General features: G+C 38.4%; 49 protein-coding genes and 1 pseudogene (1 of these 50 running past the window's edge). 11 read left to right on the top strand and 39 right to left on the bottom strand.

Features of this window, described 5'->3' with window-relative positions; genetic code table 11:
• Positions 1-244: 244 nt before the first annotated feature.
• From PECL_RS08255 to PECL_RS08265, 3 genes are read right to left on the bottom strand one after another with little or no spacing between them, the layout of a single operon-like run.
• Positions 245-601 carry a type II toxin-antitoxin system PemK/MazF family toxin gene (locus PECL_RS08255; RefSeq protein ID WP_014216135.1) on the bottom strand — a complete coding sequence of 119 codons (357 nt, stop codon included), beginning with the start codon at positions 599-601 and terminating at the stop codon, positions 245-247.
• 26 nt (positions 602-627) lie between these two features.
• A complete protein-coding gene (locus tag PECL_RS08260; RefSeq protein ID WP_014216136.1) occupies positions 628-876 on the bottom strand; it encodes an AbrB/MazE/SpoVT family DNA-binding domain-containing protein in 249 nt (82 codons plus the stop codon).
• 25 nt (positions 877-901) lie between these two features.
• Positions 902-1,210, bottom strand: coding sequence for a hypothetical protein (locus tag PECL_RS08265; protein ID WP_014216137.1), 309 nt, complete (start codon positions 1,208-1,210; stop codon positions 902-904).
• Positions 1,211-1,372: 162 nt separating this feature from the next.
• On the opposite strand from PECL_RS08265, the gene PECL_RS08270 reads away from it, so the two are divergent.
• From PECL_RS08270 to PECL_RS08280, 3 genes are read left to right on the top strand one after another with little or no spacing between them, the layout of a single operon-like run.
• Positions 1,373-2,131 carry an ABC transporter ATP-binding protein gene (locus tag PECL_RS08270; protein ID WP_014216138.1) on the top strand — a complete coding sequence of 253 codons (759 nt, stop codon included), beginning with the start codon at positions 1,373-1,375 and terminating at the stop codon, positions 2,129-2,131.
• 11 nt (positions 2,132-2,142) lie between these two features.
• A complete protein-coding gene (locus PECL_RS08275) occupies positions 2,143-3,948 on the top strand; it encodes an FtsX-like permease family protein (protein WP_014216139.1) in 1,806 nt (601 codons plus the stop codon).
• A 4-nt stretch (positions 3,949-3,952) separates the two neighbouring features.
• The gene (locus PECL_RS08280) at positions 3,953-4,222 is read left to right on the top strand and encodes a hypothetical protein (RefSeq protein WP_014216140.1); all 270 of its coding nucleotides are present in this window, start codon (positions 3,953-3,955) and stop codon (positions 4,220-4,222) included.
• Between the two features lie 266 nt (positions 4,223-4,488).
• Here PECL_RS08280 and PECL_RS08285 read toward each other — a convergent pair whose 3' ends face one another.
• The 6 genes from PECL_RS08285 to PECL_RS09785 form a co-directional block, all read right to left on the bottom strand.
• The gene (locus tag PECL_RS08285) at positions 4,489-5,004 is read right to left on the bottom strand and encodes a phosphatase PAP2 family protein (RefSeq protein ID WP_050899602.1); all 516 of its coding nucleotides are present in this window, start codon (positions 5,002-5,004) and stop codon (positions 4,489-4,491) included.
• A 488-nt stretch (positions 5,005-5,492) separates the two neighbouring features.
• A complete protein-coding gene (locus PECL_RS08290; protein ID WP_014216142.1) occupies positions 5,493-6,200 on the bottom strand; it encodes an MIP/aquaporin family protein in 708 nt (235 codons plus the stop codon).
• 25 nt (positions 6,201-6,225) lie between these two features.
• Positions 6,226-6,594, bottom strand: a complete 369-nt coding sequence (gene dhaM, locus PECL_RS08295; protein WP_014216143.1) for a dihydroxyacetone kinase phosphoryl donor subunit DhaM — start codon at positions 6,592-6,594, stop codon at positions 6,226-6,228.
• A 3-nt stretch (positions 6,595-6,597) separates the two neighbouring features.
• A complete protein-coding gene (gene dhaL, locus PECL_RS08300; RefSeq protein ID WP_014216144.1) occupies positions 6,598-7,173 on the bottom strand; it encodes a dihydroxyacetone kinase subunit DhaL in 576 nt (191 codons plus the stop codon).
• Between the two features lie 13 nt (positions 7,174-7,186).
• Positions 7,187-8,182, bottom strand: a complete 996-nt coding sequence (gene dhaK / locus PECL_RS08305) for a dihydroxyacetone kinase subunit DhaK (RefSeq protein WP_014216145.1) — start codon at positions 8,180-8,182, stop codon at positions 7,187-7,189.
• 264 nt (positions 8,183-8,446) lie between these two features.
• Positions 8,447-9,022, bottom strand: a complete 576-nt coding sequence (locus tag PECL_RS09785) for a TetR/AcrR family transcriptional regulator (RefSeq protein ID WP_014216146.1) — start codon at positions 9,020-9,022, stop codon at positions 8,447-8,449.
• A gap of 112 nt (positions 9,023-9,134) precedes the next feature.
• On the opposite strand from PECL_RS09785, the gene PECL_RS08315 reads away from it, so the two are divergent.
• On the top strand, positions 9,135-10,070 hold the full coding sequence (locus tag PECL_RS08315) for an SDR family oxidoreductase (protein WP_014216147.1): 936 nt from the start codon (positions 9,135-9,137) through the stop codon (positions 10,068-10,070).
• Positions 10,071-10,225: 155 nt separating this feature from the next.
• A complete protein-coding gene (locus tag PECL_RS08320) occupies positions 10,226-10,795 on the top strand; it encodes a hypothetical protein (RefSeq protein ID WP_041534665.1) in 570 nt (189 codons plus the stop codon).
• A 68-nt stretch (positions 10,796-10,863) separates the two neighbouring features.
• Here the strand turns inward: PECL_RS08320 and PECL_RS08325 are convergent, their stop codons facing one another.
• The 5 genes from PECL_RS08325 to PECL_RS08345 form a co-directional block, all read right to left on the bottom strand.
• The gene (locus tag PECL_RS08325; RefSeq protein ID WP_014216149.1) at positions 10,864-11,118 is read right to left on the bottom strand and encodes a hypothetical protein; all 255 of its coding nucleotides are present in this window, start codon (positions 11,116-11,118) and stop codon (positions 10,864-10,866) included.
• Between the two features lie 34 nt (positions 11,119-11,152).
• Positions 11,153-11,362 carry a hypothetical protein gene (locus tag PECL_RS08330; RefSeq protein ID WP_014216150.1) on the bottom strand — a complete coding sequence of 70 codons (210 nt, stop codon included), beginning with the start codon at positions 11,360-11,362 and terminating at the stop codon, positions 11,153-11,155.
• A gap of 150 nt (positions 11,363-11,512) precedes the next feature.
• Entirely contained in the window at positions 11,513-12,190 is a 678-nt protein-coding gene (locus PECL_RS08335) for a VIT1/CCC1 transporter family protein (RefSeq protein ID WP_014216151.1), read from the bottom strand.
• 12 nt (positions 12,191-12,202) lie between these two features.
• Complete coding sequence (locus PECL_RS08340) at positions 12,203-12,895, bottom strand: VIT1/CCC1 transporter family protein (protein WP_014216152.1); 693 nt, start codon at positions 12,893-12,895, stop codon at positions 12,203-12,205.
• A gap of 280 nt (positions 12,896-13,175) precedes the next feature.
• A complete protein-coding gene (locus PECL_RS08345; RefSeq protein WP_081478623.1) occupies positions 13,176-13,784 on the bottom strand; it encodes a TetR/AcrR family transcriptional regulator in 609 nt (202 codons plus the stop codon).
• A gap of 45 nt (positions 13,785-13,829) precedes the next feature.
• On the opposite strand from PECL_RS08345, the gene PECL_RS08350 reads away from it, so the two are divergent.
• Entirely contained in the window at positions 13,830-14,888 is a 1,059-nt protein-coding gene (locus PECL_RS08350; protein ID WP_014216155.1) for an Mbeg1-like protein, read from the top strand.
• 7 nt (positions 14,889-14,895) lie between these two features.
• Here PECL_RS08350 and PECL_RS08355 read toward each other — a convergent pair whose 3' ends face one another.
• The 18 genes from PECL_RS08355 to PECL_RS08440 form a co-directional block, all read right to left on the bottom strand.
• Positions 14,896-15,846, bottom strand: a complete 951-nt coding sequence (locus PECL_RS08355) for an NAD(P)-dependent oxidoreductase (RefSeq protein ID WP_014216156.1) — start codon at positions 15,844-15,846, stop codon at positions 14,896-14,898.
• 2 nt (positions 15,847-15,848) lie between these two features.
• Positions 15,849-16,397, bottom strand: coding sequence for a 6-phospho-3-hexuloisomerase (gene hxlB, locus PECL_RS08360; protein ID WP_014216157.1), 549 nt, complete (start codon positions 16,395-16,397; stop codon positions 15,849-15,851).
• A gap of 1 nt (position 16,398) precedes the next feature.
• Entirely contained in the window at positions 16,399-17,019 is a 621-nt protein-coding gene (locus PECL_RS08365; RefSeq protein WP_014216158.1) for an orotidine 5'-phosphate decarboxylase / HUMPS family protein, read from the bottom strand.
• A 20-nt stretch (positions 17,020-17,039) separates the two neighbouring features.
• Entirely contained in the window at positions 17,040-17,990 is a 951-nt protein-coding gene (locus PECL_RS08370) for a sugar kinase (protein ID WP_014216159.1), read from the bottom strand.
• Between the two features lie 20 nt (positions 17,991-18,010).
• On the bottom strand, positions 18,011-19,285 hold the full coding sequence (locus tag PECL_RS08375) for a transporter permease (RefSeq protein ID WP_014216160.1): 1,275 nt from the start codon (positions 19,283-19,285) through the stop codon (positions 18,011-18,013).
• Positions 19,286-19,306: 21 nt separating this feature from the next.
• Positions 19,307-19,549 carry a hypothetical protein gene (locus PECL_RS08380; RefSeq protein WP_014216161.1) on the bottom strand — a complete coding sequence of 81 codons (243 nt, stop codon included), beginning with the start codon at positions 19,547-19,549 and terminating at the stop codon, positions 19,307-19,309.
• A complete protein-coding gene (locus PECL_RS08385; RefSeq protein WP_014216162.1) occupies positions 19,542-20,303 on the bottom strand; it encodes a sugar phosphate isomerase/epimerase family protein in 762 nt (253 codons plus the stop codon). The genes PECL_RS08380 and PECL_RS08385 overlap by 8 nt, the downstream gene beginning before the upstream one ends.
• Positions 20,304-20,781: 478 nt before the next feature.
• Complete coding sequence (locus PECL_RS08390) at positions 20,782-21,771, bottom strand: LacI family DNA-binding transcriptional regulator (RefSeq protein WP_014216163.1); 990 nt, start codon at positions 21,769-21,771, stop codon at positions 20,782-20,784.
• Between the two features lie 19 nt (positions 21,772-21,790).
• The gene (gene asp1 / locus PECL_RS08395; protein ID WP_014216164.1) at positions 21,791-23,308 is read right to left on the bottom strand and encodes an accessory Sec system glycosyltransferase Asp1; all 1,518 of its coding nucleotides are present in this window, start codon (positions 23,306-23,308) and stop codon (positions 21,791-21,793) included.
• Positions 23,308-24,837, bottom strand: a complete 1,530-nt coding sequence (locus PECL_RS08400) for a glycosyltransferase (protein ID WP_014216165.1) — start codon at positions 24,835-24,837, stop codon at positions 23,308-23,310. The genes asp1 and PECL_RS08400 overlap by 1 nt, the downstream gene beginning before the upstream one ends.
• A 117-nt stretch (positions 24,838-24,954) precedes the next feature.
• A complete protein-coding gene (locus PECL_RS08405) occupies positions 24,955-35,784 on the bottom strand; it encodes a KxYKxGKxW signal peptide domain-containing protein (protein WP_014216166.1) in 10,830 nt (3,609 codons plus the stop codon).
• A 50-nt stretch (positions 35,785-35,834) separates the two neighbouring features.
• Positions 35,835-36,302 carry a MarR family winged helix-turn-helix transcriptional regulator gene (locus tag PECL_RS08410; protein WP_014216167.1) on the bottom strand — a complete coding sequence of 156 codons (468 nt, stop codon included), beginning with the start codon at positions 36,300-36,302 and terminating at the stop codon, positions 35,835-35,837.
• Positions 36,303-36,641: 339 nt separating this feature from the next.
• Positions 36,642-37,526 (bottom strand): alpha/beta hydrolase, encoded by an 885-nt coding sequence (locus PECL_RS08415; RefSeq protein ID WP_041534666.1) that lies wholly within the window; start codon positions 37,524-37,526, stop codon positions 36,642-36,644.
• On the bottom strand, positions 37,510-38,823 hold the full coding sequence (locus PECL_RS08420; protein WP_014216169.1) for a PTS transporter subunit EIIC: 1,314 nt from the start codon (positions 38,821-38,823) through the stop codon (positions 37,510-37,512). Before PECL_RS08420 ends, PECL_RS08415 begins: the two co-directional genes overlap by 17 nt.
• A 49-nt stretch (positions 38,824-38,872) precedes the next feature.
• Complete coding sequence (locus PECL_RS08425; protein ID WP_014216170.1) at positions 38,873-40,501, bottom strand: ABC-F family ATP-binding cassette domain-containing protein; 1,629 nt, start codon at positions 40,499-40,501, stop codon at positions 38,873-38,875.
• 127 nt (positions 40,502-40,628) lie between these two features.
• Complete coding sequence (locus PECL_RS08430) at positions 40,629-41,942, bottom strand: APC family permease (protein WP_014216171.1); 1,314 nt, start codon at positions 41,940-41,942, stop codon at positions 40,629-40,631.
• Between the two features lie 184 nt (positions 41,943-42,126).
• Positions 42,127-44,064 carry an ABC transporter ATP-binding protein/permease gene (locus PECL_RS08435; RefSeq protein ID WP_014216172.1) on the bottom strand — a complete coding sequence of 646 codons (1,938 nt, stop codon included), beginning with the start codon at positions 44,062-44,064 and terminating at the stop codon, positions 42,127-42,129.
• Between the two features lie 449 nt (positions 44,065-44,513).
• Positions 44,514-47,216 (bottom strand): HAD-IC family P-type ATPase, encoded by a 2,703-nt coding sequence (locus tag PECL_RS08440; RefSeq protein ID WP_014216173.1) that lies wholly within the window; start codon positions 47,214-47,216, stop codon positions 44,514-44,516.
• Between the two features lie 172 nt (positions 47,217-47,388).
• Here PECL_RS08440 and PECL_RS08445 point away from each other — a divergent pair, with 172 nt between their 5' ends.
• On the top strand, positions 47,389-48,210 hold the full coding sequence (locus PECL_RS08445; protein ID WP_041534667.1) for an oxidoreductase: 822 nt from the start codon (positions 47,389-47,391) through the stop codon (positions 48,208-48,210).
• 14 nt (positions 48,211-48,224) lie between these two features.
• Positions 48,225-48,881 (top strand): TetR/AcrR family transcriptional regulator, encoded by a 657-nt coding sequence (locus PECL_RS08450; RefSeq protein ID WP_014216175.1) that lies wholly within the window; start codon positions 48,225-48,227, stop codon positions 48,879-48,881.
• A gap of 47 nt (positions 48,882-48,928) precedes the next feature.
• Here the strand turns inward: PECL_RS08450 and PECL_RS08455 are convergent, their stop codons facing one another.
• From PECL_RS08455 to PECL_RS08475, 5 genes are all read right to left on the bottom strand, one after another.
• Complete coding sequence (locus PECL_RS08455) at positions 48,929-49,594, bottom strand: ABC transporter permease (RefSeq protein WP_014216176.1); 666 nt, start codon at positions 49,592-49,594, stop codon at positions 48,929-48,931.
• Entirely contained in the window at positions 49,594-50,520 is a 927-nt protein-coding gene (locus PECL_RS08460) for an osmoprotectant ABC transporter substrate-binding protein (RefSeq protein ID WP_014216177.1), read from the bottom strand. Before PECL_RS08460 ends, PECL_RS08455 begins: the two co-directional genes overlap by 1 nt.
• Positions 50,521-50,524: 4 nt before the next feature.
• Positions 50,525-51,157, bottom strand: a complete 633-nt coding sequence (locus PECL_RS08465; RefSeq protein WP_014216178.1) for an ABC transporter permease — start codon at positions 51,155-51,157, stop codon at positions 50,525-50,527.
• The gene (locus PECL_RS08470) at positions 51,157-52,344 is read right to left on the bottom strand and encodes a betaine/proline/choline family ABC transporter ATP-binding protein (RefSeq protein WP_014216179.1); all 1,188 of its coding nucleotides are present in this window, start codon (positions 52,342-52,344) and stop codon (positions 51,157-51,159) included. The genes PECL_RS08465 and PECL_RS08470 overlap by 1 nt, the downstream gene beginning before the upstream one ends.
• A 204-nt stretch (positions 52,345-52,548) precedes the next feature.
• Positions 52,549-53,310, bottom strand: coding sequence for an SDR family NAD(P)-dependent oxidoreductase (locus tag PECL_RS08475; RefSeq protein ID WP_014216180.1), 762 nt, complete (start codon positions 53,308-53,310; stop codon positions 52,549-52,551).
• An 81-nt stretch (positions 53,311-53,391) separates the two neighbouring features.
• On the opposite strand from PECL_RS08475, the gene PECL_RS09790 reads away from it, so the two are divergent.
• Positions 53,392-53,769, top strand: a complete 378-nt coding sequence (locus PECL_RS09790; protein WP_014216181.1) for a MerR family transcriptional regulator — start codon at positions 53,392-53,394, stop codon at positions 53,767-53,769.
• Here PECL_RS09790 and PECL_RS09795 read toward each other — a convergent pair.
• Together PECL_RS09795 and PECL_RS10420 are read right to left on the bottom strand one after the other, a co-directional pair.
• Positions 53,766-54,218, bottom strand: a pseudogene (locus PECL_RS09795) (SDR family NAD(P)-dependent oxidoreductase); the annotation flags it as partial. The gene PECL_RS09790 and the pseudogene PECL_RS09795 overlap by 4 nt on opposite strands.
• Positions 54,219-54,232: 14 nt before the next feature.
• On the bottom strand, positions 54,233-54,391 hold the full coding sequence (locus PECL_RS10420; protein WP_148265573.1) for an SDR family NAD(P)-dependent oxidoreductase: 159 nt from the start codon (positions 54,389-54,391) through the stop codon (positions 54,233-54,235).
• A gap of 169 nt (positions 54,392-54,560) precedes the next feature.
• Here PECL_RS10420 and pepT point away from each other — a divergent pair, with 169 nt between their 5' ends.
• Complete coding sequence (gene pepT, locus PECL_RS08490) at positions 54,561-55,808, top strand: peptidase T (RefSeq protein WP_014216183.1); 1,248 nt, start codon at positions 54,561-54,563, stop codon at positions 55,806-55,808.
• Positions 55,809-56,372: 564 nt separating this feature from the next.
• Positions 56,373-57,671 carry the 5' portion of an N-acetylglucosamine-specific PTS transporter subunit IIBC gene (gene nagE, locus PECL_RS08495; protein WP_014216184.1) on the top strand. 708 nt of this gene lie beyond the right edge of the window, so 1,299 of the gene's 2,007 nt are visible here — the first part of the coding sequence; the start codon lies at positions 56,373-56,375; its stop codon lies beyond the right edge, outside the window.

A 57,671-nucleotide genomic window follows, 5' to 3' on the forward strand; every position in this document is an offset into this window, starting at 1 on the left:
CGTTTCTTACTTTTGCCACCTGCTATGGATACTAATTCATCAGTTATTAATTCTGCAAATTGAGTTGTCGTGTAAGCAACTTCCTTCGTAAAAACCTAATTAAATATGAAGAAGTCTAAGATGGTATGTAGTGAAAACGAAAATGAGTAATTGAATAGGTCCTTGCTACAGTTTCAATGCTGTCTTTTACTTTCTATGCATACTTAAACTTATACCTGTAATAAAACACGTCTGTCAAAATTAATTATTTATGAATTAGTTGATCAAACAAATCATCAACAGCATCAAAGACATCATTAGGACACGTACCTATGTATTCAACATCTCTCTCTTCTGATGAAGGATCAATGGTTTTAACCTGATCCACGAGTACTTTTCCGTACACATCCGGGGTGTTTATTTTAATTGATAGGCTTCGGTAGTTTTTAGTTGAAGTAATCGGTAGCACTAGCATCACTCCGTCAATTTTTTGTGTATCGGCAATGCTAAATACCAGTGCGGGTCTTCTACCGCGCTGTTCGTGTCCTTCAGTCGGACTAAAATTAATCCACACTAAATCACCTTGTTCGTATAATTTATTTCCGTTAGTTAACTTTTTCACTGTTTAGTCTCCCTCAAAAACAAATATTAGTTACCATCTTCATCGTGACTCAAATCAACTTCGCCAATACTTGGTTCATCAGTAAGATGTCCAAAGTTTTTCATTAAACGCGAATCCTCTTTGCCATGCTTACTGACTATAATTCGATTATTTTTCACGCAAATATCAACTGTTTGGTGTTCAAAATCAGTAACTCCTATTGATTCCAAGGCTTCTTTTGAAAGCTCTACACCCTGGGAATCGCCTATTTTTTTTATGCCTGTAGTAATATTCATCAGTTAACCCCTCCAATTGGCTTCGTTATACCACTAAAACTACGATCAAAATTGCGGAAACCACACAGCGTACGGTAAAATTCGACCAATTAATATTGTTGAATATTAAACTCCCATTCAAAAGTGCCACCGGAATCTCCAAAAGCAATCCTAATATTCCTAACATTGGTCGTAAAATTGTCAATATCATCAATGCACCCGCCACAAGATTTAACACCATTAACCAGTTGTCAATTTGATTATCAATTCGGCGTACACTAACAATCAAAAAAACTCCATATAAAATCGTTAAAATTGTTCCAATCCACTGAATTATGCTTAAATGTACTAACATTAGCAGTCTCCTCATTCTTCTAGATACGCATATTTTACTTCAAAGCTTATCATTCGTATATATTTTTATTTCACAAACCATTTGACAATTTAATTAGTTATTTGTATAGTTAGTTACACAAGTAGTTAAGTAACTTTCAGCAATTTAAATTTGGAGGCTATTATGGCAAAACAACCAATTATTAAGGTTTCAGATTTGCATAAGATTTATGGGGGCAAAGATGAAAAACAGTACGAAGCACTAAAAGGTATCAACTTCGACGTCCAACCCGGCGAGTTTGTGGGAATCATGGGAGCATCAGGTTCAGGTAAGACTACCTTACTGAACATGATTGCAACTCTTGATCGTCCAACTAGCGGAACGGTAGAGATAAACAACCAGGACGTTACCAAGTTACGTGGCAACAAGATCGCTGATTTTCGTGCCAATGAGATCGGTTTTATTTTTCAAGACTTTAATCTTTTAGAAACATTAACGGCATACGAAAATATTGCACTGCCTTTGTCACTACAAGGCGTAAATAAACGCAAGATCAAGGCTGCCGTTCAGCAGGTTTCATCAACATTATCAATCTCGAGCCTACTAGAAAAATATCCAACTGAACTATCTGGTGGACAAAAGCAACGTGTTGCGGCAGCTCGTGCCATCGTTCATAACCCTGCGTTATTATTGGGCGATGAACCAACCGGTGCCTTAGATTCGAACAGTGCACGCGAATTATTAGAATTGCTCACTGAGATTAATCATGATCAGAACGTATCTGTTCTACTTGTAACGCATGATCCATTTTCTGCCAGCTTCTCTGATCGTATCTTGTTTATCAAAGATGGTATCATCGGACAAGAAGTGAAACGAAACGGCGCATCACGTACCGAGTTTTACCAGACTATTCTGGAACAACTTGGTACTTTCGAACAATAGGGGGTGTCAAGATGCTATTAAGATTAACACTCGCCAATATTAAAAATCGTTTTCGTGATTATATCGTATTACTAACTGGGTTAGTTATTTCGTCGGGAATATTCTATATGTTTGCTAACTTGGCAACTAATAAAGAATTCATTAAAGCAAATGCCCATTTTAAATTTGCAGCGCCGGTATTTATTTTTGGAGAAATATTACTCGTTATTATCACGTTAGTTTATGTCATGTATGCTAATTCATTTCTGCTAAGTATGCGACAACATGATTACGGACTCTTTATGATGTTAGGAGCTAAGCGGGGCCGTGTTGGCCTACTAATGGTCGTTGAAACGCTCACCGTTGGCTTGATCGCCACAGTAATCGGTATATTATTAGGTATTGCTGCTACTGAGGGACTTTCTGGTCTTCTCTTCTCACAACTTGGATTAAACATTAAGCATCTTAGTCCATTCTATTTAAATGCTATTGTTTCAACATTTGCTCTCTACCTTATATTATTTATTGGTGCATCCTTGTTGAATTTACAGCGTTTAATTCGTACACCGGTACTATCATTGCTTCGCCAAAATGATTCAGTTGATCGCTTTGTGATTCATCCCGTTCGGCTTGCCTTTCAAGGAGCTGCTGGTATCGTTCTGGTCGGAAGTGGTTATGCAGCATTATATTACATTAAGGTACTACAGTTGATGGCAATTCCGATCGCCCTAGTTACCATCGTTTTGGGAAGCTACCTGATTTTCAGATCAAGTTTAGTTCTAATTATTGGCTGGCTTAAAAGGACCAATTGGGCAACTAAAAAGCTTAACGGATTTACGTTATCTCAGATTATGTTTCGTGTTCATGACTACACGCGTATATTAACAATCACGTCGTTACTTTTTGCCTTGGCTTTAGGCGCAATAACAGTTGGTGCTGGCTTCCGCCAACAAATCAACTCATTTGCTACTGCAGGTGGTTCTTATACGCTTGCAGTCAATGACGCTAACGCAACTCAGAAAAAACAAATCGCTCAACTTAAAGGATCTGATGTATCAACATATTCACAAAAAATTGTTGGAAATAACATTTTTTATAATCAGTCAGAATTCAGTAAGCATCCTTTTTATGAATATAAAACAACTGACCAGTCTGGCATGTTCTATAAACAAAAAAAAGTACCTATTCCTCTAAAAACTTTAGAGAAAACTGCTGCTCAGAATCTTGATTTTGCCTCACTATCTGGTTCTAAAAAGAAGTTAATACCTAAGATTGTTCCAGCAGCTCAATTTAACCAACTAGTAGGAACAAATCAAAGCGTCTCCGTCATAACCGTAAACGATATTAGTGTGAACAGGGCTCAATTAGATAAACTAAATAACAGTCAAAACAAGCACTTTTCAAGTGCTTATCCTGATATGCTGATCGGTACTTATCAAGCTTATATCGTAATTAGTGGCATCTTTGGTGGACTAGAATTCATTGGTTTCTTCCTTGGAATAGCCTTTCTAGCCATGTTAGCAAGTTGCTTGGTTTTCAAAATTCTGTCGGGAACTAATCAGGATAAAATTCGATATAATCTGCTCAATAAGATTGGAACGCAAAAAAAGCTCCTCAAGCAAAGCATTAATCGCGAAATATTAGTTCTATTCGCTGCACCGGGAATACTAGGGATTATCGACGTGTTATTTGGTCTTCAAATGTTTAAATCTTTAATGGATCATCCCTATGCTAATATCCAATATCCAATCATTATTTTTGTAATCATATACATGTTGTACTACTGGTTTACCATTTGGATGTATAAGCTCATTGTATTACCGAAGAAATCGAGGTAACGATATGCTACTTTCATTTATTTTATGGTCAATTGCAATTGTGTCTTCTGTGATTCAATTTATAACAGGTTATTTTCACAGGTTTAGTTTGGGATTCTTCATACCAATTGGATTCACTTTTTTTATAGTATGGTCCTTAATTTATGTTGATGCCATCGATATTCCCATTGCCGGATCTGCCTTAATTATGGGATTCTTATGGTATGCAACCTGTTATATTAAAGGACGTAATTTTCATAATCAAAAAATAGAGAAGGGACAACCATCGAACTGATGCGTTGCCCCTTTTAGCGCATTACTAGCTCGTAACCAACAGATTTTTTGGTTCACAAAGCTTAATACTCGTGCGCTGTCCATATTTACAGGCGAAAAATACCACATAGGAACTGTCAAGGACAAGAGACGAATGATGATAGTCTTCATCATTCGTCTCTTGTATTTAAGTGGAATCATTTGACTTATTTCTCGCATTTTTGCTATTTAGTTTGGAAAATAAATTTATATTTTAGTTATGTCACATTTTTTTATTCTTAAAACATTTTATAGAAACAGACTTAAAATCACTCCGAAAATGGCTCCAACTAAAAGACCACTCAATACATCGCTTGGATAATGAACCATAAGGTAAAGCCTCGACAATGCAATAACGGCAGTAAATACAAGTGCAATGAGGCCTATCCAAATACTAATGTGGAACAGTAAAATTGTACTACACATCGCAATCACACAGTGTCCTGATGGAAACGAAGAATTGCCTGGCTTTTTAACCTCTAATTCAATTAACTTGTTATCTACAAAAGGACGATTTCGAAATAAAAACCGTTTTACCAATGATTCGATTAAAACAAAATAACCTAAATCACCTAAGATTATGAATAGCCCTACTTTAAAATACTTCGTGAACATCAAAGCGACCGCTAATACAATCCACATTAAGCCACCTTTACCAACTATATTAATAGTACGAGCAATCCATGTCATCCATTTTCTTCGCTTCACATTTACTCTTATCCACTCAATTATTTTGTAATCTATTTGTGAAATTTGTTGCTTCATCATGACACCACCCTTTTTACATCAGTTACCTAATGATACTAGCTGACGCCCTTTTCGGTTCAGAGAATGTTAAGAGATTGCGGTAAAGCTGTCGTCACCTGCAAGCTAGCACTTGCAGAAAGTGACAGATTCACGTTTTTGTAAAATTAGACGATAATTATATTCAATAGTTTTGTTTTTACAGGCATAATACGGATAATTCTATCTCCCTTTAAATCGTCAATAAATATTTAATCTGTTCCAACAGTTTCACCAAAAATATTTTAAAACAAAAGGACTATAGCAAAATGATCCTGCTCAAATAAAAAAGACGAACAATGAATGGAACATCATTCGTCTCCTGCCCTTATTAGTTCCTTGCGGCGTTCTTCGCCTATAGTAATGGAACAACGTACGAGTTATCTTAGTTTTGTGTAATAAAAAATCCGCTGTTTCCGAGCTAACAATGCTCATCACTTCTGATTTATGTCCCACTCTCTTCTTTAAACTTATTTCAACAATACCTGTAATCCGGATGCCAAAACACCGCCGACAATTGGTCCACACATTGGAACCCATGCGTAACCCCATTGTGCATCTCCTTTATTTGGTACTGGTAGTATTGTGTACGCTAAGCGGGGACCCCAATCACGTGCTGGATTCAGTGCGAATCCGGTCGTACTACCTAAACTAGCACCAATTATCGTAATTAACATACCTACAATAAATGGCTTTAACCCACTAGAAAAGTCTCCTAGATTTAACAGTACAAAAATAAAAGTAAACGTTGCAATTATTTCTGAAATGAAGTTAAACACTGGTGAATTAATCGCGGGAACAGTAGAGAAAATTCCAATTGAGTTTCCGTCATCAGCATTCTTTGATTCCTTGAAATGCGGATAAAATTGCAAAATAACAATTGCGGCACCAACAAATGCCCCTAAGAATTGTCCGATTAGATATGGAAGTACGTTTGCCCAAGGGAAGAATCCAAATACTGCGAAGCCAATCGTTACGGCTGGATTAAGGTGTCCATCTGAGCCTAGTGAGGCCGCAACGTAAACCCCCATTGTAACTGCAAGACCCCAGGCTATACTTACAAACGTCCATCCTGAGTTACGAGCATATGCTTTTTTTAAGTTTACACTGGCACCCGTACCAGCACCCATAATAATTAAAACCATCGTGCCAAAAAATTCTCCAATAAAACCGTGCATGTTATTACCTCCATCCTAAAATAGGTTACTTAATTTTTAACTCGTTAATTTGCTTTTCAACATCCTCCAAACTAGTATTTACCTGAAGCAATGCTGCTGCCGTATAGGCACTTTCAACAAGTGCTGTATCATACAGATGTACTTTCTTATCGCTCATCTCAATTGCCATTTCTAAGTTCATCTTGGCGCTACCTAGATCATAAAATGCCAGTAACTCGTCTCCAGTATTTTGTTCAAAAGCTGTTTGAATTCGCTCTATGCTTGTACCAACACCATCGTTCTCAAGTCCACCAGCTGTTGTTACCGAAACATCTTTCGCAACTTGGTCAATTAATCGTTGAACTCCTATGGCAATATCAGATACATGTGAAACAATTACGATTCCATATTTCATCATCTATTCTCCTACCTTTAATAGTGTCTTCAATAGATAACCTGATGACATCGAACCCGGGTCAATATGTCCAATTGAACGCTCTCCGACATATGAAGCACGACCTTTAGTTGCCTGCATATCCCTTGTTTTTTCAACGCTCTCGTCAATCAGCTTACTCGTTAGTTTCCCAGCAGAAACGGCCTCAGCAGCCGGCTTCCAAACATCAACCATTGTTTTTTCGCCTTCAGTCGCATTACCGCGGCGCTCGATGCCGGCCAATCCAGCCGGAATTAAATCCTTAATATCTCCAGAATTGGTTTTACTCATCTCCAGAAATGCAGTTCCATATAATGGTCCTGCTGCTCCACCAACTTTGCTGATTAAACTCATTGCAATCGTTTTTAATACATCAGATACAGAATTAAATTCTTTACCATCAAGAGCTTCATGGACGGCTTCCATGCCACGAGCCATATTATTACCATGATCACCATCACCAATTGGCGTATCTAACTCACTTAAATACCCTTTTTGTGCCTGAATTTCTGCATTGAAATCATCCATCCACTTAATTGTTTTTTCAACATCTAAAGTCATAATTTCTCCTCTTTTACCAAGCAATTGTGTCAACTTTATAATTTAAACGATCGAGTAACTCATCTGAATCTAGTTTAAATAACGTTAGAGAAACTCCTGCCATATCAAGCGAAGTCATTAGATTTCCAACTTTTGTAAAATCTACTTTAACTTTTAAACTTGCTAACTTATTCAATACATCATTCATAAAAATATATTCTTCCATTAATGGTGTTGCCCCCATTCCGTTTACGAGAACAGCATAATGATCTCCATCAGCAAACTTAAATTCTTCGTTTAATTTACCAACTAATTCCTCAACTAAGTCTTTGGATTTCTGCAACTTTTCACGTCGATATCCAGGCTCACCATGAATTCCAACGCCATATTCAATCTCGTCATCTGCTAAGGTAAAACCTGGTTTTCCAACTTCAGGAACCGTTGCTCCACTGAGAGCGACTGCAATAGTCTTAATATTAGGCAGAACTTTTTGTGCTAAAGCCTCAATTTCATCTAAACTTGCACCTTGATCAGCAGCTGACCCTAAAACCTTATGCATAAATAACGTTCCTGCAACTCCACGACGACCTTGCGTATAAGTACTATTTTCAACCGCTATATCATCATCAACAACAATTGATTTAACCTTAATGTTTTCCATATCAGCCATATCCTTGGCCATTTCAAAATTCATAACATCGCCAGAATAATTCTTAATAACTAGAAAAACTCCAGCTCCTGAATCCACTTTTTTAATTGCTTCAAAAATTTGATCGGGCGTAGGAGATGTGAATACTTCTCCACACACCGCTGCACTTAACATACCTTGTCCAACAAATCCGGCGTGTGTAGGTTCATGTCCGCTACCTCCACCACTCACAATTCCTACTTTGCCCTTTATTTTGGCAATATCCGTTCGGTAGACAGCCTCTGTCCCATCAATCCTAGTTAAATAATCTGGATAGCTACGCACTAACCCTTGAACCATTTCATCCACAACATTGGCCGGGTCGTTAATAATCTTCTTCATTATTTACCTCCCTAAATATATTTCTCTGTACATATACAGGATAGAAGAAACCGCTTACAAAATAAAGATTACTGCTCTAAAATTATTATTTAAAAAATAATACTTCCAATCGAAGTTATGATACCATACAGCCTTTACTTACTTTAACGGTTTCCAAAACTGCGCAAAATAATCCAAGCACAACCAAAATATATTCATACCGTTGCATAAAAAAATAACAGAGTGACATATTTCAATATTCCTCTGCTATCTTTATATAAACAATTATTCAATTTCTGCCGCAACAATCATATCTTCAACCTGCTTCAGTGGCACTTCTTTTTCCGTATAAACACCATTTTGAATATTTTGTGCATGAAGCATCACCGTCGAAAAAATATTATTACGATGAAATGAAATATCCAACTGTCTCAAATCTCGATTTTTGATGCCTCTATACATCATCTGTTGAACTTGGCTCGCATCCACAATTGATTTAACTGCATTTACGATCGGAGAGTCGCTTTTCATTGCGTCTTTCAGACGAATTATTAACTGCATTCTATCTAAATTTTTGCTGGCATACGCAAAAAGTAGTCTAATACTTTTCCGCAATGCTTCTTCCACCGGCATATTCGAGCCATCAAACTCAATCTCAGCATACATTCGTTTTAGTTCTCTTAGATAGAGCGTCAACATAATTTCTTCTCTGTTTTTAAAATATATATATATACTTGATTGTGAAATATTTAGTCCTTTTGCAATCTTATTTGTTGAAGCGTTGGCAATCCCGCCTTCAATAACTAGCCTAGCAGCCTCTTCTAGAATATTCTGAAATTTTTGATTATCTTTTTTTCTCATATCTTGAATATAACAACAACAAATTTTATGTCAAGCTTGAAATTTATAATGTTAGTGTTTATAATATCCTAAAACGATAACATTATCATTTTAGAAAGAAGGATATTAAATCATGAAAATTTTTGTAACTGGAGCAACAGGATTTATCGGAACAGCAGTTGTTGCTGAACTTTTAAACCGAGGACATCAGGTAATTGGACTAGCACGTTCGGACCGTTCCGAAGAAAAGTTACGTAACATGGGAGCTAATGTATTACGTGGCTCACTTGAGGACTTAGATGTCTTAGCCGCAGGTGCTAAAGAAAGCGATGGCGTAATTCACCTAGCATTTACTAATAATTTTAACGACTTTGAAGGTGCCGTCAAACTAGATGTCGCTGCCATTACCGCAATGAACGAAGCATTAATTGGAAGCAACAAGCCCTTCGTAAATACTTCTGGAACTTTGATGGCAGCCAACTTGGGGCATATAGCTGATGAAAATACACCTTCAAATGATCCAATGGGCAGAGCAGTATCTACACAGAAATCTCTGTCATATTCTAACCAAGGCGTTCGTGCTACGGCTGTTCGTCTGTCCCCAACTGTTCATGATGAAACGCGGCAAGGCTTTGGAACAATTTTGTCAGGAATTGCTGCCCTTAATAAAAAGGCAGCCTATATTGGTGAAGGCAACAATGTTTGGCCTTCTGTCCATAAGTTGGACGCGGCAAAGTTGTTTGTAGATGCACTGGAAAAAGGACAAGCTGGCAGTACCTATAATGCCGTGGCTGAAGAAGGTATCAGTTTAAAGGCAATTGCTACTAAAATTGGAAGCCTGTTAGAGGTACCAGTCGTCAGTTTGAAGGCAGAAGATGCTGTTCCATATGCAGGCCCATTCTTTGGAAACGCCTTACAGATTGATAATCCAACTTCAAGTGTATTAACCAAAAAGGAATTGGGCTGGAACCCAACTCATCCAACTCTCTTAGATGATTTATCGACTTTTCTATCAGATTCCGCAAATGTTGCTCTGTTAATTGAACAAATGAAACAAAGTCAAAATTAAGATACTTATAGAATATTAGCAAAAAAGCCTCCGAACGATGAAAAATCTTATTCATTGTTCAGAGGCTTTTCTCACGCAAACTCACTTGACTTACAAATGGATTCTTTTTTTAAGTTAGTACTATAATGGGTACATTAACTTGGAGGGAAACAACCATGCATAAACTCAGTTTAACCCCTGAACAGCTTTCCAAAATAGTATCTTTTACGGGGCAAAGTTTGAAATTTAAAACTCGTGTTAACAACTTTTTCCCCACCGGTGCTCTCGCATTTGGTCCAAAAAAACCTCGCTTTACACGATTGGACAAATTTAGAGCTAGATTAGGCTTTGGGTCGCCCCCTGTTTCAATTGTCTATTTTGACGATTTTTCCGTACAAATATTGAATAAGAATCTCGAAACCGTTGTTACCATGTGGCCTCAGCAAATTAAATATATCCAAATTGGATTATTCAAATTACGAGTGCCTTCCCATGTTAGCCCTTACCAGTATGTTATAAGTATTGTTTCATCAGATAAAATATACCGGCTCACCGTTAACTACCTTGACATGCTACACCAACTAAGTAGTTACTGTGAGCGAAATCGAATCATACTTGAGGATCCTTTTAATACTTTGCACTATACAGATCATTATAAATTATTTGAATATTACAATACCAAGAACAACTATGCAGAAGTTGCTATTAAAAATGGTTATATGCCTGAGAATGATGCAAAGCAATAAAATGAACCTCCTGAATTATTTTTTAATTCAAGAGGTTCATTTTTATTACCTATCACTTGTAATCTATTTTAATTAAATAAACTAACTACCAAATAAATAATATATCCCCCCAAAATGATTGCCACAAATGTAAACTGAATTGGTATTAAAAACGAATAGTTACCTGCCCCCCACGGGCCACTCAGCTTTTCAATACTAGTTTGATCTTGATACTTATGAACCCTTTTGTGATTCTCTTTTAATTTTTTAACCGAGTTCGGAATCGACCATACAAACCAGCCTTCAAGTAACACCAAAAAAATTATTGTAAATATTTTAATCATAGTTTCATCCTCCCTCGAAAAATTTAAAATCCCGCTAACTTGGAAAAAGCAGATCAAAAGTAATTGCAAACATTATAAGTCCAAATATTACGCCGCTCCAAATGCTTAGCACTGCAAATCCACTTGTACCCGAATTACCGTGCTGTCTAATTTCTCTAAAACTTTTAACAACAGAATAAAACTCCCATAGCATAACTCCTAGACAAATGATACCAACTAAAATTTCCCATACGTTAGTAGCCATACAAACATCTCCCCCATAAATTAATTTAACTATTTCGTTAAACTGATTATACTGCTTCGTTTTATTTAACGCAATAGTTAAATAAATATAAAACAAGCCACCTTAACATTGCAGATAGCTTGTTTTATCAAAATATTATCGAACTTACATCTAGAACAATCGTCCAATATAATAATGAATAAACATCGTTAAAATTCCAACTAACACGTTTCTTATGATAGCCTTCTTCACAAAACCGTTGCCAAGTTCAGCGCTCATTAATCCCGTTATTCCTACTGATATAATCGTTGCAATTATTGTTGCTAACATTTTGAATGGTGTTGGTGCAAAAGTCATCGCAACTAACGGTAAAATACCGCCTAATGACGCTGAAATAAGTGAAGATAACGCGGCACTCCATGGATTTAAATAACTGTCTAAATCCATGTCATAGCGAACATTAACCGCAGTATGAAGTGCATTTTTGTTCATTAATTCATCGGCAATTTCATTAGCTGTATCAGTTGTAACTCCCCGATCCATATAAAAATCTGCAACCACACCTTTTTCTTCATTAAAACCAGTATTTAAACGAAGCTGTTCTTCACCAACAACTGCCTTTTCAGTATCCCGCTGAGAACTAACTGAAGCATATTCCCCAGCTGACATTGAAAAAGCGCATGCTAATAAATCTGAAAGCCCTGCTATAAAAATCGTAAATGGATTAGTTGTTGCGGCTGCCACACTAAATAGAACACCAACAACAGTTAGGATTCCGTCATTAGCTCCCAAAACTCCAGCACGTAGCGTATTTAACTTATTATCTAAACTCTGTTTCTTTTTTGCCATCTCTATCTCCTACTATCTTGCAAACAAACTACCGATTAAGTAAGTCGCCGTCATTGTTAATAGACCTGCTATTACATTTCTAACTACTGCACGTGTTCGAATTGCCTTACCTAATAAAGCCGCACAATAGCCAGTTATGGCTAAGGCAACCACAACCGATAACACAGTTAACGGTACCCGCACCGACTGACCTGTAAAAGTAATCGTCAGTAATGGTAATAAGGACCCTAGCGAAAATGAAATCATTGAAGCGATCGCTGCCATATACGGACTTGTAAAATTATGAATGTCGAATCCAAATCTTTCGCGTACCGTGGTTAAAACCGGATCCTTATCCATCATTTCTCGAGTAGCTTTTTCGGCAAGCTCCTCGGTAATCCCGATCTTTTTATACTTTTCCCTTACAAAGTTAAATTCACTCTGGTAATCTGATTTTAGAGCCTCTTTTTGCATTTCAGCTGCATGTTCCTGAGCATCACGTTGCGAATTAACAGACACATACTCTCCCATTGCCATTGAAACAGTGCCCGCAAGCATTCCGGCTAGCCCTGAAATCAAAATTGCAAAGCTATCGGTTGTAGCGCCAGCAACACCCAAGACAATCCCAGCAACAGATAAAATACCATCATTAGCGCCCATTACACTAGCACGGATAATATTAATTCGTTGCGCTAGTGTTGACGATTTCTTCTTTGTATTTTCCATTTTGCCCTCCATTCAAATTAGAACGATTCTAATTAACCTTATACATGATACCACCACTTTTAGAATGATTCAAAGTAAAATAGCGCGTTTTTTAAAGAATCCGCTTTCACGATTTATTAGTTTTCAAAAACCAAGTAGCGCTGCTCATCCTAAACCACTTAAATTCTCGCTCTATGGCGTAAACAGCGTACTAGTATCTATGTTTTGCTGCACAAAACCAACAAAAAAAGAATCGCTAATCAAAAGCGACTCTTCGATTTGTTTATGAAGAGGAACGTCATCAGTCATCCAAGTCAGTTCTATACATCTTTATCAACTTATTGGATAGATCTACGATCCGCTGATTTTTACCTTGCTCAAGTTGCCACTCAATCTGTGTGTAAGCAATATTAGTATACAATTCATTAAGATATTCGCTTGGTACCCCAGTATTTTGTGCATATTCGGCCGTGAATAAGCTTTCTTGAACTGCTGCCCTTAAAACACTTCTAAAATTATAGCTTAAGTTAGAACCTTCCACATCCAAATGTAACAAAATGACTATTGCATATCGATTTTGCGCCAATTGATCGACAATTTCTTCAAGGCTTTCTGCAGTTAAATTTTCTACTTTTTGTTTATCAAATCGATCTGAAAGCACCTTAGCAAAGAGATTTGAATAACGATCAACCATGTTATCTAGTAATTCATACTTATCATAATAGTGCTCATAAAAAGTGGATCTTCCAACTTTTGCTGTATCAGTTAAATCTCGCACCGTAATCTGATTAAACGTCTTTTCTTGAACCAATTTTAGTAAGGCATCTTCAATTTGTCTTTCTGTTTTTTGATATTTATCAGTATGATCCATTTTGTTTACCCACTTTATGTTAAATTGACGTACTTTCATAAAAAATGCTACCCTAAAACAAGAATAACTAAAAAGGAAAACCGTATGCTTTCACTTTCAAACTATCTTGATAACTTTAAGAGTATTTTACCAGACAAACTAACTGATATGGATAAACTCGTTTTTGCTCGAGCAGCTTCTCTTCCCTTTCAGCTTATTTGGCAGGAGAATATGTCTGAAGTTCCACTAAATCAACTTTGCATTGCAATACTTGCCCAGATGGATCAGCCTACTAGACAGATCACTCTTCCAGCAGATCTTCGTCTTTTAATTCAGTTATCTGAATCTCATCGTTTTTCAGAAGTGACTGTATCTCGTTTAGTGCTTCACGATAGTACTAGTTTTAGTGAACAATTCGGTGGAATGACTTTTCAGCTTAAGAATAAACAAAAAGTTGTCGTTTTCCGTGCTACAGAGGGTACCATTCTAGGTTGGCAAAGTGATTTTCAAATGGCACTTCAGGCTAATCTTAAGGCTCAACAGGCTGCATCACGATATTTAGATCATGAGCTATCTATCGATGATCAATCTATTCGAGTTATTGGATATTCTAAAGGTGGAAACTTAGCAGCCGTTTCTGTTGCCCATCAACCCATTGAAGCACAATCAAAGATAATCGAAACCATTAGTTTAGATTCTACTCCTTCGTTCGAATCTGGAAGCCATTTATCAAAAGTTTCGGTTACAAACATTGTTCCTCAACTTTCAGTATTTGGAATTATTGCCACTAATCATTTTAACCAACGTAGTATTCAAAGTAATTCTGTTGGGATCTGGCAACATGACCTTTATTCGTGGCAAGCCGACAGTGATGGTCAGTTGATTGACATACAAGGATTAACCGATTTTACCAGTTCTGTACCTACCATACACATTGAGGCCATCGATAAACTATCTTATAGCAATAAAAAAAAGCTGTTAGAAAAACTCTTTTCGGTATTTCAGCAGCTTGATTTAACAAATATTTCCGATCTTATTAAACATTGGAGTCAAGTAAAAGTATTAATTCGCTCTGAGTTAAAAGGACTAGATCCAGACGTTTCTAAGCTTGCAAATCAACTTGTTACTGATATCTTCAATGCAATCTTACAAAATATACACTAAGGATTATTTAGTATCCTCGATGGATATCAATAACATTTCTATTAATTTTACCCGTTGCTTGTAAACTCTGTAGGTTTTCAAAAAGAATTGCAAAAAGCTTTCTTCTCAAGTGTGGAATTGTACCCGAAATATGTGGTGTTAAAATAACATTTGATAGGCTCCACAACGGCGAATTCGTACCAAGCGGTTCAGACTCAACTACATCAAGTGCAGCACCTCTGAGTCTACCTTCTTTCAGAACAGTAGATAGATCGTTAGTTTCAACCGATGCTCCACGACCAACATTAATAAAAATTCCATTCGCGTTCATATTATTAAAAAATTTATTATCAAAAAAATGCACTGTTTCTCCAGTAAGTGGCATCGTGTTTATTACGATGTCACTTTTTGCTAGTAATTTTTGATAGTTGGTCACTTTAATCGCATCGTCAAACCCATTTTTACTTTGTCCAGAATGATTAACCCCAACTGTTTTTACGCCAAATTGCTGCAATAATTCCCCCACGGAAGATCCGATGTGACCAGTTCCAAAAACTAAAGCGGTGGCATCTTCCAAAGCAAACATTTTCTCGCGGATTTCTAAATGCGACCATTTGTGCTGACTTGCACTAACCATTGAAGGTTGGATCCCACGCGAAAATGCTAGTAAATATCCTAATACCATCTGGGCAATATATTTACCATGTATACCGCTACTATTGGCAACCATAATATCTTGATCCAATATTAATTTTTGCGGTAAATAATCCACTCCAGCTGAATATGTTTGAATAAATTTAACCCTATTTTGAGGATTATTGAGAATTTCTTTTGCAACATCATCCCATCCAAAAATGACGTCAATTTCTAGCTTTTCTTGGCTAGTTACTTCGCTTGATTGAATCACTCTAGTTTCCGTTAGTTGTTTTAGTTTTTTTAAATCATCCTCATGAATTGGATACCGAGTTAGTATATTCATAATTATTCAACATTCACGTGCTCATTTAAAGCATCTTGATTACTAGTATCATCACGATGTGCAAGCTTAAGCGTCAACGCATCCAAAGTTATATGAACCGTTTGATCAAACAGAGTTGAAAGTAACTGAATTGATTTAACTCCTGCACCCGTCTTAGTTGCTCCCGGAACAACGATAACTTTATCAGCTAACTGAGCAAGTGGTGAGCTTTTATCACTAGTCAATGCAATAATATTCAATCCTAATTTCTTGGCAGCTTCTGTATCCGCTACAATCCCTTTTGTTGTTCCCGAACCTGAGATGGCAACCCAAGTATCACCCTTTGCGATTGAAGGAGTGATTGTCTCCCCCATAACATAGTCAGTATATCCAATGTGCATTAAACGCATTGCAAATCCCTTAGCTTGGAACCCAGAACGTCCTGCACCAATAACAAAAATCCTCTTGTCCTTCGTTATTAATGGCATAGCATTTTCAAGCTGTGTTTCATCGACTAAACCCATAACCGTATTTATTTCATTCATAATATCTGGCAATACTTTTTCATTCATCTTAGATAACCTCCAAAAATTTTTGTGCAGCTTCAACAATATCACTTGCTCCAACAATACTTGACCCAACAATTACAATATCAACTAAGCCTTGTTCAGATAACTTTTGGGCACTATTAAGGTTTATTCCACCTGCTACGGCCAGATGTTTAATGTTTGGAAACTGTTGTTTGAAATCGGCCACATCATCTGTTGGCTGAAAATCATCCGTTCTATCAACACTATGGTGTAACGCATATATAGCATTAGTATAATTTTGAATTTCAGCGATCTTATTGTTGCCCACTTCTAGCAGGTCAATCATCATCTGCTTTGCATGTTTAGCTGTAACCTGATAGGTAGTATCCAGTGTTGCCTGCGAGCTTGCTCCCATGACAGTTAGTATATCACCACCAAATTTGAAACCTTGCTCAAATTCGTAACCACCTTCATCAATTGTTTTGATATCAACTAGTAACTTTGACTTTTGAACATTCTCTCGCATCTTTTCAATTCCAATTGTACCGTAATCCTTAACCAAGGACGTTCCCATTTCAATAATTGGCACAACTCCATCAAGTAATTTTGCAATTTCAACTGCCCTTTCGATGGAAACCCGGTCTATTGCAACTTGCAATTCCATTTTCTCATCCCTCCAAAATCCTAATTCTCTTTAAGAAACTTTTCTAATTGTTCTCTATCCGGATAACCGTCATTATCTCCGGGAGCTTGAACGGCCAAGGCGCCAATCGCATTCCCTCTTCGCACAGCTTCCTTTAAAGACAGACCCTCCAGCAAACCCGTCTCCAATCCTAATGCGAATCCATCTCCGGCACCAACTGTATCAATGACGTGGTCTACCTTAAATCCATCTACAAAATAACTTTCACCATTCTTTTGTTTTACAAAAGCGCCGGAAGGTCCATCCTTTATAATAACTGTCTTTGTAACATCACTTTGATTTAAATAAAAATCAGCAATTGTTTCTAAATCACGACTTCCAACTAAAATTTCTCCTTCACCTACTCCGGGCAAAATTATTTCAGCTTCTTTGGCCAGATTGTTAATAGTTTGAACCATTTTTTCCGTAGATGACCAGAGTTGCGGACGCAAGTTAGGATCAAAGACGGTTTGGATTTGATGCTCACGTAACAACTTAATTAAATACTCAAAGCTTTCAAACGCCTGCTCGGAAATTGCTGGAAAGATTCCAGATAAGTGGGCGATTTTTACATCTGAAAAATCCACCTTATCTAGAACATCTTTTTCAAAATGCGCTGCAGCGGACCCTTTTCTAAAATAATAAATACTTGGATCTCCCTTTGACACTTTATCTTTCAATTGAAAAGCGGTCCAGTAATCATCAACCTGTTCAATATAATCCGTTCCAATATCATTATCGTGCAACTCTTTTTTAATAAAATCCCCAAATGGATCATTTCCTAATTGTGTTAAATATTCAGTAGTATGCCCCAGCCTTGAAACACCAACTGTGACATTAACCTCAGCTCCAGCCAAAAATTTACGAAAGTTTTGGGAATCGGCCAATGATTGATCTTCATCAGTCGATGCAAACAAAGCGATTGGCTCTCCAATTGTTAAAAATTCACTCATAATAAAATCCTCCTAACCTTTTAATGGTAAATGTTCAATACTAATATTAGATTCAAAGCTGTTGCAATCCAAGCCCACGGTAATCCAGTGGAAAGGAAAGTTTTTGTAGTTAACTTAGCATACTGAACCGACCATAAATTCCAAGACTGAGTAATGTCGGCAGAAACTGCCATCATAGTTGGCACAACCAATAGTCCATATAGGAAATATGGTGGAAATAGCCCCGTTGCTGTGAAAATTGAAGCTGTTGCAGCGCCGGCACCATATAACATTAAGGGACCTCTGAAATATGAAAGCGGAGCAATAACCATCATAATCAAAATTAAAACTAAGTGATTTGTTGGTAATATTGACTTAAATATTGAGTTAAATCCACTCATTGCAAACACTGCCGCCTGTTGGAACATCGTTAAAACAAACAACATAATCAATAATCCAGAGATATCACTAATAGCTTGTTTCACTGTGCCATTCATTAATTTAACAAATCCAACATAACTTTTCATTTGTCCGGTCATTAAAAATGCTAATAAAGTCGCAACTATCAGTGCTGGAATAGAATTCCATTGAAAAATGATACTTAATGAAACCGGAATAATTGGAAGAATATACGTGAATGGTGAAACTTCCTTTATGTCCTCCTTAGAATCTTCCGCAATCATCTCAGGTTTTCCATTTCGAATTTTTTTACTGTTAAATAATATGAAAATAATTACAACTATCATTTGGACGATCGCTGCTGGAATACCAAATTTTAAATAATTCGGTCCCCATTCCACACCCTTAAAGAATACTTGAAATTGAACAAATAAAACATTGTTAATATACATAGCCGCACCAATTGATAAGGTAAAAATTGAGACGGCTATTTTTCTTGGAACTCCCATTGAAAACAGAATTGGAAATAGAATAACTCCAACCGCAATCGCCGAGCCTACCCCATATGCTCCTGAAAAGATTAAGAAAGTCACTAACGCTATCAAAATTGACGCTAACACTGGACTTTTTTTCCCAACTTTTTCAGTCTTACGTGTAATGCTTCCAGCAATTCCGGTTTCAACCAATACTCGCCCAAACCAAGATCCAAAAATAATGGTGGCAGCCGTTTTACCGTAATCTAAAACTGGCTGTGTAAACACTTTATTAATTGCTGTGTTAAATGGCACGCGACCAATAATCACCCATAACACCGCCATTATGAAGAAACCAACGGTTAGATTTCCACCTTTCATCGCATAATATATAAAAAGCGCAAACGATAATATCAATAAAATCCCCGTAATTATTTCAGCCATGACTTTTTCCTCCTGGCGTATCTAATATTCGTTAAGTTCTCGCATGATTGTTTGGTAAATTGAACTTTGAGTATCTTTATCAGTAAAAAATTGCTGTTCACTGCGATTAAAGCGGTCTGCCAAATAATATGCTGATAGATAAGCTGATAAAGCCTTTTTGGTTTTTTCGGGAATTTCCGCTTCTGTCATATTAGTCACATCACTCGTTTGAAGAAATAATTTAGCAAAATCCGCTGGATCAATATGCATCTGTTTATCACTCATTTTGAGCACTCCCCTTTTTGTATGAATTTAATTTATTAATGCCTGATTCGATAACTGCATTACTCAATACTGGATACTCAAGAGCAATTGGCACATTAGTTGGCAGAACATCCAAGGCCTTCCGCCAATCAAGTTGCCCTTCATCAAGCGGTCTAACCTCAGGACCTTCTGTAACATCTTTAACATGAATATAACGAATAAAATTCTTTAATGTTTCGGCAGCTTCAAAGAAATTTTCTCCAGTAAATTCCCAGTTTCCTAGGTCATACACATATCCAACGTTTATTTGTGAGTTTTTAATATCATTTAAAAATTTTAGAATCGGTTTAATTCGTCCACTAGTTTGGGTTTGGTCATTTTCAACGTTAATCTCGAGCCCATCAAGTGTTTTTTCTAGAGTTTCGAAACTAGCTTTGAAATCCCCTTGAAAATGCTCATAATCGCCAATATTGAATTTTGCCTTTTTGATTCCCATAGTGTGCGATTCCTTAATATATTGAAGTAGTTTGGAATTCAGCATCCCATCAACGAATAATTCATCAGGAATACTATAAAATAGCTCAATATTGTGTTCTTGTGCCCAATTTCTAATTGCCGGAATTTCTTCGTCAATGTTGAAAAAGAATTCTCTTCGTACCTCAAATGACCTAAAGCCTAACTCATACAATTCTTGCAATAATTCAAGCTGTTGCTTACCATCTTCGTGTTCTTGATTAAGTAATAATAGGTTAGCTGTCCATTGATTTTCTTCCATGATTTAACCTCGTAAATATATTTGGGAAACCGGTATCCTTATTGAGTATTGTAATCGCTTTCAAAAAAATGTCAAGAAAAAAAGAGAGTGCAACAAGCCGGGTAACTTCTGAGGATTTGCAGGTAATATGAATTATGGCGGGTTTGGTCATGGTTCATATTGCAGGCAAACCGGAAGGGGTTGGCTTGTGGAACTCGTTTCAAAAAAGAGAGTGCAACATGCCGGGTAACTTCTGAGGATTACTAGCTCGTCTAGTATGGTGGATTTTGTTTTACAAAATCTGATACTCATACGTTGTCCATTCCTATGGACGCAAACCGTCTCATAGAAACTGGCTGCAGGTAATATGAATTATGACGGGTTTGGTCATGGTTCATATTGCAGGCAAACCGGAGGAGGTTGGCTTGTGGAACTCGTTTCAAAAAAGAGAATGCAACATGCCGAGTAACTTCTAAAAATCGAACAAAAAAAGACAATCCTAAAAGGATTGTCTCTTAACTATTTTGCTGTCAATCATATTAACGCTGGGTTCTGATTTATTTTCATCCCCAATATGCTCTATTAGTTTTTGTGCTGCTTCTTTTCCAATTTGAACTGGCTTTTGGTTTATAGCGCTAATGCCTGGAGTAGTTAAATCTCCAACTGACATGTCATCGTACCCCACTACCGCCAGCTCTTCGGGAATTTTAATATCAAAGCTCTTACAAATCTTAATAATATCTATCAATAATTGCCCATTGGTGGCAAATAAAGCTTTGTGTTTTCCTTTGCTGCTTTTTACTATTTCTTCAAGTTGAACTAAGTATTCATCATCCAATTCATCTAATTCAACCTTGGCATTAAATTGCTTAGCAGCCTCTAAAATACCATTATAACGAAGACTTCTTGAAGAGATTAAATCAATTTTACCCGTTATAACAGAAACTTGCTTATATCCACGTTGAAAAACTAAGTTCATTAATTGTTGTGCAGCAACAAAATCATTGGACGTAATCGATTCCCAACGTAATGGATATGTCTGTCGGTCTACTAATATAACCGGGCAATCTAGATTGTTTAGCATTTCATACTGCTTACTTTCAGACGAAAGCGGTTGTAGAATTATTCCATCTACATTTTGCGCCAAGATATATTTAATAGATTCCGCCTCATCTTTTAAATTATTTGATGAATCGTATATCAGTAATCGGTACCCTTCTCTTCGTAAGGTCGTTTGAATCCCCTTAATCAACCTAGATGTATATAAATTAGCAATATCTGCAACAATTAGTCCAATTATTTTATTATGTTTGGCCTTTAATGACCGAGCCTGTTGATTTGGAATATATCCTAGCTCCTCAATTTTGTTTGCAATTTTTTGACGAGTTTGCTGGTTCATTCGATTCCACTGTCCATTTAAATAACGCGAAATCGTCGCCTTAGAAACTTTGGACGCATCAGCAACATCTTGAATGGTTACCTTTTTCATCCATAACTACCCCTTCGGTTTATCTTAATCCCTTTTTCCATTGCTTAAATACTCTTGAAGCACTGTACTGCTGGGCACGCTTTCTAGCGCCTATACTTTTTTCGTTCCACAGACTTTGGTCACTTATTATTTGAATAATGTTAATGGCCATAGTAGTTTCATCTTCATCCGCCACAAGCTTTCCAGTTTCATCATCAACTAAGCCAACTGGACCATACTTTGTATCAAATGCCACTACTGGAGTACCGTGACCCAACGCTTCAATGATCGATAACGACTGTGCGTCACTTAAAGTGGTGCTGATAAACAACTGCGCGGTGTCATAAGCCTCATTCAAGTCCACTTGATACCCTTTAAACTTAATAGCTGCATCTAACTTATCTTCCTTTATCTTTTCATTCCAACCCTTAATACTTTCTCCATATCCATATATATCAAGAGTTACATCACTTAATTGATTATGAACTAGCTTAAACACATTGATTAACTTTTCAAGCCTTTGGTTTTTCGTTACTCTTCCAACAAAGACGAGTTTATGGGGCCCTCTGTCTTCTAACGGTACAATTTTATTTTCAAGTAAAGTATCCGATACCACACCAAAAGAAGCTTGTTTAATGGGCGTTGTTACTAATTTTGCGCCTCCCATCCATTTAGTTAGATCGTGTTTTTGCTCTTCAGTTGCCACAATTACTCCATTTAAAGAGTCCGCTCGTTGCAAAAGTATATCAGCATACATTTTCGATAAATCACCAAATACTTGGTCCTTCGGATTAGATGAATGCGGTGTTGGAATTGTCGCAAAACGTCTTGGATTAGTTTTCATATTGAGAACTGCATTATAAGAGGTTCCTGGTCGATCAGCAATAAATGTTGACCCTGGGTTATCCTGGTTTAATTGATCTAAAAAATATACAAATAATTCATCGTAATTATTAAAATACAAATCTTGATCCCTATAATCCAATAAATGAATCAATGACATATAACTTTGTCCTTCTTCATTTTTGGCAAAAAATTCCTCAATTTTGCGTTTTCCACTGGGACTATAACTATATTGGGTTATCAAGTTCCCCTGCTGATCAAAAAACTGATCACGTGACTTAAAACCCCGAATATCGTATAAAGTTGATTGCATTCGAATTTCTTTATTATTATAGACGTCAACCGCAAATAGCTGTCCTACAGTTCCTGGTGCAAAATGGACATCATATACAAGCTGATCCCCATCGTATACATGGCTTACATCTGCACCTGGATCAACATTGTATTCCGCTGCTAAATTTAATGATTCAATTTTAGGATAGTTTGGTTCTTTTGATGGCACATTGATTGCTTCTTGAAAATAATCAAACATATTTAAAATACTATTTTGAGGTAATGCAAAACGTTTTATATATTGTGCTATTAACCGATCATAGTTTCTGATAACGATTTTTGCGGGTTCGTTATTTTCAGAAAACATCTTCACTCGCTGCATCTCAGAGTGCTCAATGCCTGAATTCATTGCAACGATATATTCGTTCACTAAATAAATCATTAGCCCTCCTCCTGTTTGTTAAATAATAGTTGCCATGATTTCCAAATATTATCTTGTGAATACCTTTCAGCATCAACATAACTATTATCACTAAACTTCTGTAGCTCAGTTGGATTTTGTAGCGTCTCAATAATAGCCTGTGCCAGTGCGTCTACATCATCCAGTTTCACTAAACGGCCATTTCGTCCATCTATTATTATGTCATGTGGGCCATAGGTTACATCATACGCGATATTCGGAATTCCATGCGATTGGGCTTCCATTAGGGCCAACGCGAAGCCTTCAGCCCTTGAGGTTAATAGATTTAAAACGGCATCGTCGTATACGGTGTTAATGTCAGCTGTATAATCTTCAAAAGTCACAACATCTTCTAGATTCAAGTCTTTCACAACTTTTTTTAGACGAGGCCCTTCTTTACCGTTAGCATATCCCCAAAACGTTATGTGTGCGTTCGGGACCTTTTCACTTACTTGTTTAAATGCACGTATAACCTGGTCTTGCTGCTTTTCAGGAGATAAACGAGCTACCATAACAACATTACCCGCTTTTCGATCTTCAATCGGAATATGGGGACTATTCATAACTTCATCAGATACATTACCAACAGGAATTGCAAAAGTAGCTGTTTTGTTGCCATATCTTTCAACAAAATCATCCCGCTGTTGCTCAGTTGGTATTAAAACTCCATCCCACTTTTCTAAATTTTTAATTGCATATTCATAGTTATAATTTAAAGTTGCATCAAGAATTTTATCAGGATCATTTAAATGATTACTATGTAAATGCATGTACCGATATGCTGGTGTTTTCATATTAAGTACCGACCAAGCTAATTCAAATGTTCTATCTGTTATAAAACTGTTTTTCTCACTATTACGTTTGTTCAGTTCGTCTAAAAAGAAACGCATCATAGCCTGTTCACCATTAAAGGAATAGTCTTGTCCTTTATAATTCACGATTCTGTATAAGGTGTTTTGTAATTTATCTTCGCCATTTTTAGTGTGAAAAGTTTGATAAACTACTTGACCATCCGGGTTAAAAACTTGCTCGGCTATAACGTTTGAATCCCCATCATACAATTGTTCAAGACCTTTAAACCCTCTTGTATCGTACCATTCACTTTTTACCAATTTCCCTAATTGATCAAATGTCCTAACCACATCAACTTGCGTGTATTCCGGAGCTCGCATTGCAATTCTTTGAATAATTCGTTGGGAATTTCGTACCATGTATCCATGTTCATCTTGGTCATTTCGCAAAAGTTGTAAGCTTTTTTTTATTTTTAAGTCATTAATAGTAAATGAGCGTGCTTTCATTTCTTCTGTTCCCTGAAAAAAATCGAACAAATTTATCATGTCGCTGTCATCCAAATCTGCCCGTTTCAAAACATCATGTAAATTTAAAGAAAAATTTCGCGTCACAATTTGAGTTTTTTTCTGAAACTTTTTGAATAGTGCTAATCGTTGCATTTGAGCATGTTCAATTCCAGAACGTTTGTCCGCAAACCCAACATTAATAAAGTAAAACAATTAAATTCCTCCTTAACATAAACAAAAGACCGAAAGAATTATATTCCCTCGATCTATTGCTAATTTCTTGAGAGAATTACTTTCTGCTTTCACAGCCAGTACTTACTCCCATTATATCTATTTTTTCTCTTTTTTTCTTTTAATTCCTGCTAATCCAAACAGAGATAAAAGTAGCGAAATTCCAATTAATTCAGATTCAAAGCCATTATTTTCACCTGTTTGTGGTAACAAACCGCTGACAGATGTATTTCCAGCTACTTTTTGTTTACTATTTAGACGTTCCATACGCGTCCTTGGTTCAAAATTTGAAGAATTTCTTACTATTTTCTTTTTCTCAGTATCTACTTTCATCACTCTGTTTGTCGATATCGTATTAGTAGCTCTACTTAGTCTTGAAACACTGCCTACTTGTGAGTTCCAATTGCTAGCTACATCCTGTCTTGTCTGTGTACTTTGATTTTCCTTTGTACTTTGGCTTTCATATGAGCCTTGACTTACTTGTGAACTTTGGCTTTCATACGAGCCTTGACTCGCTTGTGAACTTTGGCTATTTACATCCGAGTTAACTTCACTGGTAAGGTCACTCATTGCTGAACTGGCCTTAGTATTAGCACTAGCTGCCGTACTCTGGGCAGCACTGGCTACGCTAGCTAAGCTAGCGGCTTTACTGGCCGCGCTGGCAGCTATCGCTGGATCTGTTGTAGTCGCCGCTTCCGAGGCCAAACTAGCTGCTTCACTGGCAGCCGAGTTCGCCGTACTTTGTGCTGACGCTGCCGTCGAGTTATCAGCACTTACTGCACTTGCCAAACTCTTTTCGGCACTAGTAGCCGTGCTGTTTAGACTAGTTAATGAGTTGGCAGCACTCGTTTGATTATCCGCGCTAGTTGCCGACGCCGTACTATTTGCTGCCTGTGCTGCTGATTGGGCAACACTTGCCGCTTCCGAGTTAACTTCACTGGTAAGGTCGCTCATTGCTGAACTGGCCTTAGTATTAGCACTAGCTGCCGTACTCTGGGCCGCACTGGCTACGCTAGCTAAGCTAGCGGCTTTACTGGCCGCGCTGGCAGCTGTCGCTGGATCTGTTGTAGTCGCCGCTTTCGAGGCCAAACTAGCTGCTTCACTGGCAGCCGAGCTCGCCGTACTTTGCGCTGACGTTGCCGTCGAGTTAGCAGCACTGACTGCACTTGCCAAACTCTTTTCGGCACTAGTAGCCGTACTGTTTAGACTAGTTAATGAGTTGGCAGCACTCGTTTGATTATCCGCGCTAGTTGCCGCCGCCGTACTATTTGCTGCCTGTGCTGCTGATTGGGCAACACTGGTTGCTTCCGAGTTAACTTCACTGGTAAGGTCGCTCATTGCTGAACTGGCCTTAGTATTAGCACTAGCTGCCGTACTCTGGGCCGCACTGGCTACGCTAGCTAAGCTAGCGGCTTTACTGGCCGCGCTGGCAGCTGTCGCTGGATCTGTTGTAGTCGCCGCTTCCGAGGCCAAACTAGCTGCTTCACTGGCAGCCGAGTTCGCCGTACTTTGCGCTGACGTTGCCGTCGAGTTATCAGCACTTACTGCACTTGCCAAACTCTTTTCGGCACTAGTAGCCGTGCTGTTTAGACTAGTTAATGAGTTGGCAGCACTCGTTTGATTATCCGCGCTAGTTGCTGATGCCGTACTATTTGCAGCCTGTGCTGCTGATTGGGCCACACTGGTTGCTTCCGAGTTAACTTCACTGGTAAGATCGCTCATTGCTGAACTGGCCTTAGTATTAGCACTATCTGCCGTACTCTGGGCAGCACTGGCTACGCTAGCTAAGCTAGCGGCTTTACTGGCCGCGCTGGCAGCTATCGCTGGATCTGTTGTAGTCGCCGCTTCCGAGGCCAAACTAGCTGCTTCACTGGCAGCCGAGTTCGCCGTACTTTGTGCTGACGCTGCCGTCGAGTTATCAGCACTTACTGCACTTGCCAAACTCTTTTCGGCACTAGTAGCCGTGCTGTTTAGACTAGTTAATGAGTTGGCAGCACTCGTTTGATTATCCGCGCTAGTTGCCGACGCCGTACTATTTGCTGCCTGTGCTGCTGATTGGGCAACACTTGCCGCTTCCGAGTTAACTTCACTGGTAAGGTCGCTCATTGCTGAACTGGCCTTAGTATTAGCACTAGCTGCCGTACTCTGGGCCGCACTGGCTACGCTAGCTAAGCTAGCGGCTTTACTGGCCGCGCTGGCAGCTGTCGCTGGATCTGTTGTAGTCGCCGCTTCCGAGGCCAAACTAGCTGCTTCACTGGCAGCCGAGTTCGCCGTACTTTGCGCTGACGTTGCCGTCGAGTTATCAGCACTTACTGCACTTGCCAAACTCTTTTCGGCACTAGTAGCCGTGCTGTTTAGACTAGTTAATGAGTTGGCAGCACTCGTTTGATTATCCGCGCTAGTTGCTGATGCCGTACTATTTGCAGCCTGTGCTGCTGATTGGGCCACACTGGTTGCTTCCGAGTTAACTTCACTGGTAAGATCGCTCATTGCTGAACTGGCCTTAGTATTAGCACTATCTGCCGTACTCTGGGCCGCACTGGCTACGCTAGCTAAGCTAGCGGCTTTACTGGCAGCACTGGCAGCTGTCGCTGGATCTGTTGTAGTCGCCGCTTCCGAGGCCAAACTAGCTGCTTCACTGGCAGCCGAGTTCGCCGTACTTTGCGCTGACGTTGCCGTCGAGTTATCAGCACTGACTGCACTTGCCAAACTCTTTTCGGCACTAGTAGCCGTGCTGTTTAGACTAGTTAATGAGTTGGCAGCACTCGTTTGATTATCCGCGCTAGTTGCTGATGCCGTACTATTTGCTGCCTGTGCTGCTGATTGGGCAACACTGGCCGCTTCCGAGTTAACTTCACTGGTAAGGTCGCTCATTGCTGAACTGGCCTTAGTATTAGCACTATCTGCCGTACTCTGGGCCGCACTGGCTACGCTAGCTAAGCTAGCGGCTTTACTGGCCGCGCTGGCAGCTGTCGCTGGATCTGTTGTAGTCGCCGCTTTCGAGGCCAAACTAGCTGCTTCACTGGCAGCCGAGCTCGCCGTACTTTGCGCTGACGTTGCCGTCGAGTTAGCAGCACTGACTGCACTTGCCAAACTCTTTTCGGCACTAGTAGCCGTACTGTTTAGACTAGTTAATGAGTTGGCAGCACTCGTTTGATTATCCGCGCTAGTTGCCGCCGTACTATTTGCTGCCTGTGCTGCTGATTGGGCAACACTGGCCGCTTCCGAGTTAACTTCACTGGTAAGGTCGCTCATTGCTGAACTGGCCTTAGTATTAGCACTAGCTGCCGTACTCTGGGCCGCACTGGCTACGCTAGCTAAGCTAGCGGCTTTACTGGCCGCGCTGGCAGCTGTCGCTGGATCTGTTGTAGTCGCCGCTTCCGAGGCCAAACTAGCTGCTTCACTGGCAGCCGAGTTCGCCGCACTTTGCGCTGACGTTGCCGTCGAGTTATCAGCACTTACTGCACTTGCCAAACTCTTTTCGGCACTAGTAGCCGTGCTGTTTAGACTAGTTAATGAGTTGGCAGCACTCGTTTGATTATCCGCGCTAGTTGCTGATACCGTACTATTTGCAGCCTGTGCTGCTGATTGGGCCACACTGGTTGCTTCCGAGTTAACTTCACTGGTAAGATCGCTCATTGCTGAACTGGCCTTAGTATTAGCACTAGCTGCCGTACTCTGGGCCGCACTGGCTACGCTAGCTAAGCTAGCGGCTTTACTGGCAGCACTGGCAGCTGTCGCTGGATCTGTTGTAGTCGCCGCTTCCGAGGCCAAACTAGCTGCTTCACTGGCAGCCGAGTTCGCCGTACTTTGCGCTGACGTTGCCGTCGAGTTATCAGCACTGACTGCACTTGCCAAACTCTTTTCGGTACTAGTAGCCGTGCTGTTTAGACTAGTTAATGAGTTGGCAGCACTCGTTTGATTATCCGCGCTAGTTGCTGATGCTATGCTCTGTGCTACACTGGCAGCCGATTGAGTCTTGTCAATTCCATCTGATATAACTGTACTGTTTAAATCACTTAATGCGTTAGAAACAGCATTATTGTCACTATTAACTTTAGCTACTTGTTCACTTGCCAATGACGCCAATGAATTAGCAGCGGATACATAACTTGCCTCATTGACAGGATCCGACTTAGCCACTACAGCAAGACTACTTGCTGTTGAAGCCGCTGATTGAGCCGTACTTAAAGCCATCGAAGCATCATCTTCATTAGACTGAATTGCCTTAGCCATACTTTGCACTGTTGAATTTGCACTGTCTAAATTAGCGATTGAATTTGCACTTGTAACAGCATTACTATCAACACCTACATCGCTCACTGCCTGACCAGCTGATTGAGCATCTTGAGTTGTAACCTCATCAGCTAAATCATTAAAGGAAGAATTAACATTAGATAATGTTTCTGCCGCCATTGAATCTGCTGATTGGGCAACTAAAGCAGCACTATTCGCCTGTGACGCAAATTTGGTTGCCAAACTAGGATCACTAAATTGGCTAGCAGCACTGGCATAGCTATCAGCAATTGATTGAGCTGAATTTGCAATCGACTGATCAACCGAAGCAGATGCAACCTGATCATTCAGGTTTGATAAAGCCGCAGATACCGTAGAATTATTGGAATACTCACTGCCCATTGAATTTGCAACTGTCTGAATACTCGAAACTTCACTACTAATGCTATTAGTATTATTCGTTACACTATCAGCATTTTGGGCTGCATTCGAGCCAATAATTGTAGCTAAAGATTGTGCTTGAGAACCCGCTGAGGCAATAGTACTCTCTGTTACTAGTTCTAAACTATTAGCCACAGACGCTGCACTTTGTGCTGCTAAGTTAGCAGACGTTGCCGTCGAAACATTGTTTGCTGCCGCAGCGCTTTGAGCATCAGATCCCAGAGAACTAGCGGTACTAGCTAATGCTGCTAAACTGGACTGATAATCAGAAATTTGGGCTTGCGCGGCAGAAAGCTGGTTTTCAATGCTGCTAACTGCTGAATTTTCAGATACTCCACTCGCGATTGTAACTGTAGAAGTAACCTGATTACTAAACTTCGTTGCTTCTGAGTTAACAATTGAATTTGCCGCTGAAGTAACTTGATTTGCATCTGCTGTTTGTTTATTTGCCGTTGCAGCAGAGAGACTATCGGCAATGATCGTATTGACCATTGTTGTTGTTTCATTATTGGTTAACTTGCCTAAACTATTGATTGCACTTGTTAAGCTATTAGCCGTTAATGCTGCGCTCGTAGCTTCGGACGCAAATACGCTAGTATCACTCGTGTTAAAAGCTGCCGAGGCACTGGCTACACTATTAGCCAATTCACTCATCAAAGTATTTAATGAATTGTTAGCAATATTAGCTGAATCTGCAGCACTATCAATTGATTTCAGATCACCCGCTAAACTGTTTACAAGTGAACTTGAAGAATCAGTTTTTGCTTTAGAAATAGCCGAAGTGGCTTTTGAGTCAATTGAGCTAGCTAAAGAACCCCCATTATTAGTATCATTAATGATTGTTTGTGATGCGCTAGCTGCTGCCCCACTATCTGCTTGAATTTCGGAATTAATCGAATTCAAAACTGCCTGAGCTTGTGATAACAACTGCTCTGCCGAAATGGCTAAATTACTTGTTGCCTGGTAATCACTATTTGTACCACTTTGAGCACCGATGGCACTGTCCGCATATTGTGATGTTCTATCTTTATTTCCTAAACTAGCAACTCGATCCGCCTCACTGGCAGCGCTATTAGCAGACGTAATAAATTGACTCGTTGAACTATTTAATGAATTAACCTGACTATTTATGCCAATCATTGAGGTAACTGGGCCTGTTATCTGAGCATTACCGCTAGTTAAACTAGAAATAGAATTAATCGCCGAAGTAATACTATTAATTTCTGAAGTCAACGCTGTTTGCGAACTATTATCCGTGCCTGCTTGCACTGCAGCTGAATTAGCCATTGAGTCATACAAACTTGATCCCGCCATATCAGCATCAACTTGAGTTGTTACTTGACTGTAAATACTATTTGCCTGGCTAGCCATACTATCGACTTGATACTCGATACTTCCCGCTGCACTTTGTGCTGATTGTGCCAAGAAAGCATAGGTTGAAGCATCCGAAGCATCTGCAATATTAGCTGCCGAATTAGTTTGTTGATAATAGCTGTCAGCAATCTTTTGATACGAATTTGCCTGCGCATTGTCACTATTTACAGCACTTTGAAGTGATCCAGCTTGAGAAATTAATTCATTTACTTGCGAATTTTCAGGTGATTTAGCGCCGTACGAACCAGTTGCGCTGACAATACTGTCGATCGTAACCCCAACATTACTTCCAGCACTGTACGCTTTATCCGCAGCACTAGCAGCCGTTGAAGCATCATTGCGATACTGTTCTGCAGCAGTACTATCCGCTTGTGATTGCAAGTTAGCATCACTAGCTAGAATGTTTCCTTGGCTTAGGAGGCCTTGCATGCTAGACAAATCATTTGCCAATGTATCAGCAACAGACTTGGCAGTTGAAGCAGCGATGCTTGTTGTGCTGGTATCATCTGTTTTAGCTGCATTACTGGCCACGATATTATAGCTCTGAGTTGCACTAGTTAAACTATTTACCGTATTCTGTAAACTACTTACCGCCGTAGATAAGGAATCAGCACTATTTACGAGATCTACATAATTAGTAGGGTTGGTTGCTGCCAGACTATCGATATTACTGATTAATTTATTTACATCACCTGCCACATTGCTTGCCAACGACTGAGTATTATTAGCAGCACTGGCCTGAACTCCTGCATCAGATGCCTGTTCACTAGCCGTTACAGAATCAACTTGAACTGCATTGCTTAACAGTGGGCTAATCTTATCAATGGATGTTTGCAAATCTGAATACTGTGAATTAAATAAATTTGCATCAGATGCTAAACTAGCTGCAATACTTGCGGCGTTACTTGCACCTGAAAAATCGTTAATCTGAGCATCATCACTCGCCACACTTGCGTAACTTATTGCTGTTGAATTCGCCGATTCAACCTGAGAGGCTAAAATCGTTGCATTACTTAAATAGCCGGCAGCTGATTGTGCCATCCCAGCAACACTTGTATTTGTTGGGTCACTGGCGGCAATTTGACTGTTTGCTACGCCCTGATTAGCAAGTGAATTCATTTGTGAGGTTACTTTAGCATTAACAGACGAAGCCCCATTAGCTGTAACTGAAGCAGAATTAGCTGCCATACTTGCACCATTGGAATCATAGTTTACCTGAGAACCAAATACCGGCACCATTGAACTAATCGCAGTATTCAAAGAATTCACGATTGTATTATTGGAATCTGCGATGGCTTGTGCCGACTCTGCAATTGACTCGTATTGACTTGTTGCACTTACATCATTTAATTGAGCAGTTGAATCCGCCGAAGTCTGCGCATCCAATGCTACCTGTTCAGCACTTTTAATTACTTGATAAGCACTTTGTTCAACAGTTACTGCATTAGATACTGACCCATAAGCGGTTTGCATGCTATTGTTTTTAGGATCTTGCGAGGCTTGTGCGCTAAGTGATGCCAAATTATTTTGCGCATCATTACTATTTTGACTAACATTCGCAGCCGCAGACGTGATGGTGTTCACTTCAGATCCGGCCGCACTAGCATAGCTTGCCGCAGCAATACTATCCGCTTTAACCGTTGTTTGAACATATTCATTTGCGCTTTGGGCAACCATATACAAACTTGTTGCCACTTGAGCTGCTGAAAGGGCTGCTGACTGAGCACTCTGCGCACTTATTGCATACGCACTTGCTAAGGAAGCATCATTAGCAGCCGCAGCACTTTGAGCCGCTTGAGCGTACCCCTGAGCCGCTGAAGCATAATTACTTGATGCACTTGCAAAACTAGTTGCTTGCTTAGCTTCATAACTGGCTAAGCTGGCCGCACTAGCCGCACCACTAGCTGTACTTTGAGCTAAACTGGCCGCACTAACAACATTTGAGTTAGCTAAATCGGTTTTACCAGTATTACTGGCCGCATTAGCGTTTGATAAAGCGCTATCGGCTGCAATACCCGCAACTGAGGCATTATTTTGTGCAGTTGAAGCTACCCCTGAAGCGACACTGGCAGCCTGTGATGAAACCGTTGAATCATCTACAACCTGACTAGAAACATGCACTGTTGCTGAAGATACCGTTGAGGCTGCCGAATCAACATTAGCAATTGCAGATGAAACATCCCCTGCAGCGCTGGCAGCCTGCATTGCATAACTATAAGCAGCACTTAAATCATTATTATTAGCAGCCAACTGTGCATCAGAAGCATAGTTCAAGGCATCATTTGCGAGACTGGTTGCCGCTTGAGCAGCACTATTTCCACCAGTTGCAGCGCTTTGTGCAGTCCCGTTTTGATTTTGAACATTTTGGTTAGTAACATCAGTTGCCGCCAGACTAGCTGCAATACTTGCATTTACTTGAGCCTCCATTGCAGCCATTGCAGCTGATAATGCTATACCCTGAACAGAATCTACAGTTGAGCTCGCTTCGGATGCAATATTACTTGCCGCAACACTTGTCGCACTAGTAGCCACACTAGTTGCAGCACTGGCGGTCGATTCAACTTGACTTGCCGTTAAACTAGTAACAGCAGTTAATGAATTCACCAGTTGCATTGCAGCGTCAGCTTTTTCATCAGCATTGGAAATAGCAACTGAAGCCGCTGACATAACACTATCGTAATTAGAAGTAGCCGAATTGGCCTGACTAGTCGCACTTTGGGCCTGAGCGCTGTAGCTTGTAACAATTGACTGATAAATAGATGTATTAGAGTCAGCGAAAGTCGCTCCATTTGCACTAGTCAAACTATTTGCCATACTTTGCTCCCAACCTAAAAGGGAGTTTGCAGAATTATATAAAGAATTAGCAATACTTGCTGTTAACGATTGATTCATATAGACAGAAGTAACTGAGGTCGCCTGAGCAACCGCACTTACATCATCATTAATAGCATTGGAGACTAACTGATTAGCTTCATCCAATTGGGCTTGAGCAGATTGAGCCGTCATGTTTTGTGTTGAAGTTTGAATATAGTAACTTTGAGTCTGTGAATAATAAGTTGCCACATTTGAGTCATTTGGCGATAACGACGCGGCTTGACTAGCAGCATCTAACGCTGACTGAGCAGCTGACATTGCGGATGTTGCTTGATTCTGATAACCAGCAACAGTTGATTCAGCTGAAACTACTGCGCTGGTTGGATTAACAGTGAATTTATACGTTAAATTTTCTCCAGAAGCGTATGTAGCCTCATTATCTGGCGAAACGGATAATAAATAACTTTGTCCATCTGTTCCAGTCACCTGGGCTCCAGGATTAATCGAACTAAAATCAATATTCAATCCACTTACGCCTGAAATAGTTTTGCTTGCTAAAATTGATTCCCCACTCTCGTTCACATATTGAACAGTTACAGGAACTACCGCAGCACTGGTGATCACTGGTGTTGTTTGGGTTGTGGTATTTTGAACCGTATATGAAAAGGTCTGATTAATTCCATAACCAACCGAACTATCAAATACCAAAACCGTTGATGGATCTACTCCCTGTGCAATAGCTGCTTGAGCGGCAGTTTCCGTAGGATAAACATGAATCGTATCACCAATATTGGCGTTAACTGTGTAGTTAACAGTCGTTCCACTAGGCGTTGTAACAGGTATAGTTACAACAGATTGCCCCTTAGTATAATTTAAACTATTTAGTTGAAATCCAAAGTTATTGTACGATCCACCGGTTGATGCTGCGACTGAAAGAGCATAGTCGTCTTGATTTGGAACAGCAAAAGTTAACGTACTATTCCCATTATCAGGAAAACTAACTGTTAATATTTGCGTAGCAGCACTATACGTCATTGTTATAGTGTGGTAATTACCATCGTATAAACTGGTATTTAACGGCGTTACTTGATCAGTAGGGGGTGCAACCATAATACCGGACGCATTAGTTGTTCGGAATCCTGCATATGCCTCAAAAGAGGTACTTCCAAACCAGCCCGACTGTAACTTAGGGTCATTGTATTGATTATTAGCATTACTAGTTGATGATCCACCGGTATTCCCATATTCATCAAAGACATACCCAAAAGAGTTCTTTAGTCCGGCAAGTCCCAATCCACCACCTTTTTGGCCACTGGCAGTGTCTTGAGGATTAATAGGTGAAAATACAATTCCCATCCCATCAGCAGCGTTATTAGTGTGGCTTCCCAATAAAACTGATCCACTCAGCGTAAAATCTTTTGAAAAATCAATAGTCGTATTCAATACAGCATGTCCAACCTGATTGCCAGTGTCTGCTGTTAATCCAACTTGTCCACTACTATTAAACTGAACAGCAGTTCCGTTTCCAGAAAAATCCTTTTCAGCTGTGGACCCGGTAACACTACCAGTTGTTGATCCTACTGTACTTCCGTTTTCTAACTTTGGAATGGATGTTGAAGCAGGTGTCGTAGCCATGGCTGCCATTTTAACAACGGACTTAGTGGCTGCTCGACTCGACAAATTGCTGGTTGTAACATTTGTACTTACTGTAGGCGCAACGGTCTTTGGGCTTTGTGAATTTGCAGTACTTGTAGTATTGCTAGTATCATCTTCAGTTGCTACAGCCCGTGATTTTAAGCTTACAGAGGAATCTGATGTTGCTCCTGATTCAGGCGTAGAAGCGGTTGTGGTAGTCCCATTTGTACCAGCGTTCGTACCTGTTCCAGATCCACCAGTTGTTTGCTCCGTAGTTGTTTGTGATGCAGCATCCGCATGTGCTGGAGAAGTTCCAGCCACATCAACTAACGCAATCGACAAAAAAGACAAACCCGCTATTACCCAGCGACGCCCGTCTTTATACATTTTAAAATGTACTTTATTAGTTATAACCCTTTTGCGTTTCATTTCTTCTCCACACTTATTTAGTTTTCTAACCCTTTTTCACACAATAATTCTTAATTCATCGTACTTTTTATAATATCTACAATCTGGTTAATATGTTGCAATGTTAAAGTAAAATCTTCACTACCATATTGGTCAGCAACATCGTTTAACATTTTTTCAAAAATTAAACGGTTTTTATCATAAACTTTTTGACCCTTTTTAGTTAAAATCAAATATTTCTTTCTTCGATCCTGACTGTCATTGACTTGATTAATGTATCCAAGATCAAGTAAAGTTCCGACTTTACGTGAAATTGCACTTTTGGTAACTTCTTGTTTATCCGCAATCTCACTCAAAGTAATCCGTTTTTCACCAGCACGATCAATAAAATGTAAGATCATGAACATATCAAATGAAATACGATTATCCGTTAGTTTATTTTCAAAGGTCATTGATAGTAACTTCAAACTTTTGTTATATGTCCTAACGATAAAGTCGACTTTTTCTTCATCTCCACCATCTAGTCTTAAATTAGCCAAATTAAACTCCCCCAAATATAATTAATATTATCAATATAATATTACACAAAAAACGTTTTTTAAGTCAATGATTGCAAAAGTTAACCATTACAATCAAACAAATTCTTAATGATGAATCATTAAACCAAAAAAAATACTCTAAATATATGTCAACTAGCCCAGAATACGAGACCTTCACCTATGAAGGTCACCAAGACTGACATGCTCAATCCATGTCGCTAACACGTACTTAGAGTATGCAAATATTACAATACCTGAAAATTGGTATATTTCAGCTTCTCAGTTAATAACTATCACTATTTTCTCTATCTAAAATATACACTCAATTAGCTTATTTCTCTACTTATTTGTGATTGGTGTATTTTTGTGTTGTACATTCTGACCACTGTTTTGTTGCATATTTCGATCTTTATCGTTCAAGATATTCTTTCTAATAATGTCTAGCACTTGTGGATTGCTTGGTAAATCGGAATGTTCTGTATCCGAACCAGTAAACGTCAATTGGGTATAATGTTTGACTTGATTTTGGAAAACATATTTTCCAGCTTCAACACTTTGCAAAGGTACTATTCCGTCACTAGAATATGTTTCCGATCCCGAAATTGAATACACAGAAAGATCCTTATCAATCTTACTTCGCCCATCAATCAGATCATTCAGCATTACTGTTTTATTGCTCAAAGAGTTTTCATAAGAATTATATGGAGACCCCATTGTTACTAACTTCGTCATCCGAGTTTCAGCCGCATTATTGTAGTCCTCAAGGAAAAATGAAAGTACTAAACCACCATTAGAATGACCCACAGCCGAAAAGTTATTAAAATGATACCGCTTTGTAAGCTCATTAAAAGCAGTATTAAACCACTTAGCTTGCTTCTTAATGGTTGGATATCCATCTTTATTGTCCTGAAAAGCAATTACAATGAAAGGTTGTCGATCATTGGGACGAATACTACCCGTATATTCAACTTTATTATTAGTATTAACAGTTATCTTTAAAACGCTATGTTTATCTTTCCCACTATTAAGTTGTTTAAACACAGGATCATAACGATCTTGATTTGCACTACTACCTGGGACCCAAATAACCGGTGACATTTTGGAATTATGTCTAGCTTCCAACATTCGAACAGTTGAGTGTGACCACGTTGCAGAGGGGACAATCAACGCAACAGCCAAAATTGAAACTATCAAAATTACTAATCGATTAATTTTTGACATCATTTTTCTGGCCCCTTTCCTCATCCAAAAGATCCGCCACGCGCTCGGCAGCACGAACAAATGGCAGGTAAATCAGCACATCAATTGTGAGTAAAATTAGCGAAAATATCAATGCGTTAATGTTTCCGTTGGTTCCAATAAAGCTCGCTAATATTCCTGGAGTTGCCGTTGGAATCGGGTAAACTGCTGCCGGTATCCAATGTAAATTCAATGCAGCGACGGCCAGTGACATATTTATAATTGGTGCTAATAAAAACGGTAACAGATAGGTCAAGTTAAAAATCAGCGGGATACCAACTAAGACAGGCTGATTAAAATTAAAGAACCCTGGCAAAATAGCTTGTTGAGCAATCATTTGAGTATTACGTCTCCTGGAAATCAACAAAACTGCAATCAACAGAGCCAGAGTTGATCCAACACCACCAATATTCGTATAAATTCCAATAATACTATGCCCATTAACAGGATATGGAACATTCCAGGCTGATTTACTTTTTAAAGCTGCATCAATATTAGCCATTGTATCGGACCCTGCAAATTGAGTTGGATTCAACGGGCTTCCAACACCAATGTATTGAAGAAAAATGCTAACAGATATTAAAGCTAATAATCCAAAAAAGTTATGAACATTGGAAAATGAACTATAAATCCAAGTATTGATACTTGAACTTAAAGCTTTATCCATAAATAAGTAAAATAGCATGTTTACAATCCCAAAAAGGGTAATTGTAATAAAAATGGCCCAAATCGAATGAAAAATCCGCTGTAAAATCTGAGCTGTATGAAAAATCTCCGGCTCCTTTTTTCTACCAACTAACTTAAAAATGAGTGCTGTAATAACACCAGCTAGTATTCCAAAGAACAAACTAGAAAAACCTATTCCAGCAGTTTCAAAACCTACGATTCCATCTTCAACGTTATAAAAATTCAATGTCATAAACCCAATGATTGCAGTTATTCCTGCTAATTGTTCATCACGATGAAATTCTTCTGCCAAAAAGCGGGCCACACCATATGCAGCAATCACCGCCGCAAAGCCTACTGACATACGTGCCAAAGCGCCTAAGAAAAAGCTGATCCCACTGATGTGTGGTATCCATGAAGTGGTCTTAAATAGACTGTCGAAGAAACCGCCCTTTACAAACGTCGTACTCCGAATCATAGACACAATTGCACCAAAAATTACAAATGGGTACAGTAAAACCATTGTACGTTGAATAGCACCATATATTTTAGTTTTCCGCAACGTAACGATTCGGTTAACCATCATGTTTTCATACTTAGTTAACATGTTTTTCATTAACGTACGCCTCTTTTCAACATGTTCTTTAGTAACAGCATACTACCAATTAATCGTTGTACAAGTCCTTGATTCTATTTTGAACATTTTCATGTTCAAGAAATTCGTCATAACTTGTTTCTGAACGATCAACGACACCCTTATCTGAAACCTCAATGATGTGATCCGCAATTGTTTGAATAAATTGATGGTCATGAGAAGTTAAAATAATTGAGCTCTGAAAGTTAATCAGTCCATCATTCAATGAAGTAATTGATTCCAAATCTAAGTGGTTAGTGGGGTCATCCATTAAAAGCACATTAGCCTTGCTTAACATTGTTTTTGAAATCATGCAGCGTACTTTTTCTCCACCAGAAAGTTTTGTAACCGATTTTAGAACGTCCTCTCCTGAAAAGAGCATCTTCCCCAAAAAGCCTCGAAGAAAAGTGTTATCACTCTCCTCTTTTGGAGCAAATTGGCGTAACCACTCTAAAATATTTAAGTTCTCATCAGTAAAGTAACTGTTGATATCACGCGGAATATAACTTAAACTCGTGGTTTGGCCCCAGGTAACTTCACCTTCATCTGGTTCTAGTTCACCCGCTAAAATTTGCATTAACGTAGTCGTAGCCAGATCGTTGCGACTTAAAATTGCCGCCTTTTCACCTGGACGAATTACGAACGTTATATTATCCAAAATCTTAACCCCATCAATTGATTTTGAGACCTTATCTACTCGTACTAAATCATTTCCCAGTTCACGTTCTGGGGTGAACTGAATAAACGGATATTTTCGCGAAGACGGTTTGATATCATCTAACGTAATTTTCTCCAGCTGCTTTTTACGTGAAGTAGCCTGCTTAGATTTTGAGGCATTAGCACTAAATCGTGCAACAAATTCTTGCAATTCTTTAATTTGTTCCTCTTTTTTAGAATTTGATTGTTCTCTCAAACGAGCAGCCAATTGACTCGACTCCAACCAAAAATCATAATTTCCAACAAACAACTCGATCTTACCGAAATCAACATCACACATCATAGTACATACGGCGTTTAGGAAATGACGATCATGAGATACAACAAGCACAGTATTTGGAAAGCCAGCCAAAAAATCTTCTAACCATTTAATAGACTGAGGGTCAAGACCGTTTGTCGGCTCATCGAGGATTAAAATATCAGGTTTTCCAAAGAGAGCCTGTCCAAGCAATACTTTAATGCGTTGTCCTTCGGTTAGCTCACTCATCTTACTGTCATGTAAGCTTTCTGGAATTCCTAATTCCTGCAAGAGTTGTGAAGCTTCGGATTCAGCATTCCAGCCGTCCATTTCACCAAATTCCGCTTCTAACTCCGCGGCCTTCATACCATCTTCTTCAGAAAAATCTGCCTTTGCATATAAAGCATCTTTCTCTTGGATAATTTCGTAAAGTCGTTTATATCCCTGAATTACGGTGTTCATAACTGTAAACTCTTCAAAGGCATAGTGGTCCTGATTCAAACTAGACATTCGTTCGTTAGGTGAAATACTAACATTTCCAGATGTTGGTTGTAGTTTACCTTCAAGTATTTTCAAAAATGTTGATTTACCAGCACCGTTAGCACCAATAATTCCGTAACAATTTCCCGGTGTGAATTTCAAATTTACATCATCATAAAGCTTACGATCTGAAAATTGCATACTCATATCTGTAACTGTAATCATTTAATTAATTTCCTCACTTTTGTTAAATAAAAAGTGGCGGAGAATATATAAACTCAGCCACTATTAGTTTTAGTTTAAATTCAATGTAACATATCTCGATTGCTGTGACAAAGCCAGTTTTGTATCTTTAATCAGGTTTACGTTTTTGGTACATATATACAGGCACACCACACGCGACAATCAACAAGGATACCACCACGCCTTCAGTGTCGTTCATTACTTCACTACCCAACACAAATAATGAGCTACCAATAGCAATCAGTGGCGTCAACGGAAATAACGGTGCGCTAAAGGGACGCTTTTGACCATTTCTCCGCAGTTTGAAACTACCAACAAAAGCCATAACATAGAAGCAGTAAACGGTAAAAATACAGAGTTCTGATAGCCTATCCGCATTAAAAAATAAAATCATTATAATCGCGATCGCTACCACAACGATAATGGAAATAACTGGTGTACGAGTTTTTTGATTCAAATAACCAAGCTGTTTTGAAAAAGGCAATTCCTTATTGCGTGCCATTGCATACATAATTCGTGGGAATGTCATTACCTTTCCATTCATACATCCTACAATCGAAATAATAATTCCGATACTTAAAATTCGTCCCCCAATCAATCCAAAACTCTTATTTGCAAGATACGGGATCGCCCCAATTCCTAAACGATGCACCTGTTCCGCACTGACACTTTTAAATACTGCAAAACTAACCAACAGGTATATTATTGAAACACTTAAAATCCCAAAAACGATTGCTTGTGGTAACCTTTTTTCAGGATTCTTAATTTCACCACCCAAATTAGCAACTAAGATCCAGCCATCATAGGCAAATAATGTTCCTAAAATAGCAACTCCAAAGTTACCTGCACTGGCATGAATTGTTGAAACGCTTGCTGTTAATGCGTCTTGCCTTCCAAAGAAAAGTCCAAAAATTATTATTCCTGCTATAGGCACTAATTTACAAAGTGTTGTTATAATCGCAAAAGAAGCGCCAATTCGATTTGAAAAAAAGTTCAACATTGCTACTAAGACAACTGTTCCAACTGCAATTGGAATTTTCATAACCGGATCCATACCAAAGAAGTCAACCAATAAAATTCCAAGATATGCGCTAAGAGCAGCAATCATTGCGGGCCCATACACAATTATCTGCATCCAGCCTGAAAGAAATCCCCAGATACGGCCGTACATTTTATCCATGTAATAATACAGACCACCTGTCTTAGGCATTTGGGAAGCAATCTCTGCAATTGTTAATCCCGCGGTTAATGTCATCACCCCACCGGCAAGCCATGCCCAGAGGGCACCGCTAACTGAACCGGTTTTATCTAACACCGCAGCTTGTTGTACAAAAACACCAGAACCAATAATTGTTCCAATAACTAGAGAAAGTGCAGACCATAAACCTAACGAACGATTAAGAGTCACTTTTTGTTCATCCATACTATCACATCCTTTTTTAATTAAAATTTAATTTTTATTGTAGCATGAATATTAATTGTATAAAAGAACAACATTTAAGTCGCCTAGCACCTAATTATCTTTCTAATCAAAAAACGTAGCCAAATGGATTTTAATATACTCCAATGGTTACGTTTTTTGATTCAACTATTAAAAATAATTTAATTTAGTCTGCTGATAGTGCTTCAACGGGATCCAGTTTGGAAGCTTTTCTTGCGGGCGTTAATGCCGCAATCAAGCTAATCAAAATACTTATTACAATACCAAAGATAAGATAGTTTGAAGTGATTCCCACAATTGCATAGCTAATCTTATCATTTGTAATATGATTAATTCCAAGTTGTACTAACAAGGCTAATCCCGCTCCAAGTATACTTGAGAAGAGACCTATAAAGAATGCTTCTGAAACAAATAAGTGTCGAATATCTTTGCGACGAGCACCAATTGCTCGCAAGATTCCAATTTCTTTCGTACGTTCTGAAACACTGATATACAGCACTACAATAATCATGATTGCTGAAACCAACAGTGAAATTCCGGCAATTGCTGTAAGAACGTAGAATGCCAACATGATATAGGTATTCAAAGTATCAAGAATTGCCCCAACACCAGTGATTTGGTAAACTTTTTGTTCTTTACCCTTAACTTTGTGCTCATAACTCTTAATTTTGTTTTGAACCGCCTTAACATTTTCGGTTTTATTAACATTAACTGTCAAGAAGGTTGGGTCAGTGTTTAACTTCTTAGAAGACAACATTTCCTTTATTGAATTAAAATCGGCCGCCGTACTACCAGATGTAATTACACCAGAAACCCGGAAATTCTTTTGAATTTGGATAGGTTCCTTTTTATTATTAATGGTTGTAATATACAAGGTTACTTGTCGCCCAACCATCTCTTTATAGTTCTTATCAATCTTTTTAGCAGTTGCCTTATCTAATACAATTTCACCTGCATGAGGTTTACGGCCATATTTAATGTCATTCGTGCGTTCAGTTTTATTCCACGTTTGAAAATACTGTTGCGTAACGCTTTTAGATCCACTAGTTATCTTTGCACCGGGAATATAATATCCCTTTTCAACCGAATCAACATTCTTGATCTTACTCATCTTGTCATAATCAGATTGTTTCAAATGCCCATAATTACCGCTTTGAGCCTGATTATCACTAACATTCAAAGCAACTTGAACTGCCGTCGGATTAATTTGCGAGGAAATTTGATCATTAATGTAACCCCGAACACCGTTTCCAAGCCCCAACATCAAAATAACCGAGAAAATACCAATCGACGCTCCAAAAATAATTAAGAGATTCCGCTTGAAATTATATCCCATGTGTTTCAATGCCATTCGCAATGAAGCATAGTACGTTAAATGTTTAGCTTGTGTAGTTCGTTGTGTGTTCTCAACAGGATATGGATCTTTTAGCCTGCTTTCTCCATGAATCACACCATCATCCAGATGAACGACCCGTGTTCCAAAATCTGCAACCTCTTGGGAGTGAGTAACTGCAATAACTAACTTGCCATCTTTAGCAATCGATTCTAGAATTTCCAAAACTTCTTTAGTATTTTGACTATCTAAAGCACCAGTTGGTTCATCAGCAATAATAATATCTGGATCGCCTGCCAGCGCACGAGCAATTGCAACACGTTGCTTTTGACCACCAGAAAGTTGGTTAGGATGCTTACGCATGTGTTCCTTCAAACCAACTCGTTCCAATAATTCCTTAGCACGTTCAACCCGCTTGTTGTGTGATAACTTCGTCATTTCAAGAGAAACCATTACGTTATCCAAGATATTTAAATGGCTAATCAAGTTGAAGCTTTGGAAAACAAACCCAATATTCTCTCTTCGGTAGCCATCCAAAACCTTTTCCTTAGCAGTGTGTAATGATTGCCCATCATAAACAACATCCCCATCATACTGATGGTCCAGTCCTCCAATGATGTTCATTAAAGTTGACTTACCACCACCGGATTCTCCTAAAATCGAGACAAATTCACCTCGATCGAATTTTAAATTAATGCCTTTTAGAACTTTAAATTCTTGAGAACCAAGAAAGTATGACTTATATACGTCGCGTACTTCTAATAAACTCATTTCTCCACCCCTATTTTGACTAATCGACAACAACTATAACGCAAATTATATTATTTAGGCACTTAACATCCAACATGTTAAATAAACTTTAATCCTGTCCTACTCTTAATTGTACGATATGGTAATAAATTACTAAACATTGCTAACTTTAATCAATACCATTTGTACATAGTACCAACTAATAACCGTTTTAGACATCCCTAGCACTCAACTACAACTTGTACACTATCACTAACTATATAATTGCTTATTAGTCATTCTCCTTTTGCATATTCTGTATTCTTTCATACACTCTCTAACAAGTAAACAAATCATTCATAAGAGGTTTCAATTGCAGTATATCCGGTCAAAATCCAGTAAGTTGCGATAAAGTAAAAGGCTAACATTGCATTAGCCTTTTAAAAATCACCAATTTTATTAACTTCAAAGACCTAATTTCTTTCTTAATCTTATTCTTGATAAGATTGAATCTGTTTAAAATGTCCTGGATGAAAAAACTTATCAATTTCAGTCACTACCAAAATAATAACTCCAGCAATCATAGGTAGCCACCATAGATACCAAGTCATACCTGCTGTACTAAATATTCCCTGCATAAACGGCAAATACGTTAACCCTAGCTGTAACAGTATTAGTAATCCTACTATCCAAAAAGCGTGCCAGTTACGCAAAACATCTTTAGATAATGCTGGTTTTGGCGTTCTAATATTGAATAGATAAAAGATTTTACCGAATACGATTACATTAACAGTAACGGTACTTGCAATCCGTTCAGAAACTCCTTGTCCACTTAACCAGTCAAATCCAACTAATCCAAGACCTGCAATTAAAACAGAGACATATACAATTTGCCATACATCTGAACGGCTTAAAAATGCTCGCCCATTTTGACGCGGTGGTCGTTTCATGATGCCTTCTTCTGCCGGTTCAAATAAAAATGCAAATTGAATTGTTATCGCAGATACCATATTAATCCACAACAATTGCGTTGGAACCAACGGTAAATCCTGTTGAGCTACAATGGAAAGTAATACAATCAGACCTTCAGCAAAACTGGTTGGTAATAAGAATCGAATCGTTTTCTTAATATTATCGTAGACTCGTCGTCCCTCTTTAATAGCTTTAGTTAAAGTTGCAAAGTTATCATCTGCAAGCACCATATCTGCTGATTCCTTCGCTACATCGGTTCCCTTTATTCCCATAGCAATTCCAATATCAGCTCGCTTTAAAGCCGGTGCATCATTTACCCCATCACCCGTCATTGCTGTTATTAGGCCATTTTCCTGATACGCTTTCACAATCCGTAACTTATTTGCTGGAGTTGTTCTAGCGAAAACATTATAGTCCTGAATAACATTTTTTAATTCTTCGTCTGACATTTCGTCGATTTCGGCACCTGTAATAGCTTTGATCTTGTCATCCAATCCTAACTTTTCAGCTATTGCAGTGGCTGTTTCTGGGTGATCTCCGGTAATCATTTTGACTTTAATACCAGCTTCACGCATTTCTTTCAATGCAGTAATCGTCTCTTCACGCGGTGGATCAATTAATCCCGCAATTCCCAAGAACTGCATTCCATATTCTAAATCCTGATGAGTAATAGTCTCTTTATCTGGCGCATACTTATATGCTAAAGCAACAACCCGACGCCCTTGACGAGCGAATTTAGAAACTTTTGCCATCCAAAAATCACGGTCAAAATCGGTATTTTCGCCCACCATTTCAAAAACTTTATCGGGGGAACCTTTTAACCAAATCATTCTCTGCTTTTGATCATCTTCCCCTAGCTCCGCAATATAACGATAGTCCGAATCAAAGGGAATCTTATCTATTTCACTCCAAACCGGAACCTGTTGATGAAATACCTTTTGTGCCAAGGTCAAAAATGCTCCATCAGTTGGCTCACCATTGATAATCCATTGATCGTCTTCCTGAGTCAGAATTGTATCATTAGCTTCATGACCGGCTATTATCAGACGTTGCAAATCAGCATCATCTGCAATATCAATTATTTGACCATGCTTTGAAATCTCACCAATTGGACTATATCCGGTACCTGAAACCTGATACGTTCCGTTCTTAGTTACAATTTCTTCAATGGTCATTTCATTTTTAGTTAGCGTTCCCGTTTTATCAGTTGCAATAACATTTACTGCCCCAAGCGTTTCAGCAGATGGCAGTCGTTTAATAATCGCGTTTTCTTTGGTCATTTTATTAACGCCCATAGCAAGAACAACAGAGGTACTTGCTGGTAATCCCTCTGGCAACGACCCCACGATCATGGTAATAATAGCGATTACTAAGACTGGAATTGAGTAAATATGCGTTAAAAAACCGAAAATTCCAACGAGTAATGCAACTACAATAATTCCATATGAAATATATTTTCCAAGTCCGTTAATTTCTCTCATTAACGGGGTAGTCTTGGACTCAACTTCCTCCACGCTGCTACTAATTTGGCCCAACTCTGTATCTTGACCAGTTGCTACAACAATACCTAGTCCACTACCATTTGTAACGGACGTGGATGCAAAAGCCATATTGCTTTGATCACCCAGTGGAACCTTACCTATCAGTGCATCTTCACTTTTTAAAACCGAGTCAGCTTCACCAGTTAAAATAGACTCTTGAATACGCAGGTTATCAGCGTCAATGATCCTTAAATCTGCTGGAATATTATCACCAGCCTCTAAAAATACCAAATCACCAGTAACTAATTCTTCTGCTGTAATATCCGTTCGTTGCCCACTACGAATGACCGTTGCCTCAATTTGAAGCATCGCCTTAATTTGTTCAATTGCATTAGATGCCTTAACCTCTTGAAAATACCCAATGAAGGCATTAATGATTACCACCATTCCGATTACAATAGAATCTGAATATTCATGTAAAGCAAAAGTTGCAATTGCGGCCAAAATCAAAATATACGTAATACTGTTATTGAATTGGCTTAAAAAGCGCATTAAATTGCTTTGTTTCTTTTGAATCAAGGCATTAGGACCGTTTATCTCAAGGCGTTTCTTAGCTTCTTTTACGGTTAGTCCATCAGCAGCGTTTGTTTCAAAGTTTTGAATTATTTCCTGTTTTCCTATTGTATAAAATTTATCGTTGCGCGGGTGCGCTCCATAGTCATCAGATGTGGATTTTGTCATTTATAATCTGTTCTCCTTATTGTTTGATATAACAAGCATATCGAAAATCACTTTATTATGTCAATATTCTTATCATTTATATAAGAATATATTAGGACTATTATTTTTTGTGAAATGGGTTTATACTTCAAATTATAAAATGACCGTCAGTCAATTAATGGAGGAACTAAGTATGACAAATAAAGTAATCTTAATTACTGGTGCATCATCCGGAATTGGTCATGACACTGCTAAAGCATTGGCCGAACAAGGTCACATTGTTTATGGTGCAGCTCGCCGCATCGAAAAAATGGACGACTTAAAACCATTAGGTGTTCATCCGGTAAAGTTAGATGTAACAGATCCAAATAACACCAAATCAGTTGTTAATCAAATTCTAGCAAACGAAGGACATATCGATGTATTAGTTAATAACGCCGGATATGGGTCATATGGTGCAGTAGAGGATGTGCCCCTTGATGAAGCACGCCACCAAATAGAGGTTAACCTTTTGGGCGTTGCTGATATGATTAAGTTAGTTACACCAAGTATGCGTGAACGGCATTCTGGAACAATCATTAATATTTCTTCAATGGCCGGTAAAGTTTGGACTCCCTTTGGCGCTTGGTACCATGCAACTAAATTTGCAATCGAAGGTTTTTCAAATGCGCTTCGACTCGAACTTGAACCAATGGGAATTAATGTCGTTATAATTGAACCTGGTGCAATTCGTACTCCCTGGGGTACTATTGCTGCTGACAATCTCGAAAAAGTTTCTGGAAACGGTGCTTATGCAAAAGCCGCACATAAAACTGCCAAGAACATGCGAAAAATGTACCAATCATCCAAAATGATATCGGATCCATCAGTAATTACCAAAACTATTGTTCGTGCAATTAACGCAACACGCCCCCGAACACACTATTTGATTGGCTTTGGCGCTAAACCAGCGGTTCTTGCAAGTCGAATTGTTAGCAATCGAACTTTCGATAAAATTATTAAACGTTTTATGTAGGATTGGAGTAATAGATGCGAACCGAAAATTCATCAGAGGTTATCACAAAAAAGAAGCAACAAATTATTGATGCAACTAAAGTTTTGTTCAGAGATAAAGACTTCGACGAAATCACTATGTCTGCAATAGCGAGTGCAACACATGTTGCTAAGGGGACCATTTTTAATTACTTTAAAACCAAGGAATCAATTTTTTTGACCATTTTAATGGAAGAATACCAAAGATTCATTGATTTATTTGCACAAAAATTGGAACACGAAACTATAAAAAACAAATCCACACTAAAAAAATTAATCTTGGAAACAACCGCTTCGATATGGGACGATCCCAATCTTTATTTATTTCGACTCGATGCTAGTTTAGCTATGCTGGAACAGACTAGTGATGTGGAATTAGTTGCTAAAGTGAAGTCTCATATGTATGAAACAACCCAAAAGTTAGATGCCTATATTCATAACTATGTGGAAAATGCTGAAAACATTTCAATTGTTTCGATAATGTTTACCGTAAATGCACTTTTAATTGGTTACTCTAATCTTGTTTCTTCTCAAAAAATGCAAAATCTTCTACAAAAATATGAATTAAATGATTATCAATTAAATGCAAAAGCAGAAACTTTAGCTTCATTGGATTTTTTCTTAAATGGATATTTAAAAACGAGCTCCAAATGATTAAAAAACATCATTGGAGCTCGTTTTTGTATTTTTAACTATTTATCCTATGCCAATGACTTTTTCGATCGGGGATCAAATTTCTTTTCAAAAAAACTCAAAAACAGATCCGAAATAATGGCCATCAACGCTGTTGGAAGAGCACCCGCAAGAATAATTGCACCACCATTTGTCGCATTAGTCCCACGAATAATAATATCACCCAATCCTCCAGCACCAACGAATGAGCCAATAGCTGTAATACCAATTGCCAACACTAATGCATTTCGAATCCCAGCAATAATTACCGAGAGAGATAGCGGTATTTCAATAATCCGCAGCACCTGTAAACGGGTCATTCCCATTCCTTTTCCGGCATCCAGATAATCATTATTAACATTCAACATCCCAGTGTATGTGTTTTTAATTATTGGCAATAACGCGTACAGAAATACCGTAACAATTACAGTATTAACACCTAATCCCAATCCGAGCATTAAAATTGATAACATAGCCAGCGACGGGACCGTTTGTATAACATTAGCAACACCAATTACCCAATTGCTTAATTTTCGATACTTAGCAATTAAAATACCAACTGGAATCCCAACAATGGCAGCTAAAATTACGCCGTAAATTGAAATAAGAAAATGCCTGTCAAACTCTTGCAAAACATACATTCCATTGTGCGCAAAATAGTATATTAATTGTTGTACTATTCCTTCATTTTGCATTAGTCATTTCCCCCTTCAAAATAGTGATGTGCCTTTAAAAATTCTTGAGCAACTACTGTAGGTTCCTTTAAATTATTATCAACTTCGTAATTTAAATGTTGCATGGTTTTTAAGGAAATCTTTCCGTCAAGACGATGCAGAATTGGGCCTAGCTTAGGATACTTTTTCAAGGCTTCATCATTAACAACGGTACTTGCATCATATGGTGGGAAAAATTGACGATCATCCTTTAAAAGCTTCAGATTGTAACTTCCAATTCGTCCATCCGTTGAATATCCTAAAACAGCATCCATTTTGTCGCTTGCTAATGCGTTGTAAACTAAACCAATCTGCATGGGATAAATGTTTCCAAAACTAAAACCATACTTCTTTTTAAATCCATCATATCCATCACCACGTCTGTTTAACCAAACCTGGTCAATTCCCACCTTCATTTGGGGGGCAATCTTTTTTAAATCACTGACCGTATTCAAATCATGCTCTTTCGCATATTTTTGTGTGACCATAAACTGGTAAGTATCCGCAAATCCATAACTTGGGAAATAGGTCATGTGATATTTTTTCTTAAAATCATTTTTTACAATTCTATTGACTTCTTCAGGAGATTTTCCTTCAGCAGCCTTTAAGATAGTTTGGTAATCAGTCCCATTGTATCTAATTGCTGTAAGGTCAGCCTCACCTTTTTTCTGTGCCTGAAAACTAACCGTTCCTGATCCCAAATTATTGATGATTTCAGTATCATATTTTGAATAATGTTGAATCATTTGTTGAATCACTGATGCCATAATTTGTTGCTCAGTAGTATTTTGTGATGCAATTCGGATTGTATCCGACGAAGTACCTCCCAAGCCAGGGAATCCACATCCCGCAAGTAAAAATGTTAAAACTCCTAACGGTAAAATCAATTTAATGAATCTCTTCAGCATTGATTCACACCTCCTGATTTGTTCGAGGCGTAAATCTAACCTCTAATTTCCCTAGTAGAAAATCTACGATCAGCGCCAATATAATTACAGGAATAGATCCACCGAGAATTAAATCTGAGCGATACAAATTCAGGCCATTGAAAATCAAGTCTCCCAAACCTCCAGCACCAATGTAAGAAGCCAGTGTTGTCCATGCTATTACGTATGTTGCTGACAATCTGATTCCTGACATGATAACTGGAAATGCTAGTGGCAATTCGACTTGTATCATTCGTTGAAAACTATTCATCCCCATACCTTTTGCAGCATCAATAACAGCCGAATCAACGCTATTCAACCCTAAATACGTGTTACGCAAAATTGGTAATAATGAATAAATAAACAATGCGATTATTGCGGGGAAAGCTCCAATACCAAATAGGGGAATCATCATCGCAAGTAATGCCATAGCGGGAATAGTTTGTAGCACACTCGCAACCCCAATTACTCCGTTGGCCAACTTGGGAGTTCTTGTTAAGAGCATTCCCAACGGAACGGCCACGATTACACCTAGTGCCAACGCAATTGCTGAGATGTAAATATGTTCCCATAACTTAGTTAGAATAGTTGTTCCGTACTGTGATAAAAAGTTGATCATTACTGATCACCATCCTTTTTCGCAAGTACATCCGCCTTCTGATCAGAGTTATCTTCCTTGTTATCATCTTCTTCGCCCCAAAGTGCATCATAAACAATATCCACTAGAGTCGCTCGAGTAACAATTCCAGTTAACTTCCCATCATTATTTACAACGGGCACATTCCTAAATCCACGCTTTAGTATTCGGTCAACTGTATCACGAATAATTGAATTTTCATTTACATAGAAAACTTTCTTATCCATAATATCAGCAACTTTTTTATCAGTTCGATAATACTTATCAATTGCTTCGATGCTTACCACGCCCTCTAGTTTTTCATCAGCATCCGTTACTAACAATGTATCAACCCGACGATTATGCATAACTGTTAAGGCATCGCGAACAAGTCGCTCAGATTCTATCGAAACGGGCTTGATTGCAACTTGTCCAACTGTGGTTATACTTGGCTTGGCTTGTATCAATCGATCCTGTCCGATCAGATTAGCAACAAAATCATTAGCCGGACTTTTCAAAATATTATCTGGTGTATCAACTTGAATTTGTTTTCCTTCACTCATAACAACAATTCGACTCGCCAATCGCAAAGCCTCATCCATATCATGAGTCACGAAAATGAACGTTTTATTCAAGCGTTCCTGCAAATCTTTCACCAAATCTTGTAGATCCTCACGGGTGATAGGATCAAGTGCTCCAAAAGGTTCATCCATTAAGATAATATCCTGATCCGCAGCAAGTGCTCGCACAACACCAATACGCTGTTGTTGACCACCCGATAGTTCTGACGGGTAACGATCTAAAAAGTCTTCAGGCAAATCAACCAACTTAATCATTTCTTTAGCTCGTTCATTTCGCTTTTCCTTAGACCATTTAAGCAACTTAGGAACCATCGTAATGTTTTCTCGAATGGTTAAATGTGGCATCAATCCAATATTTTGAATAACATAACCAATTTTCCTTCTCAATTTAACTGGATCCATATCAGTGATATCTTGCCCATTAATTTTGATAGTTCCTTTGGTTTGTTTTAACATTCTATTGATCATCCGCATCGTGGTAGTTTTACCAGATCCAGATGTCCCAATAAAGCAAATAAACTCTCCTCGTTCAACGTTCAAGTTAAAATCATCAACTACAACTTTGTCTCCTGAATAGACCTTGGAAAGGTGGCTCATCTCAAGTAGCATATTGTGAATACATCTCCTTACAAAATAAGGAAGCTCAACGTCTTTCTACGCCACAGCTTCCCCTAATCTTACTATTGAGTATAACACTTCCAAGCATTTTTCAAAGAAATATGCATAATTTATCACTTATATAAGATCATTCATTACAAATAAATAAGTAATGATTACTTATACACAAGTTAGACAATTTTATTTAAAGACGATTTACCAACCAACAACTCCATGTGTATTAGTGAACGTTCCGTTGCTTCGATCATTATAGTCTGTCGCCAATTCGACCGTTCTTGCCACCCCAAATTCAATTGGTTTAGCTCCCATACTAGCTGCCTGTTCTGGTGTTGCTCCACCGAATTCCGTAGCAACCATTCCTGGATCAATTGCATTTACTGTAATTGCTTGATCTTCGGCCCGCAATTCTTTTGCAAGCTGAACCGTATACATATTAGCTGCGGCTTTAGCGGATTGATATCCCACTGCAACTGCCCTGTAAACTTCTGAATTTGGATCCAATGCAGCCGTTTTAGAGCCCATCATACTAGAGATATTAATTATTTTAGCCCATTCACTCTTTTTAAGAAGTGGTAGCATCCGCTGCGTCACATCGATTAGGCCAAAATAATTAAGTTCCATATCAGATCTCAAATCGTCAAAATTTAAATTTGACGCCAATTGGCGACCGCTAAAAACAGCTCCCGCGTTATTGATCAAAATATTTAAGCGGCCGTATTTTTTCTCGATTTCTTTCTGCGCTTTACTTACTGATTTTGTATTAGTCACATCTAACTCAACATAATCTGCCTTAATATTTTGTTGAGTTAGCTTTTTTACTGCTTCCTTGCCCTTTTCAATATTGCGAGATCCAATAATCACAAGCTGACCACTTTGTCCCAATTCCTTTGCCGTTTCGAATCCCATTCCACGATTTGCTCCCGTAATTAACGTAATAATTTCATCTTTATCTACCATTGTTGTTATCTCCTTTTTGATTATTGCAAATTGTAGCATGCTAGTGTTACACTAGCGCAAATAAAATCAGGGAGAATTTTAATGCATTCTATTAGCGAAGTTTCAAAACAATTTAACGTTACGTACGACACCCTTCGTTACTACGAGGAAAAAGGCTTACTTTCTACTGTAAAGCGGGACTCACGTGGAAGGAGAATATACTCCGATTCCAATTTAGATGAACTTAACAGGATTATTCACATGCGCCAATTAGGTGCCACTGTGAATGAAATATTAGATTTAAAGCGGACCGATTTATCTAAAGAAGATCTTTACCACGTCTTAGATTTCTTAAACACTTTGAACAAAAGGCTAGAGAATCAAGCCAAAAACATTCATAAGCAAAAAGAATTTATTGAATCAAAGCGTGCCAAAATATTAAATGATATCAGAACCATTGACTCTAAAAATAAAGCTTAAAAATGTCTATTAGTAACTTTGAGGGACTCTTGTGATAATTTATCAGCATCCACGTCATTCATGTATTTTGACTCGTTCCATCCCCGCATTCCAGGATATCCCTTTGTTCCAATTCGGTTGTTTGGCGCATAAACAGACCCTCTTATTGGAACAGATGTAGCTCCTGCGTTCTTGGTGACTAAGTTAGTTGCTATGGATGTTAAATTCACAACCCTCGCTGCACCAGGTTTCTTTAACGCTGGCAGTAGCGACATTGTTAAAGTGAATCCACTAAAATAATTAGTAGCCCACATTGATTCCAAACCATCCTCCGTTGTTGAAGCGTTGGCTGGCATCATAATTCCAGCATTATTAATCAAAATATCAACCTGTGGAGTGATTTCATTCAGTTCTGCTTCAACTGCTTCTATATCCTTGAGGGACATTAAATTAACTGAATGAAAGTAAACTTCTTCATTGTTAGTTACATTTTTATATTTGGAACAACTTTATTACTTTTCTGCTTATCACGTGCAATGATATAGACTGTCGCGTTGTGATTTGCAAGTGCCTTGGCGACTTCGCATCTTACTCCACTCGTTCCACCAGTAACAACAGCTACTTTATTTGCTAAATTCGGAATATCACTTACATTCCAATTATCTTTGGTTTATTAAATTTCATTTCCAAAATTTATTTAAATCGTAAATAGCCAGATAAACTGCAGTTCGTTCTATCAAGCGTTTTCATTCTTGTCGCACTCTTTGTTTAAAAGATGTAAAATATATCTAAATTGAAAAGGAGTGATTTTTTTGGCAAAGTACGAAACACTATTACCACGTTTTTTACGCTACGTTAAAATTAATACCCGTTCTAACCCAGATTCAGAAACAATTCCTACTGATCCTAAGGAAGTTGCCTTTCTTAAGACACTTGCTAAGGAATTAGAGGAAGTTGGTGCCGTTGACGTCCATACCCAAGAATCAAGTGGATACGTTGTTGCAACACTTCCAGCTAATGACGGTGGCAACACACCTGTTATTGGATATATCTCACATGTTGATACAGCTGATTTCAACGCTGAAAATATCCAACCACAAATTCATGAAAACTATGATGGTGAATCTGATATCGATCTTAGTGGTGATGGTAAGTGGGTTTTAAGCCCTAAAACCTATTCAAGTCTTCGCAAATATAACGGTCAAACATTGATAACTACAGACGGAACAACGCTGTTAGGTTCCGACGATAAATCTGGTGTTGCTGATATTATGACAATGTTGGACTATTACAAGGCTCATCCTGAAGTTAAACATGGTGAAATCCGAATTGGATTTGCACCTGACGAAGAAACCGGAACTGGTGCTGATCATTTTGATGCCAAAGATTTCAACACAAAATTTGCATATACAGTTGATGGTGGACCACTTGGCGAACTTGAGTATGAAACATTCAACGCTGCTCAAGCAACCATTGAAATTCAAGGTAACGAAGTTCATACTGCTGTTGCTAAAGGGTTGATGGTTAATGCTTTGCAAGTAGGAATTGACTACCATAACATGCTTCCAGAGGGCGATCGTCCAGAACTAACTGAGGGGCGTCAAGGTTTTTATCATTTGTTCAAAATGAGTGGTACACCTGACCATGCAAAATTGGTCTATATCATTCGTGACCACGATCGTAAAATTTTTGAAGAACGTAAACAAACCATGCAAGAAATTGCAGACAAATTAAACTATAACTTTGACCAGGACCGTGTTGAGGTTGAAGTTCACGATCAGTACTACAATATGGGTGAAATTCTTGAAAAAGATATGACACCAGTTAATATTGCCAAAGAAGCTATGGAAAACCTTAGCATTAAACCCGATATTTACCCAGTTCGTGGTGGTACAGATGGCTCTAAGATTTCATTCATGGGGATTCCCACACCTAATCTCTTTGCTGGTGGCGAAAATATGCATAGTCGTTTTGAATATGTTTCAGTTCAAACAATGGAACGCGCCGTTGATTTATTACTCGAAATCAACCGTTTAAATTCTGAAGGTTCACAAAAATAATATTTAATTTTAAAAGAGGTTACAGCAAAATTATTTTGCTGTAACCTCTTTTTTGAATTAACTTTACGCAAACATGATGATTATATATAGCTCTAAATCCATTACAACTTTTATCACAAATTCAAACTTATTATTGAATTCATTATTCTGTTGCGGTATAGTTATAATCGTCGTAATTGGTATAGCTAAAAAACAGAATAAATTATTTTTTTAAAATAGCCCAATCTTATGAGTGTCACATTTAAAAACGCGGCGTAATTGCACTTATAACAGTTATCAGCAGTTATACCTTTTGTTGCGAAGTCATTATATCAATATTAATTTTAATATCATTATTGATTGCTTATGTTCAATGCGGTATAGTTGATTCACGGAAACGTTTTCATCACTGCTCAGCCCAACAAAAGCGTTGATTACGAATGCATCTAATATTTATCATTCTTAATCCGTAGTTGTCTAAGCGGGCTCTTAGACCGCACACTACTCCTCAAGTGCAATTTTTGCTCTCATTTTATTTTTCATTCATTTATTACTGTTTAAATCTATTATTCGGAGGTACACATTGTGAATTCATATTTGCAACGCTTAGGTCGTTCTTTGCAACTACCCGTAGCCGTCTTACCTGCTGCTGCTTTATTAGTAGGTATCGCTAATGCTTGGCTGCATTTTGACGCTACTAATACTTTTGCTCTTTTCCTTAAATCTGGTGGGCTTGCAATCCTATCCGCACTTGGATTACTTTTTGCAGTTGGTGTGGCACTAGGAATGTCTACTGAACGAGATGGTGCCGCTGCCTTTGCTGGATTAGTCGCATTCGAAATGCCAGTTAGCATGTTAAATCCTACTGCCATTTCAGCACTTACTGGTCTTAAGATTGAGAAGGTAAATCCTGCCTTTGCTCAAATGACAAATGGTAACGTCTTTATTGGTATCATGGCTGGATTGGTTGCTGCTGCTTTATATAACCGATTCCACGAAGTTAAACTACCAATGGCACTTTCCTTCTTTAGTGGAAAACGTTTTGTCCCAATCATGACATCGTTTGTAATGTTTTTGGTTAGTGCTCTACTTTGGGTTATCTGGCCTCCAATCTTCTCTGTCCTTGTTACATTTGGAGAATCAATCGTTCATCTTGGTTGGATTGGTGCCGGAATTTACGGTTTCTTCAACCGTTTATTAATTCCAACCGGTCTTCATCAAGCACTTAATTCAGTATTTTGGTTCAACGTAGCAGGAATTAATGATATTGGTAAATTCTTAGCTTCACAAGGGCCAAAAGGTGTTACCGGTATGTTCCAGGCTGGATTCTTCCCAATCATGATGTTTGGTCTTCCTGCCGGCGCATACGCAATTTACAAGAATGCTCTTCCTGAACGTAAAAAGGAAATTGGTTCATTAATGCTTGCCGGTGCTTTTGCATCATTCTTTACCGGAGTTACTGAACCTCTTGAATTTTCATTTATGTTTGTTGCATGGCCACTTTATGTATTACATGCTGCTTTAACAGGTATTTCCCTCGCGTTTGCTGCATTAATGCACTGGACCGCTGGTTTTGCATTTAGTGCTGGTTTAGTTGATTACCTAGTTAGTTTAGTTAACCCAATCGCAAACAAACCTTACATGCTTATCCTTCAAGGTCTTGTAATGGCTGTTCTTTACTACTTCACATTTGATTTTGCTATTAAAAAGTTCAACTTAATGACCCCTGGTCGCGAGCCTTTAACCGCTGATGAAGCAGCAGATGAAGGTGAAGATGAACTTTCTGAAGAAATCAAAGATGAAGATAAGTACCAAGCTCAAGCACGTAAGATTTACAACGCTCTGGGTGGTGCTGATAACCTTGAAGTTATTGATAATTGTACA

This window comes from Pediococcus claussenii ATCC BAA-344 (assembly GCF_000237995.1).
GTDB classification, from domain to species: domain Bacteria; phylum Bacillota; class Bacilli; order Lactobacillales; family Lactobacillaceae; genus Pediococcus; species Pediococcus claussenii.

Bases quoted from the DNA above. Each gene is read 5' to 3' on its own strand.
- PECL_RS08260 (WP_014216136.1), bottom strand. From the start codon at position 876: ATGAATATTACTACAGGCATAAAAAAAATAGGCGATTCCCAGGGTGTA.
- PECL_RS08265 (WP_014216137.1), bottom strand. From the start codon at position 1,210: ATGTTAGTACATTTAAGCATAATTCAGTGGATTGGAACAATTTTAACG.
- PECL_RS08270 (WP_014216138.1), top strand. From the start codon at position 1,373: ATGGCAAAACAACCAATTATTAAGGTTTCAGATTTGCATAAGATTTAT.
- PECL_RS08275 (WP_014216139.1), top strand. From the start codon at position 2,143: ATGCTATTAAGATTAACACTCGCCAATATTAAAAATCGTTTTCGTGAT.
- PECL_RS08280 (WP_014216140.1), top strand. From the start codon at position 3,953: ATGCTACTTTCATTTATTTTATGGTCAATTGCAATTGTGTCTTCTGTG.
- PECL_RS08285 (WP_050899602.1), bottom strand. From the start codon at position 5,004: ATGAAGCAACAAATTTCACAAATAGATTACAAAATAATTGAGTGGATA.
- PECL_RS08290 (WP_014216142.1), bottom strand. From the start codon at position 6,200: ATGCACGGTTTTATTGGAGAATTTTTTGGCACGATGGTTTTAATTATT.
- dhaM (WP_014216143.1), bottom strand. From the start codon at position 6,594: ATGAAATATGGAATCGTAATTGTTTCACATGTATCTGATATTGCCATA.
- dhaL (WP_014216144.1), bottom strand. From the start codon at position 7,173: ATGACTTTAGATGTTGAAAAAACAATTAAGTGGATGGATGATTTCAAT.
- dhaK (WP_014216145.1), bottom strand. From the start codon at position 8,182: ATGAAGAAGATTATTAACGACCCGGCCAATGTTGTGGATGAAATGGTT.
- PECL_RS09785 (WP_014216146.1), bottom strand. From the start codon at position 9,022: ATGAGAAAAAAAGATAATCAAAAATTTCAGAATATTCTAGAAGAGGCT.
- PECL_RS08315 (WP_014216147.1), top strand. From the start codon at position 9,135: ATGAAAATTTTTGTAACTGGAGCAACAGGATTTATCGGAACAGCAGTT.
- PECL_RS08320 (WP_041534665.1), top strand. From the start codon at position 10,226: ATGCATAAACTCAGTTTAACCCCTGAACAGCTTTCCAAAATAGTATCT.
- PECL_RS08325 (WP_014216149.1), bottom strand. From the start codon at position 11,118: ATGATTAAAATATTTACAATAATTTTTTTGGTGTTACTTGAAGGCTGG.
- PECL_RS08330 (WP_014216150.1), bottom strand. From the start codon at position 11,362: ATGGCTACTAACGTATGGGAAATTTTAGTTGGTATCATTTGTCTAGGA.
- PECL_RS08335 (WP_014216151.1), bottom strand. From the start codon at position 12,190: ATGGCAAAAAAGAAACAGAGTTTAGATAATAAGTTAAATACGCTACGT.
- PECL_RS08340 (WP_014216152.1), bottom strand. From the start codon at position 12,895: ATGGAAAATACAAAGAAGAAATCGTCAACACTAGCGCAACGAATTAAT.
- PECL_RS08345 (WP_081478623.1), bottom strand. From the start codon at position 13,784: ATGAAAGTACGTCAATTTAACATAAAGTGGGTAAACAAAATGGATCAT.
- PECL_RS08350 (WP_014216155.1), top strand. From the start codon at position 13,830: ATGCTTTCACTTTCAAACTATCTTGATAACTTTAAGAGTATTTTACCA.
- PECL_RS08355 (WP_014216156.1), bottom strand. From the start codon at position 15,846: ATGAATATACTAACTCGGTATCCAATTCATGAGGATGATTTAAAAAAA.
- hxlB (WP_014216157.1), bottom strand. From the start codon at position 16,397: ATGAATGAAAAAGTATTGCCAGATATTATGAATGAAATAAATACGGTT.
- PECL_RS08365 (WP_014216158.1), bottom strand. From the start codon at position 17,019: ATGGAATTGCAAGTTGCAATAGACCGGGTTTCCATCGAAAGGGCAGTT.
- PECL_RS08370 (WP_014216159.1), bottom strand. From the start codon at position 17,990: ATGAGTGAATTTTTAACAATTGGAGAGCCAATCGCTTTGTTTGCATCG.
- PECL_RS08375 (WP_014216160.1), bottom strand. From the start codon at position 19,285: ATGGCTGAAATAATTACGGGGATTTTATTGATATTATCGTTTGCGCTT.
- PECL_RS08380 (WP_014216161.1), bottom strand. From the start codon at position 19,549: ATGAGTGATAAACAGATGCATATTGATCCAGCGGATTTTGCTAAATTA.
- PECL_RS08385 (WP_014216162.1), bottom strand. From the start codon at position 20,303: ATGGAAGAAAATCAATGGACAGCTAACCTATTATTACTTAATCAAGAA.
- PECL_RS08390 (WP_014216163.1), bottom strand. From the start codon at position 21,771: ATGAAAAAGGTAACCATTCAAGATGTTGCTGATGCGTCCAAAGTTTCT.
- asp1 (WP_014216164.1), bottom strand. From the start codon at position 23,308: ATGATTTATTTAGTGAACGAATATATCGTTGCAATGAATTCAGGCATT.
- PECL_RS08405 (WP_014216166.1), bottom strand. From the start codon at position 35,784: ATGAAACGCAAAAGGGTTATAACTAATAAAGTACATTTTAAAATGTAT.
- PECL_RS08415 (WP_041534666.1), bottom strand. From the start codon at position 37,526: ATGATGTCAAAAATTAATCGATTAGTAATTTTGATAGTTTCAATTTTG.
- PECL_RS08420 (WP_014216169.1), bottom strand. From the start codon at position 38,823: ATGAAAAACATGTTAACTAAGTATGAAAACATGATGGTTAACCGAATC.
- PECL_RS08425 (WP_014216170.1), bottom strand. From the start codon at position 40,501: ATGATTACAGTTACAGATATGAGTATGCAATTTTCAGATCGTAAGCTT.
- PECL_RS08430 (WP_014216171.1), bottom strand. From the start codon at position 41,942: ATGGATGAACAAAAAGTGACTCTTAATCGTTCGTTAGGTTTATGGTCT.
- PECL_RS08435 (WP_014216172.1), bottom strand. From the start codon at position 44,064: ATGAGTTTATTAGAAGTACGCGACGTATATAAGTCATACTTTCTTGGT.
- PECL_RS08440 (WP_014216173.1), bottom strand. From the start codon at position 47,216: ATGACAAAATCCACATCTGATGACTATGGAGCGCACCCGCGCAACGAT.
- PECL_RS08445 (WP_041534667.1), top strand. From the start codon at position 47,389: ATGACAAATAAAGTAATCTTAATTACTGGTGCATCATCCGGAATTGGT.
- PECL_RS08450 (WP_014216175.1), top strand. From the start codon at position 48,225: ATGCGAACCGAAAATTCATCAGAGGTTATCACAAAAAAGAAGCAACAA.
- PECL_RS08455 (WP_014216176.1), bottom strand. From the start codon at position 49,594: ATGCAAAATGAAGGAATAGTACAACAATTAATATACTATTTTGCGCAC.
- PECL_RS08460 (WP_014216177.1), bottom strand. From the start codon at position 50,520: ATGCTGAAGAGATTCATTAAATTGATTTTACCGTTAGGAGTTTTAACA.
- PECL_RS08465 (WP_014216178.1), bottom strand. From the start codon at position 51,157: ATGATCAACTTTTTATCACAGTACGGAACAACTATTCTAACTAAGTTA.
- PECL_RS08470 (WP_014216179.1), bottom strand. From the start codon at position 52,344: ATGCTACTTGAGATGAGCCACCTTTCCAAGGTCTATTCAGGAGACAAA.
- PECL_RS08475 (WP_014216180.1), bottom strand. From the start codon at position 53,310: ATGGTAGATAAAGATGAAATTATTACGTTAATTACGGGAGCAAATCGT.
- PECL_RS09790 (WP_014216181.1), top strand. From the start codon at position 53,392: ATGCATTCTATTAGCGAAGTTTCAAAACAATTTAACGTTACGTACGAC.